Annotated in this window: 57 protein-coding genes (2 of these 57 running past the window's edge); 24 read left to right on the forward strand and 33 right to left on the reverse strand. The window is 65.8% G+C overall.

The features are described 5' to 3' along the window. The 3 genes from pabB to PJ259_RS09465 form a co-directional block, all read left to right on the forward strand. Positions 1–450, forward strand: the final stretch of a protein-coding gene (pabB, locus tag PJ259_RS09455) for an aminodeoxychorismate synthase component I (RefSeq protein ID WP_271655578.1). It extends 894 nt beyond the left edge of the window; the window shows 450 of its 1344 coding nt (coding positions 895–1344); its start codon lies beyond the left edge, outside the window; the stop codon is at positions 448–450. A 48-nt stretch (positions 451–498) separates the two neighbouring features. Further along, complete coding sequence (locus PJ259_RS09460) at positions 499–1119, forward strand: phosphoadenosine phosphosulfate reductase domain-containing protein (RefSeq protein WP_271655579.1); 621 nt, start codon at positions 499–501, stop codon at positions 1117–1119. 61 nt (positions 1120–1180) lie between these two features. Beyond that, positions 1181–2461, forward strand: coding sequence for an MFS transporter (locus PJ259_RS09465; RefSeq protein WP_271655580.1), 1281 nt, complete (start codon positions 1181–1183; stop codon positions 2459–2461). Here the strand turns inward: PJ259_RS09465 and PJ259_RS09470 are convergent. Beyond that, positions 2434–3744, reverse strand: a complete 1311-nt coding sequence (locus tag PJ259_RS09470) for an MFS transporter (RefSeq protein ID WP_271655581.1) — start codon at positions 3742–3744, stop codon at positions 2434–2436. The genes PJ259_RS09465 and PJ259_RS09470 overlap by 28 nt on opposite strands. A 267-nt stretch (positions 3745–4011) precedes the next feature. Between PJ259_RS09470 and PJ259_RS09475 the strand changes: the two genes are divergently transcribed. The 8 genes from PJ259_RS09475 to PJ259_RS09510 all read left to right on the forward strand — a co-directional run bounded on the left by PJ259_RS09475 (position 4012) and on the right by PJ259_RS09510 (position 13350). Next, positions 4012–4764, forward strand: coding sequence for a FadR/GntR family transcriptional regulator (locus PJ259_RS09475; RefSeq protein ID WP_059315690.1), 753 nt, complete (start codon positions 4012–4014; stop codon positions 4762–4764). A 29-nt stretch (positions 4765–4793) separates the two neighbouring features. Then, on the forward strand, positions 4794–5480 hold the full coding sequence (locus tag PJ259_RS09480) for a FadR/GntR family transcriptional regulator (RefSeq protein ID WP_271655582.1): 687 nt from the start codon (positions 4794–4796) through the stop codon (positions 5478–5480). Positions 5481–5561: 81 nt separating this feature from the next. Continuing rightward, positions 5562–6431 (forward strand): SMP-30/gluconolactonase/LRE family protein, encoded by an 870-nt coding sequence (locus tag PJ259_RS09485; RefSeq protein ID WP_271655583.1) that lies wholly within the window; start codon positions 5562–5564, stop codon positions 6429–6431. Between the two features lie 221 nt (positions 6432–6652). After that, positions 6653–7657: a substrate-binding domain-containing protein gene (locus PJ259_RS09490; RefSeq protein WP_271655584.1), complete on the forward strand. Its 1005-nt coding sequence runs from the start codon at positions 6653–6655 to the stop codon at positions 7655–7657. 59 nt (positions 7658–7716) lie between these two features. Further along, on the forward strand, positions 7717–9243 hold the full coding sequence (gene araG / locus PJ259_RS09495; RefSeq protein ID WP_271655585.1) for an L-arabinose ABC transporter ATP-binding protein AraG: 1527 nt from the start codon (positions 7717–7719) through the stop codon (positions 9241–9243). 44 nt (positions 9244–9287) lie between these two features. Further along, positions 9288–10256: an L-arabinose ABC transporter permease AraH gene (araH, locus tag PJ259_RS09500; protein ID WP_059315695.1), complete on the forward strand. Its 969-nt coding sequence runs from the start codon at positions 9288–9290 to the stop codon at positions 10254–10256. 82 nt (positions 10257–10338) lie between these two features. Further along, positions 10339–12078: an IlvD/Edd family dehydratase gene (locus PJ259_RS09505; RefSeq protein WP_442964877.1), complete on the forward strand. Its 1740-nt coding sequence runs from the start codon at positions 10339–10341 to the stop codon at positions 12076–12078. Positions 12079–12201: 123 nt separating this feature from the next. Continuing rightward, a complete protein-coding gene (locus PJ259_RS09510) occupies positions 12202–13350 on the forward strand; it encodes an aldose epimerase family protein (RefSeq protein ID WP_271655586.1) in 1149 nt (382 codons plus the stop codon). Between the two features lie 453 nt (positions 13351–13803). Here the strand turns inward: PJ259_RS09510 and PJ259_RS09515 are convergent, their stop codons facing one another. Then, positions 13804–15381: an aldehyde dehydrogenase (NADP(+)) gene (locus PJ259_RS09515; RefSeq protein WP_271655587.1), complete on the reverse strand. Its 1578-nt coding sequence runs from the start codon at positions 15379–15381 to the stop codon at positions 13804–13806. A 149-nt stretch (positions 15382–15530) separates the two neighbouring features. Further along, on the reverse strand, positions 15531–16526 hold the full coding sequence (araD1, locus tag PJ259_RS09520; protein WP_271655588.1) for an AraD1 family protein: 996 nt from the start codon (positions 16524–16526) through the stop codon (positions 15531–15533). A 102-nt stretch (positions 16527–16628) separates the two neighbouring features. On the opposite strand from araD1, the gene PJ259_RS09525 reads away from it, so the two are divergent. Continuing rightward, on the forward strand, positions 16629–17552 hold the full coding sequence (locus tag PJ259_RS09525; protein WP_271655589.1) for a LysR family transcriptional regulator: 924 nt from the start codon (positions 16629–16631) through the stop codon (positions 17550–17552). Between the two features lie 116 nt (positions 17553–17668). Here PJ259_RS09525 and cysB read toward each other — a convergent pair whose 3' ends face one another. From cysB to PJ259_RS09540, 3 genes are all read right to left on the reverse strand, one after another. Then, the gene (gene cysB, locus PJ259_RS09530) at positions 17669–18643 is read right to left on the reverse strand and encodes an HTH-type transcriptional regulator CysB (protein WP_059315701.1); all 975 of its coding nucleotides are present in this window, start codon (positions 18641–18643) and stop codon (positions 17669–17671) included. Between the two features lie 113 nt (positions 18644–18756). After that, the gene (locus tag PJ259_RS09535) at positions 18757–19239 is read right to left on the reverse strand and encodes a universal stress protein (protein WP_271655590.1); all 483 of its coding nucleotides are present in this window, start codon (positions 19237–19239) and stop codon (positions 18757–18759) included. Between the two features lie 116 nt (positions 19240–19355). Next, a complete protein-coding gene (locus PJ259_RS09540; protein ID WP_059315703.1) occupies positions 19356–19682 on the reverse strand; it encodes a thioredoxin family protein in 327 nt (108 codons plus the stop codon). Positions 19683–19847: 165 nt separating this feature from the next. Here PJ259_RS09540 and PJ259_RS09545 point away from each other — a divergent pair, with 165 nt between their 5' ends. Next, entirely contained in the window at positions 19848–20927 is a 1080-nt protein-coding gene (locus PJ259_RS09545) for a 3-deoxy-7-phosphoheptulonate synthase (protein ID WP_059315704.1), read from the forward strand. Between the two features lie 58 nt (positions 20928–20985). Here PJ259_RS09545 and PJ259_RS09550 read toward each other — a convergent pair whose 3' ends face one another. Then, a complete protein-coding gene (locus PJ259_RS09550) occupies positions 20986–21267 on the reverse strand; it encodes a GNAT family N-acetyltransferase (protein WP_017641917.1) in 282 nt (93 codons plus the stop codon). A 444-nt stretch (positions 21268–21711) separates the two neighbouring features. On the opposite strand from PJ259_RS09550, the gene PJ259_RS09555 reads away from it, so the two are divergent. Then, positions 21712–21963 (forward strand): Lpp/OprI family alanine-zipper lipoprotein, encoded by a 252-nt coding sequence (locus tag PJ259_RS09555; RefSeq protein WP_059315705.1) that lies wholly within the window; start codon positions 21712–21714, stop codon positions 21961–21963. Positions 21964–22086: 123 nt separating this feature from the next. On the opposite strand, the gene PJ259_RS09560 is transcribed toward PJ259_RS09555, so the two are convergent. From PJ259_RS09560 to PJ259_RS09570, 3 genes are all read right to left on the reverse strand, one after another. Next, the gene (locus PJ259_RS09560) at positions 22087–23064 is read right to left on the reverse strand and encodes a L,D-transpeptidase family protein (RefSeq protein ID WP_059315706.1); all 978 of its coding nucleotides are present in this window, start codon (positions 23062–23064) and stop codon (positions 22087–22089) included. Between the two features lie 74 nt (positions 23065–23138). After that, complete coding sequence (locus tag PJ259_RS09565; RefSeq protein ID WP_271655591.1) at positions 23139–23420, reverse strand: hypothetical protein; 282 nt, start codon at positions 23418–23420, stop codon at positions 23139–23141. Between the two features lie 98 nt (positions 23421–23518). Then, positions 23519–24073: an arylesterase gene (locus PJ259_RS09570; protein WP_271655859.1), complete on the reverse strand. Its 555-nt coding sequence runs from the start codon at positions 24071–24073 to the stop codon at positions 23519–23521. A 148-nt stretch (positions 24074–24221) separates the two neighbouring features. On the opposite strand from PJ259_RS09570, the gene PJ259_RS09575 reads away from it, so the two are divergent. The 3 genes from PJ259_RS09575 to greB are packed head-to-tail and all read left to right on the forward strand — an operon-like array spanning position 24222 to position 27910. After that, positions 24222–24896, forward strand: a complete 675-nt coding sequence (locus PJ259_RS09575; RefSeq protein ID WP_271655592.1) for an ABC transporter ATP-binding protein — start codon at positions 24222–24224, stop codon at positions 24894–24896. Continuing rightward, a complete protein-coding gene (locus PJ259_RS09580) occupies positions 24893–27403 on the forward strand; it encodes an ABC transporter permease (RefSeq protein WP_271655593.1) in 2511 nt (836 codons plus the stop codon). Before PJ259_RS09575 ends, PJ259_RS09580 begins: the two co-directional genes overlap by 4 nt. Before the next feature lie 3 nt (positions 27404–27406). Continuing rightward, positions 27407–27910 (forward strand): transcription elongation factor GreB, encoded by a 504-nt coding sequence (gene greB, locus PJ259_RS09585; protein WP_271655594.1) that lies wholly within the window; start codon positions 27407–27409, stop codon positions 27908–27910. A gap of 4 nt (positions 27911–27914) precedes the next feature. On the opposite strand, the gene PJ259_RS09590 is transcribed toward greB, so the two are convergent. Together PJ259_RS09590 and PJ259_RS09595 are read right to left on the reverse strand one after the other, a co-directional pair. Beyond that, on the reverse strand, positions 27915–28220 hold the full coding sequence (locus tag PJ259_RS09590) for a hypothetical protein (RefSeq protein WP_059315711.1): 306 nt from the start codon (positions 28218–28220) through the stop codon (positions 27915–27917). A 153-nt stretch (positions 28221–28373) separates the two neighbouring features. After that, positions 28374–29804, reverse strand: a complete 1431-nt coding sequence (locus PJ259_RS09595) for a transglycosylase SLT domain-containing protein (RefSeq protein WP_271655595.1) — start codon at positions 29802–29804, stop codon at positions 28374–28376. Positions 29805–29892: 88 nt separating this feature from the next. Here PJ259_RS09595 and PJ259_RS09600 point away from each other — a divergent pair, with 88 nt between their 5' ends. The 3 genes from PJ259_RS09600 to PJ259_RS09610 all read left to right on the forward strand — a co-directional run bounded on the left by PJ259_RS09600 (position 29893) and on the right by PJ259_RS09610 (position 32411). Next, positions 29893–30723 carry a TatD family hydrolase gene (locus tag PJ259_RS09600; RefSeq protein ID WP_271655596.1) on the forward strand — a complete coding sequence of 277 codons (831 nt, stop codon included), beginning with the start codon at positions 29893–29895 and terminating at the stop codon, positions 30721–30723. A gap of 159 nt (positions 30724–30882) precedes the next feature. Next, positions 30883–32157, forward strand: a complete 1275-nt coding sequence (locus PJ259_RS09605) for a methyl-accepting chemotaxis protein (RefSeq protein WP_271655597.1) — start codon at positions 30883–30885, stop codon at positions 32155–32157. Positions 32158–32231: 74 nt separating this feature from the next. Beyond that, positions 32232–32411, forward strand: a complete 180-nt coding sequence (locus tag PJ259_RS09610; protein WP_271655598.1) for a hypothetical protein — start codon at positions 32232–32234, stop codon at positions 32409–32411. Here PJ259_RS09610 and PJ259_RS09615 read toward each other — a convergent pair. The 5 genes from PJ259_RS09615 to PJ259_RS09635 all read right to left on the reverse strand — a co-directional run bounded on the left by PJ259_RS09615 (position 32393) and on the right by PJ259_RS09635 (position 38036). Continuing rightward, on the reverse strand, positions 32393–34402 hold the full coding sequence (locus tag PJ259_RS09615; protein ID WP_271655599.1) for a transglutaminase TgpA family protein: 2010 nt from the start codon (positions 34400–34402) through the stop codon (positions 32393–32395). The two genes, PJ259_RS09610 and PJ259_RS09615, sit on opposite strands and share 19 nt — an antisense overlap. Further along, positions 34399–35382, reverse strand: a complete 984-nt coding sequence (locus tag PJ259_RS09620; protein WP_442964878.1) for a DUF58 domain-containing protein — start codon at positions 35380–35382, stop codon at positions 34399–34401. Before PJ259_RS09620 ends, PJ259_RS09615 begins: the two co-directional genes overlap by 4 nt. Continuing rightward, positions 35352–36269, reverse strand: a complete 918-nt coding sequence (locus PJ259_RS09625; RefSeq protein ID WP_059315718.1) for an AAA family ATPase — start codon at positions 36267–36269, stop codon at positions 35352–35354. The genes PJ259_RS09620 and PJ259_RS09625 overlap by 31 nt, the downstream gene beginning before the upstream one ends. Positions 36270–36371: 102 nt before the next feature. Further along, the gene (gene pyrF / locus PJ259_RS09630) at positions 36372–37070 is read right to left on the reverse strand and encodes an orotidine-5'-phosphate decarboxylase (RefSeq protein WP_059315719.1); all 699 of its coding nucleotides are present in this window, start codon (positions 37068–37070) and stop codon (positions 36372–36374) included. Positions 37071–37160: 90 nt separating this feature from the next. After that, positions 37161–38036 (reverse strand): LysR family transcriptional regulator, encoded by an 876-nt coding sequence (locus tag PJ259_RS09635; protein WP_059315720.1) that lies wholly within the window; start codon positions 38034–38036, stop codon positions 37161–37163. 82 nt (positions 38037–38118) lie between these two features. Between PJ259_RS09635 and PJ259_RS09640 the strand changes: the two genes are divergently transcribed. Then, positions 38119–38574: a multidrug/biocide efflux PACE transporter gene (locus PJ259_RS09640; RefSeq protein WP_271655601.1), complete on the forward strand. Its 456-nt coding sequence runs from the start codon at positions 38119–38121 to the stop codon at positions 38572–38574. A 48-nt stretch (positions 38575–38622) separates the two neighbouring features. Further along, positions 38623–38790 (forward strand): DUF2897 family protein, encoded by a 168-nt coding sequence (locus tag PJ259_RS09645; RefSeq protein WP_271655602.1) that lies wholly within the window; start codon positions 38623–38625, stop codon positions 38788–38790. Positions 38791–38851: 61 nt separating this feature from the next. On the opposite strand, the gene PJ259_RS09650 is transcribed toward PJ259_RS09645, so the two are convergent. The 5 genes from PJ259_RS09650 to PJ259_RS09670 all read right to left on the reverse strand — a co-directional run bounded on the left by PJ259_RS09650 (position 38852) and on the right by PJ259_RS09670 (position 44051). Then, positions 38852–39961 carry a Gfo/Idh/MocA family protein gene (locus PJ259_RS09650; protein WP_271655603.1) on the reverse strand — a complete coding sequence of 370 codons (1110 nt, stop codon included), beginning with the start codon at positions 39959–39961 and terminating at the stop codon, positions 38852–38854. Positions 39962–40074: 113 nt separating this feature from the next. After that, complete coding sequence (locus PJ259_RS09655) at positions 40075–40611, reverse strand: hypothetical protein (protein WP_271655604.1); 537 nt, start codon at positions 40609–40611, stop codon at positions 40075–40077. Positions 40612–40718: 107 nt separating this feature from the next. Further along, positions 40719–42152, reverse strand: coding sequence for an aminotransferase-like domain-containing protein (locus tag PJ259_RS09660; protein ID WP_271655605.1), 1434 nt, complete (start codon positions 42150–42152; stop codon positions 40719–40721). A 217-nt stretch (positions 42153–42369) separates the two neighbouring features. Next, positions 42370–43299, reverse strand: a complete 930-nt coding sequence (locus PJ259_RS09665; protein WP_173149421.1) for an electron transfer flavoprotein subunit alpha/FixB family protein — start codon at positions 43297–43299, stop codon at positions 42370–42372. Beyond that, positions 43299–44051: an electron transfer flavoprotein subunit beta/FixA family protein gene (locus PJ259_RS09670; protein WP_271655606.1), complete on the reverse strand. Its 753-nt coding sequence runs from the start codon at positions 44049–44051 to the stop codon at positions 43299–43301. Before PJ259_RS09670 ends, PJ259_RS09665 begins: the two co-directional genes overlap by 1 nt. A 292-nt stretch (positions 44052–44343) precedes the next feature. On the opposite strand from PJ259_RS09670, the gene PJ259_RS09675 reads away from it, so the two are divergent. Continuing rightward, positions 44344–45993, forward strand: coding sequence for an electron transfer flavoprotein-ubiquinone oxidoreductase (locus tag PJ259_RS09675; RefSeq protein WP_059315726.1), 1650 nt, complete (start codon positions 44344–44346; stop codon positions 45991–45993). Between the two features lie 32 nt (positions 45994–46025). On the opposite strand, the gene PJ259_RS09680 is transcribed toward PJ259_RS09675, so the two are convergent. From PJ259_RS09680 to PJ259_RS09695, 4 genes are all read right to left on the reverse strand, one after another. After that, positions 46026–46586 carry a DUF1285 domain-containing protein gene (locus PJ259_RS09680; protein ID WP_442964879.1) on the reverse strand — a complete coding sequence of 187 codons (561 nt, stop codon included), beginning with the start codon at positions 46584–46586 and terminating at the stop codon, positions 46026–46028. 11 nt (positions 46587–46597) lie between these two features. Further along, positions 46598–47212 (reverse strand): DUF4823 domain-containing protein, encoded by a 615-nt coding sequence (locus PJ259_RS09685; protein WP_271655607.1) that lies wholly within the window; start codon positions 47210–47212, stop codon positions 46598–46600. Between the two features lie 69 nt (positions 47213–47281). Next, entirely contained in the window at positions 47282–48250 is a 969-nt protein-coding gene (locus tag PJ259_RS09690) for a GTP 3',8-cyclase MoaA (RefSeq protein ID WP_059315728.1), read from the reverse strand. Between the two features lie 63 nt (positions 48251–48313). Beyond that, positions 48314–48955: a TetR/AcrR family transcriptional regulator gene (locus PJ259_RS09695; protein WP_007160588.1), complete on the reverse strand. Its 642-nt coding sequence runs from the start codon at positions 48953–48955 to the stop codon at positions 48314–48316. Between the two features lie 171 nt (positions 48956–49126). On the opposite strand from PJ259_RS09695, the gene PJ259_RS09700 reads away from it, so the two are divergent. After that, positions 49127–50257: an aminotransferase class V-fold PLP-dependent enzyme gene (locus PJ259_RS09700; protein ID WP_271655608.1), complete on the forward strand. Its 1131-nt coding sequence runs from the start codon at positions 49127–49129 to the stop codon at positions 50255–50257. A gap of 218 nt (positions 50258–50475) precedes the next feature. Here PJ259_RS09700 and PJ259_RS09705 read toward each other — a convergent pair whose 3' ends face one another. The 7 genes in view from PJ259_RS09705 to fabF are tightly spaced (at most 54 nt apart) and all read right to left on the reverse strand, a layout consistent with a single transcriptional unit that may run on beyond the window. Beyond that, entirely contained in the window at positions 50476–51258 is a 783-nt protein-coding gene (locus PJ259_RS09705) for a TatD family hydrolase (RefSeq protein ID WP_271655609.1), read from the reverse strand. Positions 51259–51312: 54 nt separating this feature from the next. Then, on the reverse strand, positions 51313–51669 hold the full coding sequence (locus PJ259_RS09710; RefSeq protein WP_017641886.1) for a PilZ domain-containing protein: 357 nt from the start codon (positions 51667–51669) through the stop codon (positions 51313–51315). A gap of 39 nt (positions 51670–51708) precedes the next feature. Further along, positions 51709–52692: a DNA polymerase III subunit delta' gene (locus PJ259_RS09715; protein ID WP_059315731.1), complete on the reverse strand. Its 984-nt coding sequence runs from the start codon at positions 52690–52692 to the stop codon at positions 51709–51711. Further along, positions 52685–53323: a dTMP kinase gene (gene tmk / locus PJ259_RS09720; RefSeq protein WP_059315732.1), complete on the reverse strand. Its 639-nt coding sequence runs from the start codon at positions 53321–53323 to the stop codon at positions 52685–52687. The genes PJ259_RS09715 and tmk overlap by 8 nt, the downstream gene beginning before the upstream one ends. After that, a complete protein-coding gene (gene mltG, locus PJ259_RS09725) occupies positions 53320–54378 on the reverse strand; it encodes an endolytic transglycosylase MltG (RefSeq protein WP_271655610.1) in 1059 nt (352 codons plus the stop codon). The genes tmk and mltG overlap by 4 nt, the downstream gene beginning before the upstream one ends. A 3-nt stretch (positions 54379–54381) precedes the next feature. Next, positions 54382–55194 carry an aminodeoxychorismate lyase gene (pabC, locus tag PJ259_RS09730; RefSeq protein WP_271655861.1) on the reverse strand — a complete coding sequence of 271 codons (813 nt, stop codon included), beginning with the start codon at positions 55192–55194 and terminating at the stop codon, positions 54382–54384. Continuing rightward, positions 55194–55360, reverse strand: partial view of a beta-ketoacyl-ACP synthase II gene (fabF, locus tag PJ259_RS09735; RefSeq protein WP_059315735.1) — the 3' portion only. The gene runs 1078 nt beyond the window's last position; the window shows 167 of its 1245 coding nt (coding positions 1079–1245); the start codon falls outside the window, past its right edge; it ends in the stop codon at positions 55194–55196. Before fabF ends, pabC begins: the two co-directional genes overlap by 1 nt.

Consider the following 55360-nt stretch of genomic DNA (forward strand, 5'->3'; position numbering starts at 1 on the left):
GTCGACCTGCTGCGCAACGACCTGGGGCGCAGTTGCCGCATCGGCTCGGTGCGGGTGCCCGAGTTGTTCGCCCTGGAGAGTTATCCCAACGTCCACCACCTGGTCAGCGCCGTCACCGGTGAAATGGCCGAGGGGCTGGACGCCCTGGACCTGCTGGCCGGCAGTTTCCCTGGTGGCTCCATCACCGGCGCGCCGAAGATCCGCGCCATGCAGATCATCGACGAGCTCGAAGAAACCCGCCGTGGCCCCTACTGCGGCTCGCTGCTCTATCTGGACGTACGCGGCGAGAGCGACAGCTCCATCCTGATCCGCAGCCTGCTGGCCGAAGACGGGGTACTCAGCTGCTGGGGCGGCGGCGGCATCGTCATGGACTCCCACTGGGAAGACGAATACGCCGAATCTCTGGCCAAGGTGCGGGTGCTGCTGGAGACGCTGGAAGCCCACAGCTGATCCGGCTTTGCTACCATGGGGTCATCCTCTCGCCGGCTGGAGCCCGCCATGTCTCTCGATCTCGCCCGCATCAACGCCGACCTTGGCCGCGATCCCGAAAAGCTCGTCGCCTGGGCCCTGGGGCTGGGTAAAAGCGCCATCGTCACCACCAACTTCCGCCCCTTCGAGGCGGTGATCCTGCACCTGGTCAGCCAGGTCAAGCCGGACATCCCGGTGGTCTGGATGGACAGCGGCTACAACACCCCCGCGACCTACCGTTGCGCCGACGAGATCGTGCGCAAGCTCGATCTCAACCTGGTGACCTACCTGCCCAGGCGCTCGCGTGCCCACCGCGAGGCCATCGACGGCTCGGTGCCGGGGCTGGACGATCCGCGCCACGCCGCCTTCACCGAAGAGGTCAAGCTGGAACCCTTCGCCCGCGCCCTGCGCGAGACGGCGCCCGAGGTCTGGTTCACCGCCCTGCGCGCCACCGACACCGCCGTGCGTGCCCAGATGGATCCGGTCAGCGTGAATCCGGACGGCCTGATCAAGGTCGCGCCCCTGCTGCACTGGACCTCCAAGGACCTCTACCAGTACCTGACCGCCCACGACCTGCCCAACGAATTCGACTATTTCGACCCCACCAAGGGTGACGAAAACCGCGAGTGCGGCCTGCACCTCGCCCACTGAGTCGACACCTCCCGCGCGCTCGGTTCCGGGCGCGCGCCCTGCTCCTGCTGAAACATCGCCCATGACCGCTTCCCGCCCTATCCACTCCCGCAAGGGCGTCTTTGCCGTGGTGCTTGGCAACGCCGTGGAGTTTTTCGACTTCGGCGTCTACGCCACCTTTGCCGTGCTCATCGGCCAGGTGTTCTTTCCCTCGCAGAACGCCTTCGCCAGCCTGATGGCCAGCGTCATCACCTTTGGTGTCGGCTTTATCGTCCGGCCCTTGGGTGCCGTCCTCATCGGCGCCTGGGCCGACCGCGTCGGGCGCAAGCCGGCGATGCTGCTGACCATGGTGCTCATGGCCCTCGGCACTGGCGGCATCGCCGTGCTGCCCGGCTACGAGCAGATCGGCATCGCCGCGCCCATCCTGCTGGTGCTGACGCGCCTGTTGCAGGGCCTGGCCTGGGGCGGCGAAGCCGGGCCCGCCACCACCTACATCCTGGAAGCGGCGCCATTGCACAAGCGCGGCACCTACGCCTGCTGGCAGGTGGTGGCCCAGGGGCTGGCCGCGGTAGCGGCCGGGTTGATCGGCTATGGCCTGACCCTCTGGCTGACGCCGGAACAACTGCTGGCCTGGGGCTGGCGTCTGCCCTTCCTGCTGGGCCTGGCGATCCTGCCCATCGGCCTCTATATCCGGCGCGGCCTGGTGGATACCCATGTGGGGGAGACACGAGGTACCGGGGCGGTCCTGGGCGAGGTGCTAGCCACCCAACGGCGGCCGCTGCTGCTAGGGCTGCTGATTCTCTCCGGCAGCACCATCACCCAGTATTTCCTCAACTACATGACCACCTTCGCCCTGGTGGAGCTCAAGCTGCCCACCAGCATCGCCATGCTCGCCACCCTGGTGATGGGCGCGGCCATGGCGGTCTGCTCGATCCTGGGCGGCGTCCTCAGTGACCGCTACGGCCGGCGTATCGTTCTGATCCTGCCGCGCCTGCTGTTGCTGGTGCTGCTCTACCCGGCACTGCAACTCATCACCCAAGCGCCCGGTGCGGGTACCTTTCTCGTCACCCTGGCGGTCCTTTCCGGTCTGCACGGGATGAGCGGTGCGGCCCTGATCGTGCTGCTGGTGGAGAGCTTTCCGCAGCGCGTCAGGGCCACCGGTTTTTCACTGGTCTATGCGGTGGGGGTGGCGGCCTTTGGCGGCACCGCCCAGATCGTGGTGACTTGGCTGATTGGTGCCACGGGCGATCGCATGGCGCCGGCCGCCTACCTGCTGGCGGCCAATCTGGTCTGTCTCGGCGCCGCCTGGTTCGCCGCCGAGACCTGTCCTGGGCGTCAGCCGGCGGAGCGCTCCCCGGCATAATCTGCTTCGCGACGGTTCTTGCGCTCCAGGCGGTTGTAGACCACCCCGGTCAGCAGCAGGCCGAACAGCAGTACCGCGGCCAGTAGATAAAGCCCCGAAGCCAGGGTGCCGGTCGCCGCCTTGAGCGCGCCGATGCCATAGGGGCCTAGATAGCCGCCGAGGTTACCCACCGAGTTGATCAGGGCAATGCCGGCGGCAGCGCTGGCCCCGGCGAAGAAGCGTCCGGGCAGGGTCCAGAACAGCGCGGTGAGGGAAAACAGACAGAAGGCCACCACTGACAGCGCCGCCAGTTGCAGCACGGCAGTACCGAACCAGGCACTGCCAGCCATGGCCAGGGCGCCCACGGCATAGAGCACCGCCAGGTGACCGTAGCGATCCCCGAGGCGATCCGAACTGCGCGGCACGATGAGCAGGCCGAGGATGCCGAAGGCATAGGGAATGGCGGAGATGAAGCCGGTGGTCAGATCGCTGCCACCGAACTGGTGGATCAAGGTCGGCAGCCACAACCCGAGACCATAGATGCTCAGGGTCACCGGCAGGTAGTAGAGGGCCAGCAGCAGTACCCGACGATCCTTGAGCGCATGCAGCGGATTGCCATGGCGGGTCTGATCGAAGAGGTGCAGGTCCTTTTCCAGCTCCGTGGCCAGCCAGCGCTTTTCGTCGGCATCCAGCCAGGCGACCTGGGCGGGCCCATCCGGCAGCCGGGTCAGGGTCGGCCAGGCCAGCAGCACCGCCGGCGCACCGATGCACAGGAACAGCCACTGCCAGCCGTGCAGGCCGAGGGCGCCATCCAGTTGCAGCAGCATGCCTGACAGAGGCCCCGTTACCAGCATCGCGATGGGCTGGGAGAGGATGAACAGGCCCATGATCTTGCCGCGGTGACGCACCGGGAACCACTGGGTGAGGTAGTAGAGCACCCCGGGAAAGAAGCCGGCCTCGGCCACCCCGAGCAGGAAGCGCATGGCATAGAAGCTGTTCGGCCCCTGGACGAAGGCCATGCCCATGGTGATGGCACCCCAGGTCACCAGGATCCGGGCGAACCAGCGGCGCGCCCCGAAGCGCTCCAGCAACAGGTTGCTGGGCACTTCGAAGAGGAAGTAACCGATGAAGAACAGCCCCGCACCGAGGCCATAGGCAGCATCGCCGATGCCCACGTCGGCCCCCATGTGCAGCTTGGCGAAGCCCACGGCAGAGCGGTCGATGTAGGCGACGAGGTAGAGCAATACGAGAAAGGGGACCAGCTTGCGCGTGATCCGGCGGATGAGGGCGGATTCAGAGTGCATGGCGTTCTCCGACTTGTTGTTGTTGTGCGGTTCGAGCGCAGATCAGCTGAAAGTCTAACGTAATATCATTGAAGCGTTAAATAGCCAAAAATGGCCATTAGTCGCCATTCAAAGACATTTTGGTACTATTAAAATAAAGTTACGAAGTAGGAAATCTTACCACTTGCTTTCCGCTGATCCCTGTTCCAGAGCCGTCGAGCCCGTGGCTGAGTCGGTTATCGCGCTGACAGTGTTATAGTGATGGCACGACGACTCGGATGCCTTTCGATGAATTACAAGACACCGCTGCCGCGCAAAAGCAGACATGCACGCATCGTCCACGAACTCGGAACCCAGATCGTGTCTGGCCACTTTTTGCCAGAACAACGCCTGCCGCCCGAGTCGCAACTGTGCGAAGACTATGAGGTGAGCCGACCCGTCCTGCGGGAGGCCACGCGAGTGCTGGTAGCCAAGGGCCTGGTGCGGTCCAAACCCAAGGTCGGGACCGTAGTGAAGCCACGCAACGAGTGGCACCTGCTGGATCCCGATGTCCTGCATTGGCTGCTGGAAAGCGATTCGCGACACAACTTCTATGAGACGCTGGTCAAGGTACGCAACATCATCGAGCCGGAAGTAGCGGCTCTGGCTGCTGCCAATGCCCAGCCCGAAGACGTGACGGCCATTGCCGACGCCTATGAGCGGATGGAGAAGGCAGACGATATCGGTGGCATGGCAGAGCCGGACATGGCCTTCCACCTGGCCATCGCCAATGCGACTCACAACGAGCTGCTGATCCACCTTTACAGCATCATGCTGATACCGGTGCGCGACTATCTGGAGCGCTCCTCGGCGCTCTTCGCCGGCGAGGGCCTGGCCCTGCTGGTCTCCCGCCACAAGGCGATCCTGACCGCGATCCAGCACCGCGATCCGCTCAGTGCCCGGCATGCCTCCATCGCCCAGCTGGCTGGTGTCGATGACCTGGTGGCCGAAGCCTTCCGGACGGAACCCTTGTCTGCCAAGGAAGTTTCGTATGATCATTAAGGGCAATAACCCACTCGCGGTATGCCCTCATGTCCAGCAGCTACCACGCTTCCACCGTCGAACAGCTCGGCCAGCGTCTGGCGGCCGGGCAATTCCCACCCGGTAGCTCGCTCAAGGTAGAGGCGGACCTCTGCCAGGAACTCGGCGTCAGCCGTACCATCCTGCGCGAGGCGATCAAGACCCTGGCGGCCAAGGGCATGCTGGAAGTCGGCCCCAAGGTCGGTACCCGGGTCCTGCCGCTCAGCCGCTGGAATCTGTTCGACACCCAGGTGGTGGGCTGGCTGGCAACGGGCGGCCTGCCCGCGCATTTCGTCAAGGACCTGCTGGACCTGCGCCACGCCATCGAGCCGGCCGCGGTACGCTGGGCGTGCGAAAGAGCCACCCCGGATCAGGTCCAGGCGATCCAGGTCGCGTACCACCATCTGGAAGCCTCCCTCGACGGCGGAGACTACAACACCGCCGACCAGCGTTTCCACGAATGCGTGCTGGCGGCCAGTCACAATCAGTTCATCGAGCAGATGGTGCCTGCCCTGGGCGCCCTGCTGGCAGCCTCCTTCACCCTGTCGTCGGCCGACCCTGACGAGCTGCGACGCACCCTCCCCCTGCACAAGACCCTCGCCGACGGCATCGCCTCGCGCGATGCCGCGCGCGCCGTCTGGGCCTGCATGATGCTGATCGACAGCGCCGCAGTGACCCTGGCGCGCTATACCGATTGACGGCGCGCCAGCGCAACCTGCGCGTCTCCACGGGTTCCTATGCCTGGATTTCCCGTCCTGCCACAACAAGAGAGGTGAACGATGGATTGGCAGCCGCTGCTTCCCCAGCGCTTCAAGCTGGCCGAGGGCCCCTTCTGGGACCAGCAGACCCAGGCGCTCTACTGGGTAGACATCGCCGGCTTCAAGGCCTGCCGCCTGCACGGCGAGCGCTACCAGGAATGGCAGTTGGATCGTCCCTGCTCCGCCTTCGTGCCCACGGCTCGCGGCGATGCCCTGGTCACGCTGCCGGACGGCGTCTTCCGCCTGGACCTGGATTCCCCGGAAAGCCGTCCCGCCCTGGAACTCTTCTGCGTGGCCGATCCCGACCCCGGCAATCGTGGCAACGAAGCACGCTGCGACGCCCAGGGCCGTCTCTGGCTCGGCACCATGCAGAACAATCTCGATGCCGAGGGCGGTGACGTGCCCATCGACAGGCATTCGGGCGGCCTGTTCCGCATCGACCCCGACGGTAGCGTGAGCCGCCATGCCAGCGACCTCGGCATCGCCAATACCCTGGTCTGGAGCGCAGCGGACAATCACGTCATCAGCGCCGACACCCTGAAGGACACCCTCTATCGCTATCCGCTGGATGCCAGCGGCAACCTGGGCGAACCCACCGTCTGGGCCGGTCCCCACGAGCGCGGCTCGCCGGATGGCTCGGCCATCGACAGCGAAGGCTGTGTGTGGAACGCGCGCTGGGACGGCAACTGCCTACTGCGCTTCTCGCCCGAGGGCGAGTTGCTGGAGATCGTCGAGCTGCCGGTCCAGCGCCCCACCAGTTGCGTCTTTGGCGGACCGGATCTGCGCACCCTGTACGTCACCAGCGCCGCGGCCGATGGTGCTCTCGACGGCGCCCTGCTGCGGGCGACCGCTCCGGTGGCTGGCATGCCCTGTCACAGGTTCGCCGGCTGATTCATCCTACCGGCCCTGAGGCCCGCCAGAGGCACCTCGTGCCCTCTGGCCCTTTGTAACAGCCTGGTGACAGAGGTGACGAAAAATCTCGTCACCTTTTTCTTGCACCGGCATCCATCCAATCATAATATCAATACAGAGCGGTGTCGTCTGACCTCCAAGACGACAGGCCGCCGCCTCGCATTGCCTGGCCACACCAATAAAAACAAGGAGTTCCAGCTATGTTCCGTGTTCCGGGAGTTCGTTCTCTGCTGCGTGCCGCCCTCGCCGCTGGCGCTGTCAGTCTGTCCCTTTCCGCCTTCGCCGCCGATCCGGTCAAGATCGGCTTCCTGGTCAAGCAGCCCGAAGAACCCTGGTTCCAGACCGAATGGGCCTTCGCTGAAAAAGCCGCCAAGGACAAGGGCTTCACCCTGCTCAAGATCGCCGTACCGGATGGCGAGAAGACCCTCGCCGCCATCGACAGCCTGGCCGCCAACGGCGCCAAGGGCTTCGTGATCTGCCCGCCCGACGTGGCCCTCGGCCCGGCCATCGTGGCCAAGGCCAAGCTCAACGACCTCAAGGTGATGGCCGTGGACGACCGTTTCGTCGACGCCAAGGGCAAGTTCATGGAAGACGTGCCCTACCTGGGCATGGCCGCCTTCGAGGTCGGTCAGCAGCAGGGCGCGGCCATGGCGGCCGAAGCCGAGAAGCGTGGCTGGAAGTGGGATGACACCTATGCGGTGATCAACACCTACAACGAGCTGGATACCGGCAAGAAGCGCACCGACGGTTCGGTGGAAGCCCTGAAGAAGGCCGGCCTGCCCACCGACCACATCATCTTCGCCCCGCAGAAGACCCTGGACGTGCCCGGCAGCATGGACTCCACCACTTCGGCCCTGGTCAAGCTGCCCTCGAACGCCAAGCACCTGATCATCGGTGGCATGAACGACAACACCGTGCTGGGCGGCGTCCGCGCCACCGAAAGCGCCGGCTTCAAGGCCGAGCAGGTGATCGGCATCGGCATCAACGGCACCGACGCCATCGGCGAACTGAAGAAAGCCAACAGTGGCTTCTTCGGCTCCATGCTGCCCAGCCCCCACGAAGAGGGCTACCAGACCGCCAGCATGATGTACGAGTGGGTGACTACCGGTAAGGAGCCGCCCAAGTACACCGCGATGGACAAGGTCACCCTCATCACCCGCGCCAATTTCCAGCAAGAGCTGGAAAAGATCGGCCTCTGGAAGTGATGACCCCGGCGGCGCCGGTCCTGGCGCCGCCCTCCTCTTTCGTCTGACAGGAGTGCTCCATGGCAGCCCTGGAACACACTACCGCCCAGAGCGCCGACAGCCTCGGTTTCGTCGGCATCGGCAAGACCTTTCCTGGCGTAAAGGCGCTCGCCGACATCTCCTTCAACGTACGTCCCGGTTCGGTGCATGCCCTCATGGGCGAGAACGGCGCGGGCAAGTCGACCCTGCTGAAGATCCTCAGCGGCTACCACGCTCCCACCACCGGTCACCTCAACGTCGACGGCCAGGAGCTGGTGTTCAAGAGCACCGCCGAAGCCATCCGCGCCGGCGTCGCGGTGATCCAGCAGGAACTGCAGCTGGTGCCGGAGATGACCGTCGCCGAGAATCTCTTTCTCGGGCACCTGCCGGCACGCTACGGCATCGTCAATCGCGGCCACCTGCGCCATCAGGCGCTGGAGCTGCTCAAGGGCCTGGCCGAAGAGATCGACCCCAACACCAAGGTCGGGCGCCTGTCGCTCGGTCAGCGCCAGCTGGTGGAGATCGCCAAGGCACTCTCCCGTGGCGCTCGCGTCATCGCCTTCGACGAGCCCACCAGCTCCCTGTCCGCCCGCGAGACCGACCGCCTGATGACCATCATCGCCCGCCTTCGCGACGAAGGTCGGGTGGTGCTCTATGTCTCCCATCGCATGGAAGAGGTCTTCCGCATCTGCGACGCGGTAACGGTGTTCAAGGACGGCCGCCACGTGCGTACCGTCGAACGCCTGGCCGACATCACCCCTGACCAGCTCATCACCCTGATGGTCGGCCGTGATCTCGCCGACATCTACGACTACCGGCCGCGCGAGATCGGTGGCGGCTGCCTCAAGGTCGAGGGCCTGCTCGGCCAGGGCCTGCAGCAGCCGGTGGGCTTCGAGGTCTGCCAGGGCGAGATTCTTGGCCTGTTCGGCCTGGTCGGCGCTGGCCGCACCGAGCTTCTGCGCCTGCTGGCCGGTCTGGAAAAGCACAAGGCTGGCAGCCTGAGCCTCAAGGGTGCGCCGGTCAATCTGAGGTCCCCGCGCGACGCCATCGCCGCTGGCATCCTGCTCTGCCCGGAAGATCGCAAGAAGGAAGGCATCGTGCCCCTGGCCAGCGTGGCCGAGAACATCAACATCAGCGCCCGCGCTCACCACGCCAGCCTCGGCTGCCTGATCCAGGGTCGCTGGGAAAAGGCCAACGCGGAAAAGCAGATTCGCGCCCTCAACGTGAAGACCCCGCACGCCGGGCAGAGGATCAAGAATCTCTCCGGTGGCAATCAGCAGAAGGCCATCCTCGGACGCTGGCTGTCGATGCCCATGCAGGTGCTGCTGCTCGATGAGCCCACCCGTGGCATCGACGTGGGTGCCAAGTCGGAGATCTACGCCATCATCCACGACCTCGCCGCGCGCGGCATCGCCGTGGTGGTGGTCTCGAGCGACCTGATGGAAGTCATGGGCGTGGCCGACCGCATCCTGGTGATGAGCGAAGGCGCCATCACCGGCGAGGTGGCGCGCGCCGATTTCAACGACGAGCGGCTGCTGCAGCTCGCCCTGCCCCGTACCCGCGCCTGAGGGCGCGCCTTGCTGGTCGAGATAACAATAAAGAGGTCCTATCCATGTCCGCCCAACCCCACAGCCTGACCCCGCCGCGCCGCGGCTTCGACATGCGTCGCTTCCTCGACGACTGGGCCATGATGCTGGCCGCGCTGGTCATCTTCGCCCTCTGCGCGCTGTTCGTGCAGAACTTCCTCTCGCCGCTGAACATGCGCGGCCTGGGCCTGGCGATCTCCACCGTGGGCATCGCCGCCTGCACCATGCTGTTCTGCCTGGCCTCTGGCCACTTCGACCTCTCGGTAGGCTCGGTAATCGCCTGCGCCGGCGTGGTCGCGGCTGTGGTGATGCGCGACTTCGACAGCGTCTTCCTCGGCGTCGCCGCCGCCCTGGCCATGGGCCTGGTGGTGGGCCTGATCAACGGACTGGTGATCGCCAAGCTCAAGATCAACGCCCTGATCACGACCTTGGCGACCATGCAGATCGTGCGCGGCCTGGGCTACATCTTTTCCGATGGCAAGGCCGTCGGCGTCTCCCAGGAGCAGTTCTTCGTGTTCGGTAACGGCCAGCTGTTCGGGCTGCCGGTCCCCATCGTCATCACCCTGCTGTGCATCCTGTTCTTTGGCTGGCTGCTCAACTACACCACCTTCGGCCGCAACACCATGGCCATCGGCGGCAACGAGGAAGCCGCGCTGTTGGCCGGTGTTCACGTCGACCGCACCAAGATCATCATCTTCGCCATGCACGGGGTGATCGGTGCCCTGGCCGGCGTGGTGCTGGCCTCGCGCATGACCTCCGGCCAGCCGATGATCGGCCAGGGCTTCGAACTCACGGTGATCTCCGCCTGCGTGCTGGGCGGGGTCTCCCTGGCCGGCGGCATCGGCATGATCCGCCACGTGATCGCCGGGGTGCTGATCCTGGCGATCATCGAGAACGCCATGAACCTGAAGAACATCGACACCTTCTATCAGTACGTCATCCGCGGAACCATCCTGCTGCTGGCGGTGGTCATCGACCGCTTCAAGCAGCGCTAAACCCAGACTCTGCCCTCCCCCGCGGCGCCACGGGCGCCGTGCCGGGGACCGCTTTGCCCGTGAAATGCCCGAGGACACCATCATGACCACGCCCAAACGCCCGCTCCGCTCCGCCCAGTGGTTTGGCAGCAACGACAAGAACGGCTTCATGTACCGGAGCTGGATGAAGAACCAGGGCATCCCGGACCACGAATTCCAGGGCAAGCCCGTCATCGGCATCTGCAACACCTGGTCCGAGCTGACCCCCTGCAACGCCCACTTCCGCAAGATCGCCGAGCACGTCAAGCGCGGCATCTATGAAGCCGGTGGTTTTCCGGTGGAATTCCCGGTGTTTTCCAATGGCGAGTCCAACCTCAGACCGACCGCCATGCTGACCCGCAACCTGGCCAGCATGGACGTCGAAGAAGCCATCCGCGGCAATCCGGTGGACGCCGTGGTGCTGCTCACCGGCTGCGACAAGACCACGCCGGCGCTGTTGATGGGCGCGGCCAGCTGCGATGTGCCGGCCATCGTCGTCACCGGCGGCCCCATGCTCAACGGCAAGCACCAGGGCCGCGACATCGGCGCCGGCACCATCGTCTGGCAATTGCACGAAGCCTATAAGGCCGGGACGATCGACCTCAACGAATTCCTCTCCGCCGAAGCCGGGATGTCCCGCTCGGCCGGCACCTGCAACACCATGGGCACCGCCTCCACCATGGCCTGCATGGCCGAAGCCCTGGGTACCTCGCTGCCGCACAATGCCGCGATCCCGGCAGTGGATTCGCGTCGCTACGTGCTGGCGCACCTCTCCGGCATGCGCATCGTCGACATGGTGGCGGAGGATCTGCGGCTGTCGAAGATCCTCACCAAGGAAGCCTTCGAGAACGCCATCCGCGTCAATGCCGCCATTGGCGGTTCCACCAACGCGGTGATCCACCTCAAGGCCATCGCCGGCCGCATCGGCGTGGACCTGGAGCTGGACGACTGGACCCGCGTCGGCCGCGGCACCCCCACCATCGTCGACCTGCAGCCCTCCGGCCGCTTCCTGATGGAGGAGTTCTACTACTCTGGCGGTCTGCCGGCAGTGATCCGCCGCATGGGCGAAGCCAACCTGCTGCCCCACCCCGAGGCCCTGACCGCCAACGGCAAGAGCATCTGGGCCAACTGCGCCGAGGCGCCCATCTACGGTGACGACGAGGTCATCCGCGCCCTGGACAACCCCCTGCGCGCCGACGGCGGCATCTGCGTGCTGCGTGGCAACCTGGCGCCCAAGGGCGCGGTACTCAAGCCGTCGGCCGCCACTCCGGAGCTGATGCAGCACCGCGGTCGCGCCGTGGTGTTCGAGAACCTGGAAGACTACAAGGCGCGCATCGTCGATCCGGACCTGGATATCGACGAGACCTGCGTGATGGTGCTGAAGAACTGCGGACCCAAGGGGTACCCGGGCATGGCCGAGGTGGGCAACATGGGCCTGCCGCCCAAGTTGCTGGCCAAGGGCATCACCGACATGGTGCGCATCTCCGATGCCCGCATGAGCGGCACCGCCTACGGCACCGTGGTGCTGCACGTGGCGCCAGAGGCCTCGGCCGGCGGTCCGCTGGCGGTGGTCCGCGAAGGCGACATGATCGAGCTGGACTGCGCCTCCGGCCGCCTGCACCTGGACATCCCGGACGCGGAACTGGCCGCGCGCCTGGCCGACTGGCAACCGCCGGCGGACCAGCTGCTGGCCGGCGGCTACCGGCGCCTCTACGTCAACCACGTGCTGCAGGCCGACGAAGGCTGCGACTTCGACTTCCTGGTCGGCTGCCGCGGTTCCGAAGTGCCCCGCCACTCCCATTGACCGGCTCTACCCCCTCTCCCACCGGGAGAGGGTCGGGGTGAGGGGCTGGCGCAGCCTCTCTTTCCGGAACTCGGGGCCCTCTGCCCCACTCTTGCACAACAACAAACCGAAAAGGTGGTCGAGATGAAACGCACGTTAGCCCTTACCGGACTTGGACTGTCACTCATGATCAGTACCCTCACCGCCCAGGCGGCCGGCCTCACCAGCCAGCAGTCGAGCTTTGGCAAGCTGCCCGACGGCACGCCCATCGAGAAGTTCGTCCTCAGCAACAGCCACGGCATGCAGGCCACCGTCATCACCTACGGTGGCGTATTGCAGGCGCTCAAGGTGCCCGACCGCAAGGGCCATAGCGAAGACGTGGTGCTGGGTTTCGATGACGTCCAGGGCTATCTCGACAACCCCACCGTGTTCTTTGGCGCCACCATCGGCCGCTTCGGCAACCGCATCGCCGAGGGCCGTTTCAGTCTCGACGGCAAGAGCTACCAGATCCCCCAGAACGACAAGACCAACGCCCTGCACGGCGGCCCCCAGGGCTTCAATACCAAGGTATGGAAGGCCGAGCCGGCCAAGGGTGACGGCTGGGTCGGCGTGACCCTGAGCTATGTCTCCCCCGATGGCGAGATGGGCTTTCCCGGCACCCTCACCACCCAGGTGACCTATCAGCTGGACGAGCACAACCAGCTGACCCTCAAATATCGCGCGACCACCGACAAGCCGACGGTGCTCAACCTGACCAACCACAGCTACTTCAACCTGGCCGGCGCCGGCAGTGGCACCGTGCTCAAGCAGGTGGCGATGCTCAACGCCGATACCTACACCCCGGTCACCGCCAAGCTGATCCCCACCGGCGAACTGCCACCGGTGGCCGGCACGCCGATGGACTTCCGCAAGCCGACCGCCATCGGCAAGCACATCGCCGACAACAACCAGCAACTGAAATACGCCGAACCCAAGCAGGGTGGCTATGACTTCAACTGGGTGCTCAACACCGGTGGCGATCTGCAGAAGGCCGCCGCCGTGGTGACCGATCCAGGCTCCGGCCGCACCCTGACCCTCTACACCACCGAACCGGGCGTGCAGTTCTATACCGGCAACTTCCTGGAGGGGAACATCAAGGGCAAGGCCGGCAAGACCTACGGCCATTGGGGCGCCTTCACCCTGGAAACCCAGCACTATCCAGACGCGCCCAACCAGCCCGACTTCCCCACCACCCGCCTGGACCCCGGCCAGACCTACACCCAGACGACGATCTTCAAGTTCGCCACCAAGTAAGGCTGCCTCGGGTGCAAGAAAGGCCGCTCTCACGAGCGGCCTTTTGCGTTTCGGTGCCGTGTCGTGACCCCCTCACCCCAGCCCTCTCCCAGAGGGAGAGGGGGCCGCCCCGGCGCTACCCGTAGCCTCGTGCTCCGTCGCGTGGAAAACGGAAGCCTTTCCACTTGCACCGCCCTCCACCACCCCACACCCAACCACCCCGTAGCGTGGAAAACGGCGCAGCCTTTTCCACTTGCACCGCCTCCACCGCCCCACACCCAACCGCCCCGTAGCATGGAAAACGGCGCAGCCTTTTCCACTTGCACCGCCCTCCACCACCCCACACCCAACCACCCCGTAGCGTGGAAAACGGCACAGCCTTTTCCACTGTTTTGTCACCTCCCCTTTCCGCCGCCCAATAAAAAACCCGGCGTCTCTCGACGCCGGGTTCTCTACCTACTCAAGGCCTTGCGATCAGATCGCGTCCTTGGTGTTCTCGCCGTTCACCAGGCGCTGGATGCCCAGTGGGTTGGCGTTCTGCAGGGCTTCCGGCAGGAAGGCGTCCGGGTAGTTCTGGTAGCACACCGGGCGCAGGAAGCGATCGATGGCCAGGGTACCCACGGAGGTGCCGCGGGCGTCGGAGGTCGCCGGGTAGGGACCGCCGTGGACCATGGCGTCGCAGACTTCCACGCCAGTGGGATAGCCGTTGAGCAGCAGGCGACCGGCTTTCTGCTCCAGCAGGCCGATGATGGCCTCGAAGCGCTGCAGATCGGCCGGCTCGGCCAGCAGGGTCGCGGTCAGCTGACCGTGCAGGCCTTGCAGCGCCTGCTGCAGCTGCGTTTCGTCGGCCACCTCGACCACCACGGTGGTGGGGCCGAAGACTTCTTCCTGCAGTAGCTCATCGCTTTCCAGCAACAGGCTGACGTCAGCCTTGAACAGCTGCGGACGGGCCTGGTTGCCTTCCTGGCTGGCACCAGCCAGATGCTCTACGCCGGAATGGGCCAACAGCGCCGCGACGCCTTTCTCGTAGCTCTTCAGGGTGCCCGGGTTGAGCATGGTCTGGGGCGCCTGCTCGTTCATCGCACCGGCCAGACGCTCCAGGAAGGCGCTGAATTCAGGCGAACGCACACCGATGACCAGGCCCGGATTGGTGCAGAACTGACCGCAACCCAGCACCACCGAGGCACTGAGTTCGGTGGCGATGGCATCACCGCGGGCCTTGAGCGCCTCGGGCAGCACGACCACCGGGTTGATGCTGGACATCTCGGCAAAGACCGGGATGGGCTGCGGACGCGCCGCGGCCATGTCGCACAGGGCACGACCACCACGCAGGGAACCGGTGAAGCCCACGGCCTGGATGGCCGGATGCTTGACCAGCTGCTCGCCCACGCCACCGCCGTAGATCATGTTGAACACGCCCTTGGGCATGCCGGTCTTCTCGGCGGCGCGGATCACCGCGTCAGCGACGTGCTCGGCGGTCACCATGTGGCCACTGTGAGCCTTGAACACTACCGGGCAACCGGCGGCCAGGGCCGCAGCGGTGTCGCCACCGGCAGTGGAGAAAGCCAGCGGGAAGTTGCTGGCGCCGAAGACGGCCACCGGACCCAGACCGATGCGGTACTGACGCAGATCGGGACGCGGCAGCGGCTTGCGGTCGGGCAAGGCGGTGTCGATACGGGCCCCGTGGAAGTCACCACGACGCAGCACCTTGGCGAACAGGCGCATCTGGCCGCTGGTACGGCCACGCTCGCCCTGGATACGGCCAGCCGGCAGCGCGGTTTCCTGGCAGACCAGCTGGACGAAATCATCGCCCAGGGCATCCAGTTCGTCGGCGATGGCGTCGAGGAAGGCCGCGCGCTTCTCGGCGCTCAGCTTGCGGTACAGGGGTGCGGCCTGCTCGGCGGCACGGGCGGCGGCATCGACCTCGGCCGTGGACGCCTGGAAGAATTCGTAGGGCAGTTTTTCGCCGGTGCTGGCGTCGATGCTGTAGACCCGCACCTCGCCCTCGCCGCTGCGAGCGCCACCGATGTAGTTTTTGCCTTGGATCTGCATTGTTCTCGACTCCTTATACCTAGGGGTTCAGGGAAGACCGCCCGCCTGGGGGTCTTCGAAAGGGTGGCACGCTCAGCATCTGAGCGTCCGGACCAGCCTGTGCGATACCCACTCTAGCATTCGCATAGTCAGCAGTCATCATACAACTATCAGAGTTGCTGGACCTGCCCTGGCTGGAAGGCAGCCGCATGCGCCTTGACGCCATTGCTCAGCGGCTCGCCGAATTCGGGCACCGCGATCTCGAATCTATCGCCCGGTTCGACGCGGACGCCATCGGCGAAGGACAGGGTCGCCGTGCCGAAGAAATGGATATGGACATCGCCCGGGCGCAGGAACTGCGCGTACTTGAAATGGTGATATTCCAGGTTCTCCAGGCTATGGCACATGTTGTCCTCGCCGGAGAGAAACTCCTTCTCCCACAGCACCTGGTCGCCACGACGGATACGGCTCGTTCCGGCCAGATGACGCGGCAGCTCACCCGTGCGTAGGGCTGGCCCAAAGCTGCAGTAGCGTAGTTTGGAATGAGCCAGGTAGAGATAGTTCTTGCGTTCCATCACGTGGTCGGAGAATTCATTGCCTACCGCGTAACCTAGGCGATAGGGCTTGCCGTCATCGCCAATCACATAGAGGCCAGTCAACTCGGGCTCTTCGCCGGCATCCTCGGCGAACTCCGGCAGCGGAATGTCGGCACCGGGACGAACCAGGATGCCGCCGTCGCCCTTGTAGAACCACTCCGGCTGGGCCCCGGCGGTCCCAGCGGCGGGCCGACCGCCCTCCACACCCCATTTGAACATGCGCATGGAGTCGGTCAGCTTGGCCTCCTCCTGGCTATTCTGCTGGTGCATCTTGTCGCGGGTCGCGGCGCTGCCCAGGTGGGTCAGGCCGGTCCCGGTGACCAGGCAGTGCGCCGGATCCTCATGGTCCAGCGGCGGCAACAGGCAGCCGGCGTCGAGCAGATCGGCATAGGCCGGTCCGGGCTCCAGGCCCAGGGCCTGCACCTGAGACTCCAGCGAAACGCCGGCGCGGATGGCTTCCAGCGCCAGGGTCCGGGTGCTGGTGGCGCCGCGGACCTGCTGGACTTCGCCGCGCTCGACCACGCCGACGCGGCGCTGGCCCTGTTGGTCTTCGAACTGAATCAGGTGCATGGCATTCTCCTTGTTGGTTATCGCCTGAAAGAGACTTTACTAGGCGCTACAGGGCCTGCCTAATGAGAGCTCCCTATCCCGTGATAACCAACGGTTATTCCCATGCTGCCATCCCTGGGCTCCATCGCTTCCCGCCTGCGCCTGCGCCAGCTGCGCCTGCTGATCGCCCTCGACGAGGAAGGCTCGCTGCACAAGGCCGCCGAACGTATCGCCATTTCCCAGCCCGGCGCCACCAAGGCGCTGCACGAGATTGAAAGTACCCTGGGCGCCACCCTCTTCCTGCGCACCCACCAGGGCCTGCAACCGAATGACTTGGGCCGCTGTGTAATCCGCTATGCGCGGCTGATCGAGAGCGACCTGGCTCATCTACGCGAGGAGATGCTCGGCATCCTGCAGGGTGAAGGCGGCCGCCTGGCGGTGGGCGTGATCATGGGCGCGGTGCCCCGGCTGATCGCAGCGGTATCCCGTCTGGGCGCAGCGCAGCCACAGCTCGGGATCGAGATCATCGAGGACACCAGTGTGCGTCTGCTCGATCTGCTCGACGCCGGGCGCATCGAGGTGGCGATCTGCCGCAGCAGCGTCAGCCGCCGCCCGGATGCCTACGACTGCCTGGAGGTGCGCGAGGAGCGCCTGGAGATCGTCTGCCATCCCCGCCATCCGCTGGCCGAGGCAACAGAGCTAGGCCTGGCCGAGCTGGTCGACAGCCGCTGGATCGTCTACCCGGCCAACCTGCCGATGCGGCTGACCCTGGAACGGGAGTTTCGCGCTGCGGAGCTGGAGTTTCCCCGTTATCCCGTGGAAACCGCCTCGACCTTCACCCTGCTCGGCCTGCTTCAGGAAGACCCCAACCAGGTGGCCATGCTGCCCAGCGACATCGCTCAGTTCAGCGAACGCCATGGCCTGCTGCGTCGCCTGCCGGTCGTCCAGCGCACGCGCAACGAACCCTATTCGATCCTGGTGCGCCAGGGCGCGGGGCTGTCAGCGGCGGCGCAGCTGCTGTTGGAGCAGTGGCGGCTTGAAGGGTAGATCGTAGGTTGGGCTGAGACGGCTCCATCGTCGAAGCCCAACATTACCGCGTTCCCAGGCAGAGCCTGTTGGGCTTCGCTGCGCTCAACCCAACCTACGACGGTCCGCAGCCAACCTCAATACGTCGGCAACGTCACCCCATGGAACAGCGTCTCCAGCTCCTGGCGGGTCGGCGTCTGCATGGCCTCGGTGAGGACGTCCCGGGTCAGGTGCGGCGCGAAGCGACCGATGAAGTCGCACATGAAGCCGCGCAGGAAGGTGCCGCGGCGCAGGCCGATCTTGGTCACGCTGGCTTCGAAGAGGTGGCTGGCGTCCAGGCAGACCAGGTCGGCATCGGCTTTGTGATCCACCGCCATGTCGGCCACGATGCCCACGCCCAGGCCAAGGCGTACATAGGTCTTGATGACGTCGGCGTCCGCCGCGGTCAGCACCACGTTGGGCTCCAGGCCTTGGCGGGCAAAGGCCTCGTCGAGCTTGGAGCGCCCGGTGAAGCCGAAGACGTAGGTCACCAGTGGCTGGTCCGCCAGCTGCTCCAGGGTCAGATTCTCGACCTTGGCCAGCGGATGATTCTGCGGAACGATGACGCACCGGTTCCAGCGATAGCAGGGCATCATCACCAGGTCGTTGAAGCGCTCCAGGCCCTCGGTGGCGATGGCGAAGTCGACGGTGCCGTCGGCGGCCATCTCGGCGATCTGGGTCGGCGAGCCCTGGTGCATGTGCAGCGCCACATCGGGGTATTGCTTGATGAATTCGCTGATCACATCCGGCAGCGCATAGCGCGCCTGGGTGTGGGTGGTGGCGATGGACAGGGTGCCCTTGCGCTCGTTGGAGAACTCCTGGGCGATCTGCTTGATGCTTTCGCACTTGCGCAGGATCTCGCCAGCGGTCTGGATGATCCGCTCGCCGGCGGGGGTCACGCGGGTCAGATGCTTGCCACTACGGGCAAAGACCTCGACCCCCAGTTCGTCTTCGAGCAGGCGGATCTGCTTGCTGATGCCAGGCTGCGACGTATAGAGGCTCTGGGCAGTGGCGGATACGTTCAGGTCGTGATGGGCGACTTCCCAGATATATCTCAACTGTTGCAGCTTCATGCCGGCTCCTCGCTGACCCCATGCGCAAGCATATAACTTTAAAGCAGCCCTTAAGCTTTTTCTAGACCGAAATCGAATTAAGTCGCAGAAGGGCACGCGCTGACGCTTACGGATCAGCCTTGGCGCAAGGGCACCAGATAGACGGGGATATGGGCCGTCTGCAGGAGGCGACTGGCGGTACGGCCCAGCGGCGCTACCTGGGCATCGCCCTGGCTGCGGCTGCCGATCACCAGCAGATCCGCAGCGAAGTCCTGGGCCTGCTTGAGGATCACCGCTGGCGGATCGCCCTGCACCACCCGGACGGCCCGTACCAGCCCCACGGTAGCCGGGGTTTCCAGCAGGTCCTCACGCAAGGACTCGAACACCTGCTGCTCGATGGTCTCCATGACCAGATCCAGTCCGCCGTTACGCAGCCGATCCATGGATTCGCCGTCCAGATACTGCTGCAGCAGGGTGGAGGCCAGCAATCCCAGCGGCTCCACCACATGGACGACATACAACCGCGCCTGATGGATGCGGGCGAGCGTCAAGGCGTGCTGGAACACATAGGACGAACACAAGCCCAGGTCCGTGGCGTAAAGCAGGGAGCGGATCACGATTCCTCCTGGCCAGATCAGCCGATCGGGCCGGTACGACGCGGGATAGCCTCACCAGCGTAGCAGGGGATCGCCGATTGCGCTGCAACCCGCGCCTTAGAGCCTGCTCAGGACGCTCAGGGCAGCTCTTCGGACTCCCGCCCGTCCGCCGCCTGGATCGCTGCCACCAGGGCCGGCTCGCGTAGCGGCGCCTGTACCGGACCAAGAAACTCGCCGTCACGGACCAGGAACAGCGCCGGCAGATGAAAGACGCCATAGCGCTGCACCAGGCCGCCGCTGCGCTCGGCGTCGACCCAGTACAGCCGGTCGACCGGCAGCACCGCTGCAGGCAGTACCTGGCGGGCCAGCCGGCAGGTCGCACAGCCGACGCTGGTAAAGATCAGCAGAGAGCGCCCGGGCGCCTCCAGCAGGACGGCATCCGCCGTGCCATCGTCCAATTCCATCGATTCCTCGCCGCGATCATCGCCAAGGCGCGCCCTCAGGCTCGCCAATAGCGTCGTAACCATTGTGACCGGGCGGGACACGCGTTAAGGTGCCCCACCCTCCCCACCGTATTTTGCCTGCACGGGTCCCGTCCTGTCGCAGCGCCGTGACCGACGAGTAGCACCATGGCCGCACAGCCCCGCCTTAACGACCTCAACATCGAAGCCAACGAGCCGCTCATCACGCCCGAGCAGCTCAAGCAGGAGATCCCGCTGAGCGATCTCGCCGCCGACACCGTCGCCCAGGGCCGCCAGGTCATCCGCGACATCCTCGACGGCAAGGACCATCGCCTGTTCGTGGTGATCGGCCCCTGCTCGATCCATGACATCAAGGCCGCCCACGAATACGCCGAGCGGCTCAAGGCACTGGCCGCCCAGGTCAGCGACAGCCTCTATCTGGTCATGCGCGTCTACTTCGAGAAGCCCCGGACTACCGTGGGCTGGAAGGGCCTGATCAACGATCCCTACCTGGACGACTCCTTCAAGATCCAGGACGGCCTGCACATCGGTCGTCAGCTGCTGCTGGACCTGGCGGAAAAGGGCCTGCCCACTGCCACCGAGGCGCTCGACCCCATTTCCCCGCAGTACCTGCAGGACCTGATCAGCTGGTCGGCCATCGGCGCGCGCACCACCGAGTCCCAGACCCACCGCGAAATGGCCTCGGGCCTCTCCTCCGCGGTCGGTTTCAAGAACGGCACCGATGGCAGCCTGACCGTGGCCATCAACGCCCTGCAGTCGGTTTCCAGCCCGCACCGCTTCCTGGGCATCGACCAGCGCGGCCAGGTCTCGGTGGTGATGACCAAGGGCAATCCCTATGGCCACGTGGTACTGCGCGGCGGCAACGGCAAGCCCAACTACGATTCGGTCAGCGTCACCCTGTGCGAGCAGGCGCTGGTCAAGGCCAAGGTCAAGCCCAACATCATGGTCGACTGCAGCCATGCCAATTCCAACAAGGACGCCGCCCTGCAGCCGCTGGTGATGGACAACGTCGCCAACCAGATCGTCGAGGGCAACAACTCCATCGTCGGCCTGATGGTGGAAAGCCACCTGGGCTTCGGCAATCAGCCGATCCCGGCGGACCTGGCGCAGCTGGAATACGGCGTCTCGGTGACCGATGCCTGCATCGACTGGGCCATGACCGAAAAGAGCATTCTCGACATGCACCGCAAGCTCAAGGATGTGCTGCCGCGTCGCGCCCGCGACTGAGGGATCAGCGCACACGAAAACGCCGGGCTCAGCCCGGCGTTTTTCATGCAGCGGCCATTCAGGCCAGCGGCGTCACCTGGCCACGTCGCTCCAGGTAGTGCTCCACATAGGAGCAGGAGGGAATGACGCTGTAGCCGCGACTCTCGGCGTAGTTCAGCGCGTGCTCGGTCAGCCGCGCCGCCAGGCCGCGCCCACGCAGGGCATCGGGTACGAAGGTGCGATAGAAATCCATCGTCTGCTTGCCCAGATCCATATAGGCGAGATAGGCGCGCTGGCCGTCGACGGAAAGCTGGAACTGATGATTGGCTTCATCGTGTTCCACGTGCAGGGACTCGTTCATGACTACTCCTTGGCGGTTTGGCTCCGCCTTATCCATTGTTATCGGTGATACCCGAAGACGAGAACGCACTCTTCCTGTGCGGGACTGAGCCACAGCGCGTCAGACCCCTACGGAAGAAACAGGTTCTGACCAGCCGTCGCACCGTAATGTCGCACTATATCAGGGCCTTCGACGCGGGAGCAGCCACGGCGTCCTTCTTGACAACTTCCGCTCATCCTCTAACGTTTTGAAACGTTCGTGGCTTTCAGCCATCCAAGCAGTTGCTGATACCGGCTGCACGCATTCTGGGACGAACTCGGGGAGCGAAGGAGGATTTCCGCAAAAAATCTTTCTTCAACGGGTTTAGCTCAGTTTACTTACGACCGGTAATGAGTAGTATGTAGCCGCAATTTTCCACCTGGAAAATTGATCTTAAAACAGGATGTCTACCTCAAGGGGTTTACGATGAACAATGCTCTGAAATTCGCCGCCCTGGCTCTGGCCGCTGCTATGGCCACTGGTTGCAGCACCGCTAACAAGGAAAGCGAAGCTCGCCTGACCGCTACCGAAGACGCCGCTGCCCGCGCCCAGGCTCGTGCTGACGAAGCCTACCGTCACGCTGACGAGGCTCTGGCCGCCGCTCAGAAAGCTCAGCAGACCGCTGACGAAGCCAACGAGCGCGCCCTGCGTATGCTGGAAAAAGCCAGCCGCAAGTAAGGCGCCCCGGCTGGAAAGGCGAATGGCAACAGTCGCCTTTCTCGGAGCAAACAAAAAGCCCGCCATCTCAGATGGCGGGCTTTTTGTTTGTCGGACCGGCCGAGCGCGCTCGACCGGTTGGACTTACAGCGACTTGGCGGGCGCCTTGGCCACCGCACCGGGAACCACGCCGGCGGGCAGATCGGCGATTTCCACTGGCAGGCCGTCCTGGCCCTGCACCACGTCACGCACCGTGGCCCAATTTACCGCGCTGTTGGCTTGCAGCAGGTCGTCACGCTTGATCAGCGCATTGACCACCGCGGCCTGACGGTCGATGTCGGTCGGATCGCCCTTGAGGTTGACCGGTTGATGGGCTTCCAGGTAGAGCTTGCCCTGGCTGACCCCGAACTTGTAGGGCTCGTCGATGATCCGCACCGGGGTACCGACTGGCAGCATGCTCACCAGTTCGGTGACGTTGAAGTTGTACATGCGGAAGCAGCCGTGGCTGACCTGCATGCCGATGCCGAACTTCTTGTCCGAGCCGTGGATGAGATAGCCTGGCAGGGTCAGGCGGATCTTGTAGGGGCCCAGGGGATTGTCCGGGCCGGGCGGCACCACCTTGGGCAGCGGATCGCCTTCGGCGGCATGCTCGGCACGAATGGACTCCGGCGGATACCAGGCCGGATCCTTGATCTTGTCCACCACCTTGGCCACCCCGACCGGCGAGCCCCAGCCATCACGGCCAATACCCAGCGGGTAGGTGAACACCGAATGACCACCCTTGGGGTAGTAGTACATGCGGTATTCGGCGATGTTGATGACGATGCCTTCGCGCGGCCCGGGCGGCAGGATGAAGCGCGTCGGCAGGACGATCTCGGTACCGGCGCCGGGCAGCCAGGCGTCGACGCCTGGATTGGCCGCCACCATCTCGGTGTAGCCCAGGTCGTACTTCTGGCCGAGGTCGGCGAAGGTGTCTTCGTAGGCGGCCTTGATGACCTGAACCTCGCCGACCACGTCTTCACCGGGTGGCGGCAGCGGCAACTCCAATGCCTGCGCCGTACCCGCGCTCAACAGACCAAACAGCGAGAGGGAACCGACCAGGGTCGAAACGCGCGCGGGCATGGGATGAATCCTTGCAAGGAGCAATAAGGTGACGGCGCGAATTGTACACGGCTCGCCCCGCGTCCGGCAGAGCCTCAAAAAGCCTGTAACGGATTGGGCAGCCCCCGTTTGGCACCTTGCAACCGCTGCAGGCAGGCCGGGCAAAGGGTCTTGAGCGCCAGCCCACGGCGATCCAGCGGGTACAGTCGCGGCCGCGCCGGCAACAGGGTGCCGCACAGGGTCCGGTCGGTGGGCGAGCCCAGCTCCAGCTGCCGGGCGACGATATGGACCCGGCCCTCGCGGCAGGCGAACAGGTCGAGCTGGGCATCGGGCTGGATCAGCTGATAGCCGTGCATGGACCGGGAAAGGCGGGACATCGGGATACTCCAGGGGCGGTTCCGCCGGGCGGTCGATCGGCCGGACCGGCGGGGCGCGCAACCTTAGCGGAAAGCCCCTTCGGGGAAAAGTCCGACGTTCAGTCGCGCAGCAGCGGCTGCAGGTGCGGCCAGGCGTTTTCCAGCAGCCGCTGCTGGGCATTGGCCTGGGGATGAATGCCGTCCGGCTGCATGAAGGCCGGATCGCCCCCTACCCCTTCGAGCAGGAAGGGCACCAGGGCCACTTGCTGGGCCTTGGCCACGTCCGTGTAGACCTGGGCGAAGCCGTCGGTATAGCGCGGCCCATAGTTGGGTGGCAGGCGCATGCCCAGGAGCAGGACACGGGCGCCCTTGGCCTTGGCCTGCTCCACCAGGGCGGTGAGGTTGCGCTCGATCTGGGCCAGCGGCTGGCCGCGCAGGCCGTCGTTGCCACCCAGCTCGATGGCCACCACCTCAGGCCGATGGTCGGCCAGCAGGGGTGGCAGCCGTGCCAGGCCTCCAGCCGTGGTATCACCGCTGATGGAGGCGTTCACTACCTGGTAATCGATCTTCTGCTCCTGCAGGCGCTGCTCCAGCAGCCGTACCCACCCCTGGCCGTCGGCCAGGCCGTAGCCAGCGCTGATGCTGTCACCCACCACCAGCAGGGTGCGCGCCATGGCCAGCGGCGTCAGGGTCAGGCACAGCAGGGCCAGTAGCCAGGCAATGCCTTGGCGCAAAGGCGCTCTGGACTTCGCACGGCTTTTTGACTCTAACTCGCCACAGCCGCCCGTTTGCGGGCCCCTCGAATACGGCATCGGATACCTCATGAGCGAAGTCATTTTGCTGGCACGAGACCTTAGCAAGGTCGTCACGGGCGCGGAAGGTGCGCTGCCGATCCTCCAGGCGCTGGATCTGGAACTGGAAGCCGGCGACAGTTTGGCCATCGTCGGCAGCTCGGGTTCCGGCAAGTCCACCCTGCTCGGGCTGCTGGCCGGTCTCGACCTGCCCAGCAGCGGGGAGGTCCATCTCGCCGGCCAGCGCCTGGACACCCTCGACGAAGATGCCCGAGCCCGCCTGCGCGCGGAACGGGTGGGCTTCGTCTTCCAGTCCTTCCAGTTGCTGGACAGCCTCACCGCCCTGGAAAACGTCATGCTGCCCCTGGAGCTGGAGGGCGCGCGCCAGGCCCGTGAGCAGGCAATGGCCCTGCTGGAGCGGGTCGGCCTGGGTGAGCGCCTGCGTCACTATCCCCGCCAGCTCTCCGGCGGCGAGCAGCAGCGGGTTGCCCTGGCACGAGCCTTCGCCCCGCGGCCGAGCATTCTCTTCGCCGACGAACCCACCGGCAATCTCGACAGCCGCACCGGCGGCCACATCAGTGACCTGCTGTTCGAGCTCAACCGGGAACAGGGTACGACGCTGGTGCTGGTGACCCATGACGAGCGCCTGGCCGCCCGTTGCGCCCGCCAGTTGCGCCTGGAAGGCGGTCGGCAGGTCGCGGCATGAACAGGACCGGTCTGCCGCTGGCGCGGCTGTTCCTCCTGGCCTGGCGCCAGAGTCTGCGCGAGATTCGTGCCGGCGAGATCCGCATGCTCTGCCTGGCCCTGGTGGTGGCCGTCGCGTCCAGTGTCGCCATCGGCTACTTCACCGCCCGCCTGGGCGCCGGCATGGAGAATCGTGCCAGCGAATTCCTCGCCGCCGACCTGGTGCTGCTGGGCAGCGAACCGGCGCGGCCGGAGCAGGTGGACGCTGGCCTGCAACTGGGCCTCGAACACAGTCGCACGCTCAATTTCAGCACCATGGCCGCGGGTGCCGAAGCCTTGCAACTGGCCAGCGTCAAGGCGGTCCAGGCGAATTTCCCGCTACGCGGGGAGATGCGCAGCGCTGCGGTACCGGACGCTCCCGACCAGCCGGGTGGCGCCCCGGCTCCTGGGGAAGCCTGGGTCGAACCACGCCTGCTGCTGGCCCTCGACGCCAAGGTCGGCGACCGTCTCGACATCGGGCGCAAGCCCCTCACCATCTCCCGGGTACTCACCTATGAACCGGACCGCGCCGGTGACTTCTACAGCCTGACGCCACGGGTGCTGATCAATCTCGACGACGTCGCCGCTACTGGCGTCATCCAGCCCGGCAGCCGGGTGCGCTACCGCGAACTCTGGCGGGGCGAGCCTCAGGCCCTCGCCGCCTACCGCCAGGCCCTCACGCCGGACCTGGCCGCCAACCAGCGTTTCGAGGGACCCGGCGACGGCAATCGGCAACTGGGCAACGCCCTGGAGCGCGCCCAGCGCTATCTCGGCCTGGCCAGCCTGGTGGCGGTGGTGCTGGCCGGTGTGGCCGTGGCGCTGTCGGCCAATCGCTTCGCCACCCGGCGCTTCGACGCCAGCGCCCTGCTGCGCTGCCTGGGCCTGACCCGGCGCGACGCCCTGTTGCTCTATGGCCTGCAACTGGGACTGCTGGGCCTGGCCGCGAGCCTACTCGGCGCCCTGCTGGGCTGGCTGGCGCAGCTGGTGCTATTCCAGCTCCTCCACGGTCTCCTGCCAGCACGGCTGCCGCCGGCCGGCATCGGTCCGGCGCTCGCGGGCATGGGCACCGGACTGGTCGCCCTGGCTGGCTTCGCCCTGCCACCCCTGGCGGCCCTCGGCCGGGTACCGCCCTTGCGGGTACTGCGCAGCGATCTGCAACCGGTGCCCCTGCGGACCTGGCTGGTCTATGGCTGCGCCCTGCTCGCCCTGGGGCTGATCATGTGGCGGCTGTCGCTGGACCTGCGCCTGACCCTGGCGCTGCTGGTGGGCGGCCTGGTGGCCGGCCTGCTGTTCGGCAGCCTGCTCTACCTGGCGTTGCGCCTGCTGCGGCGAGGATTGCAGGGTGCGCCCCTGGCCTGGCGCCTGGGCCTGGGTCAACTGCTGCGACATCCGTTGGCGGCCGTGGGCCAGACCCTGGCCTTCGGCCTGATTCTGCTGGCCATGAGCCTGGTGGTGCTGCTGCGTGGCGAGCTGCTGGAGCGCTGGCAGGCGCAACTGCCGGTCGAAGCACCCAATCACTTCGCCCTCAATGTGCTGCCGGACGAACGCCAGGCCTTCGCTACGGCGGTGGCCGGCCTATCGCCCCATGCCAGTCCGCTCTACCCCATCGTCCAGGGCCGTCTGGTCAGCGTGAAGGGGCATCCGGCCCAGGAAGGCCTGGAGGACGACTCCCGCGGTGGGCGCGCCACCCGACGCGATCTCAACCTGACCTGGTCGGCGCAGTTGCCGGACGGCAACCGCCTGGAAGCCGGCCAGTGGTGGGATACCCTGCCCGCCGGCGATCTGCCCGGCGTCTCGCTGGAAAGCGAGCTGGCGCGCAGCCTGGGCGTCGGCCTGGGTGACACCCTGGGCTTCGTCATCGGTGATCGCCAGATCGAGGCACGCGTCACTAGCCTGCGGCAGGTGGGCTGGGACAATTTCCAGCCCAACTTTTTCGTCATCTTCGCCCCGGGTGCCCTGGAAGGCGTGCCTTTCACCTACCTGGGCAGCTTCTACCTGCCGCCGGGCCATGACCGCGAGTTGCTGGCCCTGGCCCGACAGTTCCCGGCGGTGACCCTGCTGCCCATCGACGCCCTGCTGGACCAGCTGCGCAGTATCCTGCGCCAGGTCAGCGTGGCGGTGGAGTTCGTGCTGCTCTTCGTGCTGGCTGCCGGCATTGCCGTGCTGCTGGCCGGCTTGCAGGCCACCCTGGACGAGCGCATCCGCCAGGGCGCCCTCCTGCGTGCGCTAGGTGCGCGACGAGAGCTGCTGCAACGGGCGCGGCGGACCGAATTCATCCTGCTCGGTGGCACCAGCGGCTTGCTCGCGGCGCTTGGTTGCGAGATCGTCAGCGCCCTGCTCTACCGGCTGGCCTTCGACCTGGACTGGCAACCCCACCCCTGGCTGCTGCTCCTGCCGGTGCTGGGCGCCTTGCTGGTCGGCGCGGCCGGACTGCTGGGCACGCGGCGGTCCATCACCGCCAGTCCGTTACTGATCCTGAGAGAAAGCTGATCCATGAGTCGTTACCGTCCGCCGCGCACCGCCGGCACGCCCCTGATCACCGCCGCTGGCGAGGCACGCCTGCGCGCCGAACTCCACGAGTTGTGGAACGTGCGCCGGCCCCAGGTCACCCAGGCGGTGAGCGAGGCGGCCGCGCTGGGCGACCGTTCGGAAAACGCCGAGTACATCTACGGCAAGAAGATGCTGCGCGAGATCGACAGCCGGGTGCGCTTCCTGCGCAAGCGCCTGGAGAATCTCAAGGTGATCCGTGAGCGCCCGGCCGATCCGACCAAGGTCTATTTCGGCGCCTGGGTCACCCTGGAAGACGATGAGGGCGCCGAGAAGCGCTACCGCATCGTCGGCCCGGACGAACTGGACCTCAGGCAGAACCTCATCAGCATCGACTCGCCCTTGGCGCGCGCGCTGGTGGGCAAGGCGCTGGACGCGGAAGTCCGGCTGGAGACGCCAGCCGGTGACCAGCGCTGGTATATCGTCGAGATCACCTACCCCGACGACTGACGACTCAACGGCGTCGGGTAATCACGCCCTGCCGCGCTACCCGGGTCAGTTCCCGCACCAAGGGTTCGAGACCGGCCTGGCCTGGTGACTGCACCACGGCGAAGTCGAAGCTGTCATCGCCGAAGAGACGCAACTGCTCGGCCTGGTTGGCGAAGCGAATCTGCAGGGTGCGGCTGTGGGGCCAGCGCTTGGGCCAGCCTTCGAGATAGCGCAGCAGCGTAGGCTGGTCGGGACCGCCGAGCAGAATGGTGGGATGACAGGCGAGCCTGCCCTGGGTGAGCGGGGTAAGGCGTAGCGGGAGAGGAAGCATGGACGAAATTCCGCCTCGTAGATCCAGCTGGGCGGTAGTACGAGGCCTGTTCCGTCCAGCGCTTTAGCGGTATTTGGGAGCGCCCCGCAAGTTGCTGTTTAAATCGGCGCAGGATCATCCTAGGGAGGCCTCGGCTGCCCTGTCAAGCGGGTCTCAACCGTCCTTATGCCCAGTCTCTTCAGGGCTTGCCGCCGCCACGGCCGGCGCCTCGAGACGCGCCCGTTCACGACTGAAAGCCACCCGGTACTTGTTGACGCTGGCAACATAGTTGACCACCCCGATGCCCACTTCCTCGGCGGCGATGCGTTCGACCTGGAAGAACCAGCGATCACCATCCAGCCCCTGCTTGCGCGCCTTGGCCCGCAGTGCCTGGACGCGCTCCGGCCCCAGGTTGTAGGCCGCCAGGGTAAAGGCACGGCGCTCGCGCTCGGTCAGCCTGGGACTGGAGAAGAATTCCCGGCGCAGACGTGCCAGATAGCGAGTGGCGGCCTTGACGTTGTCTTCGGCGGAATGAAGGCTGCGCACCCCGACACTGCGCGCCGCTCGCGGGGTGATCTGCAGCAGTCCGGCAGCGCGTCCGGCGCCGCGGGCGTGGGGATCCAGGCCGGATTCCTTGTAGGCCATGGCGGCCAGGGTCAGCCAGTCGAAGTCGTAGGCCTTGGCATAGCGTTGCAGCAATGGCCGGACCCTGGCCAGCCGCTTGCGGTCATGGGCCTGCAGCGGATCGCGCACCTGATAGCGGCGTGCATAGGCCTGGCGAAAGGCCTTGTCGTCATCCCGTGCCACGGGTTGCCGAGCGAAGGACCGGACCCGTTCGGCGAGCTGGTGCGCCGGGGCGCGTAGATACCAGAGCTGGGCCTGGTCATGCGCCACCACCAGGCGGTCGGCCACCCGCAGCCGCGACAGCACTCGCGCCCAACGATGAGCCAGGCCGGACTCGACGACGGTGAGCGGGTAGATACCAGCCTGGGTCAGCTCCAGGACATCTTCCACCGCCAGGGTCGGATCGGCCCACTCGACCTGTACCGGCCGCAGCCTACGCTTTTCCAGCTGGGCGTTGAGCCGCGCCAGGGCCGGCCCGGCGGCACTGCCCTGGGGCAGCACGATTCGACGGCCCGCCAGCTGTTCCAGATGGCGTGGCAGACGCTGGCCACGCCCACTCACCACCACTAGGCTGGTGGGTGCTGCCACCGACGCGGCGATCAGCGCCGAATGCGGTGGTGGCAGCAGGGTTTCGCCCGGCGCCACCAGATCGCCCTCGCCTCTTTGCAGCGCTGGCAGCAGATCGTCCTTGGCCTTGGGGACGAAGACCAGCCGTAGCGGCCGGCCACCAGGCTGGTGCTGCAAATAACGAGCGAAGGCCTCCAGCCGCCGATACTCGACGCCCAGCGCCTGGCCGTTCCATTCGCCGGAGCTGTGCCGGCTCTGGTTGACCAGGACGCGCAATTCACCGGCGCGCTCGATGGCGACCAGGTCGCGCGCCGCGACATGGCGCGGCGCTTCCGGTGGCAAGGCGCCCAACCGGGCCTGGACGGAGCAGGCGAGCAGGCAGCCGAGGACGGCAAGGGCGAATCGAAACGGCATCCAGGACTCCTGACCTGGCCGGGACAGCGCCGATAGCACCCGGACTACGGATAGAATGAAGAAACAAAGTCTGTAGAAGGCCCGCACCATGCAATTGATCGACATCGGCGTCAACCTCACCCATCCCAGTCTGCTCAAGGAGGTGGATGCGGTGATCGAGCGAGCCCAGGCCGCCGGGGTGATGCAGCTGGTGCTCACCGGCACCACGCTGGAGGACAGCGAGAACGCCCTCAACCTCTGCCTGCGCCTGGACGCGGGCGAAGCCCTGTTCAGCACTGCGGGCGTCCATCCCCACGAAGCCTCGACCTGGAACGCCAGCGCCGCCAAGACCCTGCGTGACCTGGCCAGCCAGCCCAAGGTGCGTGCCCTGGGCGAATGCGGATTGGACTTCAATCGCGATTTCACCCCGCGACCGCAGCAGGAGCGCTGCTTCGAGGAACAGCTGGCGCTAGCCGCCGAATTGCGCCGGCCCGTGTTTCTCCACGAGCGCGACGCCAGCGAGCGGATGCTGGCCATCCTGCGCGACTATCGCGACCACCTGCCGGCGGCGGTGGTCCACTGCTTCACCGGCGAACGCAAGGCGCTCTACGGCTATTTGGATCTCGACCTGCACCTGGGTATCACCGGCTGGATCTGCGACGAACGCCGCGGCCTGCACCTGCACGAGCTGGTCGGACAGATCCCGGTCGGCCGACTGATGCTGGAAACCGATGCGCCCTACCTGTTGCCACGCACCCTCAGACCCAAGCCGCGCCATGGCCACAACGAACCGGCTTTCCTGCCGGAAATCCTGCGCACCGTGGCCCGTCTGCGCCAGGAAACACCTGAACAGACTGCCCTGCACACCACCGCTACCGCCCGGGCCTTCTTCGAGCTGCCGGAGATCATCGTGCCAGAGCGGGATGAGGAATTCAGATAGGTACGGGGTGCCGCTGCGCTAAAGTCGGGGCCGCGCGGGCCGTTAAACTCAGGGCTTGTTCCACGGCGTCGCCTTCCTCTGGCAGGACGTTGACGCCAGTCAAGATCCGGGTTGTGCCAGCCTGCCAGGCTGTGCGGCCCCGCCGACTGGATGCCCCCTATGTTTGCCTGGCTGCGTGATATCTCCCTCAAGTACAAGTTCTGGGCGGTCAATGCCGTCGCCTTCGTCACCAGCCTGCTGCTGGTGCTGTTCGCCATGCAGCTGGAAGTCTCCGGTCGCGCTGAACAGCTCAAGGCGGTCAAGACCGCCGTGGGTGACGCGGCCGCCCACCTGAGCGCCCCGACCTTCGGTGAAGTCTTCCTCGCCCGCGCCCCGGAATACGCCTTGGCCGTGGGCGTGCTGATGCTGGTACTGCTGGTGGCCTCGCAGCTCTTGATCCGCTTCATCCTCGGCAATCTGCAGCGCCTCAAGGACACCATGCTGCGGGTGGAGCGCAATGGCGATCTCACCGCGCGGGTCGAGGTGCGCGGGCGCGACGAGGTCGGGCAGATGACCCAGGCCTTCAACGCCATGCAGGACAGCTACACCCGCGTCGTCGGTACCGTGGCTGCCAGCGCCTCGCGCCTGGACGAAGGCGCCGGGCGCCTGGCCAGCGGCATGCAGGGCGTCCGCGGCGGCATGCAGGATCAACAGCACGAGACCGATCAGGCCGCCACTGCCATCAACGAGATGAGCGCCACCGTGCAGCAGATCGCCGAACACGCCGCCGGTACTCGCGACCAATCCCAGGAAGCCGATCGCCTGGCCGGGGCGGGTCAGCAGGCAGTGGAGCGTGTCAGCCATTCCATCGCCGGCCTCTCCCAGGGCGTGCAGCAGACCGCGGTGATGATCCAGGAGCTGGCCGAGAACAGCGAACGCATCACCAGCGTGGTCAATGTCATTCACGGTATCGCCGAGCAGACCAACCTGCTGGCGCTCAACGCCGCCATCGAAGCCGCTCGCGCCGGCGAGGCCGGCCGTGGCTTCGCCGTGGTGGCCGACGAGGTGCGCAACCTGGCCAAGCGCGTCCAGGGTTCCACCGACGAGATCACCCGCATGGTCGACGGTCTTCAGGCCGGTACCCGCGATGCCGTGGAATTCATGCGCGAGAGTTCGCTCAAGGCCGACGACTGCGTGGTGCAGGCCGGCGCCGCTGGGCAGGCCCTGGCCGACATCACCGCCGCCGTGACCCTGATGCGCGACAGCAACACCCAGATCGCCGTTGCCGCGGAACAGCAAGCCCAGGTGGCGGAAGAGATGAGCAGGTCGGTTGTAGGCATCCGCGATGTCACGGAAAGGACCATGCTGCTGACGCAGGAGTCGGCCAGCACCAGCACGGAACTGGCCGCCCTCGCAGGAACCCTGAATCAGGCGATCCGCCAGTTGCGCCTATAGCCTCCATAGCGAGAGCGCATTCGCACGGTTGCCCGACAGGCGGCAAGATGCCCGCACGTTTTCGGAGAACCGTCATGCGCTCGGTCACTACCCTCACTTCCGCCGTTCTGCTCTTGCTTGGCCTGGGCTGCATCGCCCAGGCCCTGGGCAACTCCCATCCGCAACCGCTGATCCTGGCGGCCGTCGTCTGCCTGGTGGCCTTCGCGCTGCAAGAGCCTGACGCCCTCCCCGCACCTCAGTCACTGCGCGCCTGACGGCCACGCAGCTGACGCTTCAGCTGCTTCAGGGCTTTCGCCAGCGCGACCGGATCGCTTGGCCGGTTGGCATAGCGCTGCGCCTGGAATTCCTGGGAAAAAGCCGCAATCCCCTCTCGGGCCGCCGGCAGCTCCGTCATCGCCCGGCCGGCGAAGGAACCGGCCGGTTCACCACTGCGCCGTCTCACCCCCTGGCGCGCCAGTAGGCGCTCGAACTGGCCGAAGCGCGCCAGCAGCGGATCTCGCGTCCGCTGCCAGGGCTTGAGCACCAGGAGCGCCATCACCCCGAGTACGCCCAGCACCAGCAGTGCCAACAGCAGCCCCAGGCGTTGCAGCGAACCCTCACCGAGCAGGCGCTTGAACAACTCGCCCTGGGTATCTTCCTGGTAGTTGAGCACCCAGCGCTGCCAGCCGTAGTTGATGCGATCCCAGCCGAGCCGCAGGCCGTTGAGCCAGGCCAGGTCGCGGTAGCGATTGGCGGCGAAGGGATCGTCGGCGAGAAATTCGTTGGCCGCACCCTGGGCCGCCAGGGCTTCCTGCAGGCCGCGTTCGATCCGCTCGGGCGCCACCTGGGCGGTGGGATCGACACTGATCCAGCCGCGCGCCGGTAGCCAGTATTCCACCCAAGCGTGGGCATCGAATTGCTGCACCAGCAGATAGCCGCCCGCGGTGTTGAATTCACCACCCTGATAGCCGGCCACCACTCGCGCTGGAATGCCGGCAACCCGCAGGGCGAAGGTCATGGCGCCGGCATAGTGGGCGCAGAAGCCGCGACGATTGTCGAAGAGGAAGGCATCGATGGCATCCACGCTCGCCGTGGGTGGTTGCAGGGTATAGACGAAGGGCTGCTGGCGAAAATAGGCCAGGATCGCCTGGGCCAGGGCGTCGGGCGTCGGCTCGCGCGCCTTGAGCTGGGCCACCCAGGCTCGGGTGCGCGGCTCGCCCCCGCTGGGCACCTGCAGGGCCCGGCGCTGGCTGGAGGCTGAGAGCCGGTCCGGCTCACGGCGGGCCTGGGGCCAGCTGCTCGCGCGATAGAGCAGCGCCTGGTCCACCGGACGGCGGCGCTGCAGATGGAAGTCGCTGGCCAGGCGTACGTCGCGCTGATCGCTGCGCGCCACGTCCAGGCCATAGAGCCAGGGCCGACCGCTCGGCTCCATCACCACCTGATAGTCCAGCCGGGGTCCGACGGGCGTCCAGGCCGGTTCCGGACTCCAGGCCGTGTCCGGGTCGACCGACCAGCGCGTGCCATCGAAGCGTTCATAGGTGGTGGCGCGCCAGTAGAGGTCACGCTGGGCCGGCCGCTCGCCGTCAAAGCTTACCCTGAACACCCGCTCGGCGGACTGCGACAGCTGGGCGATCTCGCCGGGCGCCATGCTGTCGCCCAGTCCGGTGCGCGCCTGGTCACCCGGTTGCGGCAGTGACCACAGCGGGCCGATGCGGGGAAACACCAGGAACAGCAGCAGCATCAGGGGTACCGCCTGGAGCAACAGCATGCCGGCGACCTTGAGGGTCGCCAGCGGACGGCTGGCCAGGGCACTCTGCTGCAGGCCGATCAGCGCCGCCACCAGGGCGGTCACCGGCAGCAGGCTGTAGAGCGCGGCGAGCAGGCCGTCTTCGAACAGGTAGGCGATCACCACGGCGAAAAAGCCCAGGTAGATGACCACCAGGGCATCGCGACGGCTGTGCATCTCGATCAGCTTGAGGGCGAAGGTCACCAGCAGCAGGACGGCACCCGCGTCCAGACCGATGAAGGATCCGCGCGACAGCCAGATACCGCCCATGGTCAGCAGCAGCAGGCCGCCCTTTTCCAGACGGCTAGGCGCGCGAACCTTCATGCGGAACAGCAGCACCCGCCAACCGGCGCAAAAACCCCAGAGCAGCCCGACCCAAGGCGGCAGATGGGTGAGATGCGGCAGGATCACCAGGGCCTGGGCCACCAGTAGCCAGACCAGGGCGATGCGCGGAATGGGTTGCGGCACGGCGGTGCTCATGCCGGCCGTCCGAACAGGGCCAGGGCCTGCAGGGCCGCATCGCGGTGAGGCTCACCGGTGGCCGGACTCAGCTCCACGCCGGGCAGGCGCAGGCCGAAGCGCAGCTGACGGCTACTGCAGTCCAGCACCGCCTGGCACAGCCAGGACAGCCGCGTCTCGGTATCGCCATCGAGTACGGTGAAATCCAGCCAGAGTTCGCTGCCGGCCAGGGCGGTGAAGTCTTTCACCAGCAGCCCCTGCCCGCGAGAAAAGGCCTTCCAGTCCAACCGCCGCCGTGAATCGCCGGGCTGATAGGGCCGCAGCCCCTGGAAGTCGTCGGCGCCCTGCCCCGTCTGGCGCTGGCCTTCCTCGCTACCGGCATCCTGGCCACTGCGCAGCGGCGTCGTGGTCGCCAGCGGCTGCGGATAGACCAGGGCGCGCACGTCCAGGTCGAGCCAGCTCCAGGCGACGAACAGGCCGAGCGGGAAACGGCTCTCCACCCGCAGCCGCGCGGGCCTGAGCCAGCCGCGCGTCGGCGCCGGATGGAACACCTGCAGGGCGACGCTCTCCCGGGCCGGCACATCGCTAAGGATCAGGGGCTCGCCGTGCCAGCCCAGGCCGATGCCCTGGTGTGCCCGACGGTCGCTTTCCAGGCGCAGGCGAAACCCGGCCGCCTCTCCGGCGAACACCGGGCCGGCCCCGCCACCGGCCAGTTGCAAGCCGGCCAGGTTGCGATAGGTATGCAACATGGCCACTAGCGCCAGGGAAAACAGCAGGAAGGTCAGGCCATAGGCCAGGCTGTTCTGGTAATTGATGCCAGCCAGCAGCATCAGCAGCAGGGCAATGGCGAAGGCGCCACCCTGGCGGGTAGGCAGAATGAAGATGCGTCGCTGATCGAGGGTGATGCGATTGGCCGGCGGAATCCGTCGGGCCAGCCAACCGTCTCGATAGCGCTGCCAGGCGCCGCCGGTCACAGCGCCGGGACTTCGCGCAGCAGCCACTGCACCAGGGCGCCGCCGCCATGCCCGGCGGGATCGGCGATATCGCGCAGGCGATGCCCGGCCACCGCCGGCAGCACCGTCTGGACATCCTCGGGCAGCACGTGGTCACGGCCCGCCAGCAAGGCCCAGGCTCGGGCTGCGGCCAGCAAGGCCAGGCTGCCGCGGGGTGACAGGCCGAGCGCGAAGGAGGTCTGGGTGCGGGTGGCCTCCACCAGGCGTAGCACATAGTCCACCACCGCCTCGCTGGCATGGATGCGCGGCACCTCGGTCTGGATCAGCCGCAGCTGGGCATGATCCAGCAGTGGCTCCAGGCGCGGCAGCTGCTCGCGCCCGGAACCGCCGAGCAGCAGGGCGCGTTCCGCGGCGCGGCCGGGATAACCGAGCGACAGCCGCATCAGGAAGCGGTCGAGCTGGGATTCCGGCAGGGCGAAGGTGCCGCCCTGGGAAACCGGGTTCTGGGTAGCAATGACGAAGAAGGGCTCGGGCAAGGGCCGGGTGGCGCCCTCGATGGTCACCTGCCCCTCCTCCATGGCTTCGAGCAGTGCGCTCTGGCTCTTGGGCGTGGCCCGGTTGATCTCGTCGGCCAGTAGCAGCTCGGCAAACACCGGGCCGGGATGGAAGACGAACTGACCGCTGTCGCGATCGAACACCGAGGTGCCGAGGATATCGCCGGGCAAGAGGTCCGAGGTGAACTGGATACGCTGGAAGGACAGCCCCAGCACCTTGGCCAGGGCATGGCTGAGGGTGGTCTTGCCCATGCCGGGCAGGTCCTCGATCAGCAGATGCCCCCGCGCCAGCAGGCAGGCCAATGCCAGCCTGACCTGGGTTTCCTTGCCCAACAAAACGCCGTCTACCGCCTTGAGACAGGCGTTCAACCTATCGTGCATGCCCTGAGGTCTCTCGCCTTGCGCCGACGCGGGAAGGCGTCGGCCTGCAGAACGAGAATAGCAGCACCTTTTGCCGGTAGCCGCGCCCGGGAGATTTAACGCTTATTTCAGGGTGGCGAGGATCTCTTCCACGGCGCGTGCCGGATCGGCAGCCCGGGCGATGGGACGGCCGATCACCAGGTAGTCGGAGCCGGCATCCAGCGCCTCGCGCGGGGTAAGGATGCGGCGCTGATCGTCCAGGGCGCTGCCGGCCGGGCGAATACCAGGGGTGACCAGTTGCAGCGCCGGTTGCGCGGCCTTGAGCGCCGAGGCCTCCTGGGCCGAACAGACCAGGCCGTCCATTCCCGCGCGGGCGGCGAGGCCGGCCAGGCGCAGGACCTGTTCCTGGGGATCCACGTCCAGACCGATGTCGGCCAGGTCCTCACGCTCCATGCTGGTCAGCACGGTGACACCGATCAGCAGCGGCTTGGGTCCGCTGAAGGCCTCCAGGGTCTCGCGACAGGCGGTCATCATGCGCAGGCCACCCGAGCAGTGGACGTTGACCATCCAGACGCCCATCTCCGCGGCAGCCTTGACCGCCATGGCGGTGGTGTTGGGAATGTCGTGGAATTTCAGGTCGAGAAACACCTCGAAACCGCGTGTGCGCAAGGCCTCCACCACACCGGCGGCGCTGGCGGTGAACAGCTCCTTGCCAACCTTGACCCGGCAGGTGGCGGGGTCGAGCCGGTCGGCCAGCGCCAGGGCGGCGGACGACGAGGGGAAATCCAGGGCGACGATGATGGGAGACTGGCAGGCGGACATGGGGGCTCTCGGCAAAACGGCAAAGGCCGGCATTTTCGCAGAAAAGCGCCGCGCGGGCACTTGGCAGCTGCCCGACGTGGCCTTGGTCAGTCAACTGGGCCTGAGCAACCGCTCGCGCAGCCAGTTGCCCGCCGGCCCCAGTGCTCGTCGCCGTGACCAGACCACATCCACCGCCACCCGCTGCGGCCAGCCTGGCACGGCCAGTTCCACCAAGCGGTCCTGGCCAAAGGTCTTCACCAACCAGAGCGGCAGCTCGGCCCAGCCGAAGCCTTGCACCGCCATGTCCAGCAGCAGCAGGTAGTCCGGCGCCGACCAGCAGCGCCCCCGGGTGTCCGGCAGACGGCAGACCTGCTGGGAGGATTCGGTCACGGTGCTCAGGCGCAACAGGCGATAGGGCGCGAGGTCGGCCGTGGTGACCCGCGGCAGCGCCGCCAGCGGGTGATCGGCAGCCACGTACAGGCCAAAGGTCACCAGGCCATCCAGGGTCGCGGCCTCGATATCCGCCGGGTACGGCGGCTGACCCGCCAGCAGGCCCAGGTCCGCCCGCCCCTGCACCAGGTTGAGCACATCGGCGTCCTCGGCGATCAGGCATTCGAATTCGAGATCCGGATAACGCTGGTCCAGCTCGGTCAGGAGCGCCTCATAGCGGGTGGGCTGGTAGGTATCGGAAATCACCAGCGTCAGGCGTGGCTCCACGCCGGCCGCGAGCTGGGTGGCGCGATTGGCCAGGCGGTCGTGGGCGGAAAGCACGGCGCGCGCCTGATCGAGGAGCTGCTCACCCGCCGCCGTAAGCAGGGGATAACGGCCCTGCCGGTCGAACAGCACCACTCCCAATTCATCTTCCAGCCGGGCAATGCTCTCGCTGATGCTGGACTGGCGCTTGCCCAGGACGCGTCCGGCCGCGCTGAAAGAGCCCGAGGCAGCAGCTTCGACGAAGGCCTCCAGGGCCTCGGCATTGGGATACATATCGGCTCCGCCTATGGACACCACTTTGATCCCCCTAGCTTAGCCGATGAGACTGAAGGCCTGTCCATTGCGGAGTCGTCTCATGTCCATCCAGCTCACCCAGCGTCCCGCCAGTGCCCGCGTACTGCACGCCTTGCTCTTCGAAGGGATGGCCGTGCTGCTCGCCACTCCGACCCTGGCCTGGCTGCTGGATCGCCCCCTCGGGCACATGGGCCTGCTTACCGCTGCCTTTTCCGCCATCGCCATGATCTGGAACCTGGTCTTCAACCTGGGCTTCGATCGACTGCAGCAACGCCTGGGCTTCACCCGGGGGCTGGGTGTGCGCCTGCTGCATGCCCTGGGCTTCGAGGGCGGACTGATCGTGGTGCTGGTGCCGCTGGCCGCCTGGTGGCTGTCCATCAGCCTGTGGCAGGCCCTGCTGCTGGACCTGGGACTGATCCTGTTCTTCCTGCCCTATACCCTGGCGTTCAACTGGCTCTACGACCTGGGTTATGCCGCCTGGCTCAGACGCACGGGCGCGGCTTGCCGGGCGCACTGATAAGCTCTCCTGTGGTCGAAGCTTTACAGCCACTCAAGGAGAAGACAGATGCCCTGGTATGCCTGGTTGATCCTGCTGGTCGCCGTCGGCTCGGTGGTCGGCAGCCTGCTCATGCTCAAGGACACGGCGCGCAAGGTGCCCCTGACCGACGAACAGAAAGACAAGATTCGGCAGCGCAATGCCGAGATGGATGCCAAGGAGGCCCAGGACCGCTGAAGGCAACCCTGGCTCCCGGACAAGGCCCTGCCGCATCAGCGTGCCGCAGGGCCTTGCTTCGTCAGGACTCCAGTGGCGCCTTGGTGTTGACGTACTCTGGCACCTGCGCCAGCGGCAGGCTGCGTACCTGCTCGGCGGTAGGTCCCTGGCGCTTGGGTAGCGGCTCCAGGCGCTGCGGCTGACCGCTTTCCAGGGCGCGTTCGATGGCCGCCAGCACGCGGACATCGCGCCAGCCCTCCTCCCCGTCCATTTCTGGCTGGCGATCCTGCAGGATGCAATCGGAGAAGTAGGCCGTCTCGCCGCCGAAGTGATCCACCACCGGTGCCTTGTGCTCCTGGGTTTCGCCGTCCACGGTCAGGCGATAGCCAATCGCGACGCCTTCACCGAAACCAAAGCACGGCGAGGCTTCGATCTCACCTTTGCGGCCCACCAGCTGGAAACGCTCGGTATTGGGCCCACTGAAGCTGACGGTAAAGCTCGCCAGCCGCTCCTCGGGGAAGCGCAGGGTCACGGCCACGGCATCCCAGGTCGTGACGTCGCGTCCTGGTGTTTGCGCACCCACCGCACTGACTTCGATAGGCTCGTCACCAAAGAGCGCCCGCACGGCATTGAGCGGATAGGGCCCCATGTCGGTGACCGGGCCAGCCCAGAAGCCACTCTGCGCCCGGTGATTGGTCGTATCGACCGGTTGGGTGAAGGTCGCGGTGAACAGGCGCGGATCACCGATCTCGCCCTTGCGTACCCGCTCGATCATCTCCACCGTACCCGGCTCGCAGTGCAGCCGATAGGCGATCATCAGCTTGGCCCCGGAGCGCTTCGCTGCCGCGTTGATCGCCTGGCATTCTTCCTCACTGATCGCCATGGGCTTTTCCAGCAGGACGTGGATACCGGCATCCAGCGCCGGCACCGCGAATTCCAGATGACGGAAATTGGGCGTGGCCAGGTAGATCGCATCGATCTCACCCGACGCCAGCAGGGCCGGAAATTCTTCGTAGGCATAGCTCTTGAGGCCGTACTTGGCGGCCAGATCCCGCGCCTTGATGGGATCGCCGGTGACCAGGGCGGTCATCTCGGAATTATCTGTCTGACCAATCCCGGGCATGAAGGCGCCCTGGGAAATCCAACCACCGCCTACTACCGCATAACGAATCTTGCCTGTCGCACTGGGCATGGAGCGCTCCCTAATCCAGGCAGACGACGTGTCCGCCACCTGAACTGTCGGCAAGCATCCAGGCGACTAAGTTCCGGACGGGTGTTCAACAATGGCAAGCCAGCTGCAGCGGGTTAGCGTCGAAAGCGCAACTCGACCTCGGCCCCTTCGAAATCGTCGCTGCGATCCCGGCTGATGACCCGCCCGCCCAGCTCGAAACGGCCAGGGTCATCCTTGCCGCGAAACAGCTGTGGCAGCAAGTTGGCTTCGGCAACGGTGTTCTCGGCCTTCTTGGGCGCGACGCGGCGTGACGTCAGCGCCTGGGGCGCCTCGACTTCACCCGGCATGCTGAGGTCGAGAGGATGGGCTGCGGCCGGTGGCGCCTTGGGCGCGGCAGGCTTCTTGAGCTGACCGTTCTTGGCCAGGTCCCGCTTTTTCAGTGACGGTGCGGGCAGCACGAAGGCCTTGGCTGGCAAGGGGTCCAGACGCAGGGCACGCAGGTCCGCCGCACTGCCTTGCGCCGCACTTGCCACGGGTGGCGCGGCAGGTGCGGGTGCCGGAGCGGCAGCCGGCGCGGCTGGGGCCTTAGCGGTCTTTGGTGGCGCGTCGTTGTCGCAGCCGAGCAGTGAAAGAGCCACCGCCGTCACCATCATCGCCAGGTATGCACGCATAGGTCCACCATCAACAAGCCAAGGCGCCTCGACCGGAGCGGCGGGCGCGACAGGAGTCAGCTACTACAACCGACCCGCTGGCCTCGAACCGGGTTCCAGAGACGCCGCTAGGCGGCCAGGGTTTCCTGGCAGAGCTGACGAGCGAGCAGGCCGAGGGTCATCAGCGCCCGCTGGGCATCGCGCCCCCAGGGCAGACCGCAATTGAGGCGGATGCAGTGGTTGAACTGATCGGTGTTGCTGAAGATCATGCCCGGGGCAATGCTCACCCCCTGATCCAGGGCCCGTTGGTGCAGCAGGCGGGTATCCACCCGCACCGGCAGGCTGACCCAGAGGATGAAGCCACCCTTGGGCCGACTCATCTGGGTGCCCTCGGGGAAATGCTCCTGGATCGCCAGCTGGAAAGCGGTCATGTTGCGCCGGTACTCCTGGCGGATGGCGCGCAGGTGGCGGTCGTAGCCACCATTCTCCAGATAGGCGGAAACGCCCATCTGGGTCACGCTGCAGGCCGAATGGGTGGTGAAGGTCTGCAGTCGGCAGATGTCTTCCTGATAGGGCCCGGCCACCACCCAGCCGATACGGACGCCGGGCGACAGGGTCTTGGAAAAGCTCGAGCAGTAGATGACGCGTCCCTGCTTGTCGAGGGCCTTGAGCGCCTTGGAGCCGCTTTCGTAGGTCAGCTCCCCGTAGATGTCGTCTTCGACGATGGCGATGTTGCGCTCCGCCGCCAGCCTGAGCAGCTGCTTCTGCCGCGCTTCGGGCATGCTGCCACCCAGGGGATTGCTCAGTCGCGGGGTCACCACCAGGGCCTTGACCGGCCACTGGCTCGCCGCCAGCTGTAGCGCCTCGACGCTGAGACCGGTTTCGGGATCGCAGGGAATTTCGATCACCTTGAGGCCCAGCACCTCGGCCAGCTGCAGGAGGCCATAGTAGGACGGCGACTCGGTGGCGATCAGATCGCCTGGCTTGGTCAGCACCCGCAGCGACATCTGCAGGGCATCCACGCAGCCGTGGGTGATCACCACCTCCTCCGGACCCACCACCACCCCGGCATCGCGCAGGCGGATCGCCACCTGACGGCGCAGGGGCTCGAAGCCCGGACTGTGCAGGTAGGAGAAAGCCGCGCGGGCCTGGAAGCGGGTGACCTTGGACAGTTGCTGGTGCAGCGCCCGCAGCGGCAGGTAATCGGTCTGGGGCACGGCCATGCCCAGGGGCACCACGCCTTCGCGACGCGATTCGGCCAGGACCTGGCTGATGATGCCCGCGCGGGTCACCAGACTGGGCCGCTCCACCGTGGCGATGTCCGGCGTCGGCGCGGTCAGCGCCGGAGTCTGGTGCACATAGAATCCCGACTGCGGTCGGGCACGGATCAGCCCCTGGTCTTCCAGGGTGGCATAGGCCTGCAGGACACTGGCATGGCTCACGCCCAGCTGCTGACTCAACTTGCGCACCGACGGCACCCGCTCGCCGGGCTTGTAGACCCCCGTGCGGATATCGTTCGCCAATTGCTGGGCGATGCGCTGATAGAGCAACAGGTTGGTCATGGCGTCTTCCTGGACGAGAGCGGAACAGTAGCAGGCTATTCTGGAGGTATACCGGTACAGCTAGCCTCGACCTTACCGCTTCCCTTCCCGGGGCGGCAATGTCCAAAAACGACAAGGAACCGGCGCACCTCTCTTTGACGCCAAGGGCTCTACCGAGAGGCCGGCCGCGCCCATGAAAAAGCCCGCCAAAGGGCGGGCTCTTGGCTGGCGAAAAACCTCAGATGGCCTTTTCCAGCTCCGGGATCAGCTCGAACAGATCACCCACCAGGCCATAGTCGGCCACCTGGAAGATCGGCGCCTCCTCGTCCTTGTTGATGGCGACGATCACCTTGGAATCCTTCATGCCCGCCAGGTGCTGGATGGCACCGGAGATGCCGACGGCGATGTACAGCTGGGGCGCGACGATCTTGCCAGTCTGACCGACCTGCATGTCGTTGGGCACGAAACCGGCGTCCACCGCGGCGCGCGAGGCACCTACCGCCGCGCCCAGCTTGTCGGCCAGGGCGTAGAGGATCTTGAAGTTGTCGCCGTTCTGCAGCCCACGACCACCGGAGACCACCACCTTGGCGGCGCCCAGCTCGGGACGATCGGACTTGGCCAGCTCTTCGCCGACGAAGCTGGAAACCCCAGCGTCCTTGACCAGGCTCACGGCTTCGATGGCGGCGGAACCACCCTCGGCGGCGACCGGATCGAAACCGGTGGCGCGCACGGTGATCACCTTGACCGGCGCCGTGGAGCGCACGGTGGCGATGGCGTTGCCGGCATAGATCGGCCGCTTGAAGGTGTCGGCGGATTCGACGGCGATGATCTCGGAGATCTGGTCGACGTCCAGCAGCGCGGCCACGCGCGGCAGGAAGTTCTTGCCATTGGTGCTGGCGGCGGCCAGGACATGGCTGTAGTTGGCGGCCAGCTCGACCACCAGCGGCGCGACGTTTTCCGGCAACTGGTGGGCATAGGCGGCGTTGTCGGCCAGGAGCACCTTGCTGACGCCAGCGATCTTGGCGGCGGCCTCGGCGACCGGCTGGGCATTCTGGCCGGCGACCAGCACATGGATGTCGCCGCCGATGGCCTGGGCCGCGGCCACGGTATTCAGAGTGGCGCCAAAGAGGTTGGCGTTGTCGTGGTCGGCAATGACGAGAATGGCCATCAGATCACCTTCGCTTCGTTCTTGAGTTTTTCGACCAGTTCGGCCACGGACTTGACCTTGATGCCCGCCTGACGGCCTGCCGGGGCTTCTACCTTGACCACCTCGTAGGAGGCGTTCACCGCCACGCCCAGGGCGTCCGGGGTCAGGGTTTCCAGTGGCTTCTTCTTGGCCTTCATGATGTTGGGCAGCGAGGCGTAGCGCGGCTCATTGAGACGCAGGTCGGTGGTGACCACCGCCGGCAGCGTGAGCGATACCGTCTGCAGACCGCCATCGATCTCGCGGGTCACGTTGAGGCCGTCACCCGCCTGCTCCACCTTGGAGGCGAAGGTACCCTGGGCGAAGCCGGTCAGGGCGGCCAGCATCTGGCCGGTCTGGTTGTTGTCGCTGTCGATGGCCTGCTTGCCAAGGATCACCAGCTGCGGCTGTTCCTTGTCCACCACCGCCTTGAGCAGCTTGGCGGTGGTCAGCGACGACAGCTCGGCAGTGCCGGTGTCGATCAGCACGGCGCGATCGGCGCCCAGTGCCAGGGCGGTACGCAGTTGCTCCTGCGCCTGGGCCGGACCCGCGGTCACGACCACGATCTCGCTGGCGATACCCTTTTCCTTCAGGCGCACCGCTTCTTCCACGGCGATCTCGCAGAAGGGGTTCATGGACATCTTGACGTTGGCCAGGTCGACACCGCTCTGGTCGGCCTTGACGCGGACCTTGACGTTGTAGTCCACCACGCGTTTGACAGCTACGAGAACCTTCATGAATCCCTCGATTTATTCTGGTGAATAAACAGGACGCCAAGGCGGCCTTGCGTTGGACACGACCCCTGCCGATCCAACCTTGTTGCAAATCTTTCCTATGTTGACCTCCACGGCAGCAGGGGTCAACGCGACAGTCCGTCAGGGGCCAGTAACTCCCGAGTCTAACAGGCTTGCAGAAAATTTAAACAAACGTTTGAATGGGTGTCAGGGAGCACGCCGGATATAATGAAGTCTTTTGTTGCATCCCTACATAAATAACCAGATCGTGAGTTTTGCCTGAGGAGAGTGAGCCGTGGAACGCGAATACATGGAATTCGACGTGGTGATCGTCGGGGCCGGCCCCGCGGGCCTGTCCGCGGCCTGTCGCCTCAAGCAGCAGGCCGCCGAAAACGGCCAGGAAATCAGTGTGTGCGTGGTCGAGAAAGGCTCCGAGGTCGGTGCCCACATTCTCTCCGGCGCCGTCTTCGAACCCCGTGCCCTGGACGAGCTCTTTCCCAACTGGAAGGAACTGGGTGCGCCGCTTAACACTCCGGTCAAGCGCGACGACATCTACCTGCTCAAGGACGATCGCCAGGCCACCAAGGTTCCCAACTTCTTCGTGCCCAAGCCCATGCACAACGAGGGCAACTACATCATCTCCCTGGGCAATTTCTGCCGCTGGCTGGGTCAGCAGGCCGAGGCCCTGGGCGTGGAGATCTATCCGGGCTTCGCCGCCCAGGAACCGCTGATCGATGATCAGGGCGTGGTACGCGGCATCATTACCGGCGATCTGGGCGTGGATCGCGAAGGCCAGCCCAAGGACGGCGTCTACACCCCCGGCATGGAGCTGCGCGGCAAGTACACCCTGTTCGCCGAAGGCTGCCGTGGCCATCTGGGCAAGCAGCTCGGCCAGAGATTCAAGCTTGGCGAAGGCGCCGATCCGCAGCACTACGGCATCGGCATCAAGGAGCTGTGGGAGATCGATCCGGCCAAGCACGAGCAGGGCCTGGTGATCCATACCTCCGGCTGGCCGCTGGACAAGGAAAATCCGGGTGGCTCCTTCCTCTATCACCTGGAAGACAACCAGGTAGTGGTCGGTCTGATCGTCGACCTTGCCTACAGCAACCCGCACCTCTCACCCTACGACGAATTCCAGCGCTACAAGCACCACCCGGTGGTGGCCCAGTACCTGGAAGGCGGCAAGCGCGTCTCCTATGGCGCCCGCGCCTTGGTCAAGGGCGGCCTGAATTCCCTGCCAAAGATGGTCTTCCCGGGCGGCGCCCTGATCGGCTGCGACCTTGGCACCCTGAACCCGGCCAAGATCAAGGGCAGCCATACCGCCATGAAGTCCGGCATGCTCGCCGCCGACGCCATCGTCGCCGCCCTGGCTGCCGGTCGCGAGGGTGACGAACTCCAGGGTTACGTGGATGGCTTCAAGGGCAGCTGGGTACAGGAAGAACTCCATGCCAGCCGCAACTTCGGTCCGGCCATGCACAAGTTCGGCCCGCTGCTGGGCCCGGCCTTCGCCTTCGTCGAACACAACCTGCTGGGTGGCGCCCTGCCCTTCACCCTGCACGATCGGCGCATGGACCATACCTGCCTGAAGAAGGCCGACGAGGCGCCGCGCATCAGCTATCCCAAGCCGGATGGCAAGCTGAGCTTCGACAAGCTGTCCTCGGTATTCCTCTCCAACACCAACCACGAAGAAGACCAGCCGGTCCATCTGAAGCTGAAGGACCCGTCGATCCCCATCGCGCAGAACCTGCCGCTGTATGACGAGCCGGCGCAGCGCTACTGCCCCGCCGGGGTCTACGAGGTGGTCCGGGATGGCGGCGAGCCGCGCTTCCAGATCAATGCCCAGAACTGCGTCCACTGCAAGACGTGCGACATCAAGGATCCCGCGCAGAACATCACCTGGGTGGCGCCGGAAGGCAGCGGCGGCCCCAACTACCCCAACATGTGAACCATGCAAAAGGGCCCCTCGGGGCCCTTTTGCTATCCGGCAGCCGCAACGGGAAAGAACACCCCGCGGCTCCAGAGCCCAAGCCAAGCCTTACCCTCGTGGGTGCCCTCCTCGACCCTGTCCATCAGTCGGTAGAAGACCGCCCGATTGAGCCGTGCCTCCAGTCCGCCGCGCACCCGTACATAGGGTGCCGGCTGGTCATCCTGCTCGGTGAAACGCAGCGGATGCTCGGCGCCAGCGGCGACCCGATCCCCGACGTTGGTGAGGAAATCCAGGACCTGGTCCCGGCCGCTGCCGCTCCACTCGACATCCACGGCCAGAAAGGGCACATCCTCGACCTGGATGCCCACGCACTCCACCGGCGTGACCAGCACATAGCGTTCGGGATCGCGCCTCAGGATGGTGGAGAACAGGCGAACCATCGCTGGTCGGGTGATGGGCGTACCCTGGTGGTACCAGGTCCCATCGCGGGCGATGCGCATGTCGATATCGCCACAGAAGGGCGGATGCCAGAGGTCCACGGGCGGCAGCTTGCCGTCCTCGGCGACTGGCAGCTGCGCCAGCAGATTCCGCGTCACGTCAATCTGGGTCACGCCCTTCTCCTCTACCGGGTGCCCAAGCCGAGTAGACGTTGGGCATATTCATTGAGCGCCGGACCGAGCAGGTCTTCCGGACGCTCATCATAGAACGTCAAGAACCCGCCACGACTGCGGATCCGCGCCGTGTCCACCAGGCGGAAGGTAGCGGTCTCCACCAGCATCATCTGGACGACGCTGCGGTCGCGGCCTACCCGTCCGATGTCATCCTGATCTTCCCATTCCTCCCAGGTACCGATGCGGTCATCCGCCCCGGCGAAGCGGGTATAGAGTACATAGTGCGCGCCCAGTTGCCGGGCCTTGGCCATGGCTTCGTCGAAACCTTCGGGCTTGTCCGCGCGCCTTACCCGCGGGAAAAACTCCACGAAGCCCTTGAAGGCCTCTTCGGCTACCACATTGGGTCGAGCATAAGGATGGCCCACGGGCACGAAGGCGCCCTGGGCTATGTAGATATAGGAGTCGGCCTGCAGGCGAAAGTTGTTCAGCCGCTGGGTCTTGCTGTAATCGAGCAGCCCTGCATCACGCAGGTGATATTCGACGCCGGACGCCATGTCACTGACGTTCATGCAGCCGCCCAGGCAGCTCAGCAAAACCGAAATGACCAGAAAACGCAGATTAATCATGGAACAGAGCCCCTGTCCGGCGCCAAGATGCCGTCGATACAGGGGCCTTAGCAGCTTTCGCGCCAGTTGCTAGCCGCCGATGATCTTCATCACCGTCACGCCACCGGAGAAGGCTACGTCCTGCTTGTCCCCCAGCGCCTTGACCAGCAGCCGCTGCAGGGCCGGCAGGGCCAGATGCCTGGGCTTGTCCAGCAGATCGCCGACATAGTGGCGGTTGCTCGACGACAGGCAGCCGTGCAGCCAGCCGGTGGACGACAGCCGTAGCCGCGAGCAGGTCCGGCAGAAGGGGACGCTTTCGTTGGCGATGATGCCGAAGTGACCACCCGACTCGACGCGATAGCGCAAGGCGGTGGAGTCCACCGGTGCATCGGCCTGCACATAGGCATGGCGCGAACCGATGATCTCCAGCAATTCCGCCAGCGGCACCAGCTGGTTGTTGAAGTGCACGGAATCCTTGGCCAGATGGCCCATGCGCATCAGCTCGATGAATCTGAGTTCGAAACCGCGCTCCAGGCAGTACTCCAGCAGCGGCAGCACCTGATCGAGGTTCTGGCCCCGCAGCGGTACCATGTTGAGCTTGATCTTGAGGCCCGCGGCACGCGCCGCTTCGAGCCCGGCCAATACCGTGGCCAGGTCACCACCGCGCGCCAGGCGCGGAAAGGCCTCGGCATCGAGGGTATCGAGCGAAACGTTCAGACGGCGGATGCCGTGGTCGATGAGGAAATCGAGCTTGCGCGGCAGCAGCTGGCCATTGGTGGTCAGGCTGATGTCCTTGAGGCCGAGCTGGGCGACGCGGGCAAGAAAGGGCTCCAGCCGCGGCGTGACCAGGGGTTCGCCCCCCGTGATGCGCAGACGCTCGATCCCCGCGGCATCGATGAGGTATTCCACCCCGCGAGCCATGGTGTCGGCACTGAGCTCGTCCTGCGCAGCCACGAGTCGCTTGCCGTTGGGCACGCAATACGTACAGGCATAGTTGCAGGCCGCCGTGAGGCTGATCCGCAAGTTGCGAAACGCCCTACCCTGGCGGTCAACGATCATCTTGGGAACTCCAATAAGACAAGAGAAAAGGGATGGCACGGCATCCCTTGCCTCTATCGGACCCTAGGATCGGACAGGCGTTTCGACATCTCGCTTGCGGCGGTTGCCCATGCGAACGCCGATCTCCATGAGGAACTGGAAGAAACCCTCCTGATCCTCCAGCACGTCGCGCCAGAAGGGCGAATGGTAAAGGGCCACGGCCCCGTGCACCAGCGCCCAGGCGGCGCAGTAGTGGAAATAGGGAGGCACGTCCTCGAGCTTGCCTTCGTCGATCCGGCCCTCGATCAGGCTGGTCAGCCGCTGGAAGTTGGAGGTGCGGATGCTGTGCAGCTGCTCGACCAGTTCGGGCACCTGCCGCGTCTTGACCACCTTTTCCTCGAGCCGATCGAACAGCCGATAGCGCTGTGGATCGCTCATGCGGAATTCGAAATAGGCGCGGGAGAGCGCTTCGCGGTCCCGGGCGACGTTGTCCGACTGGAACAGCTCGGCCAGGTCCCGTTCGTAATCCAGCATCAACCGCAGATAGATCTCGGCTTTGGAATTGAAATGCTTGTAGATGGTGCCTTTGCCGATACCGACCGCCTCGGCGATCATCTCGACGGTGACGCTGTCTTCTCCTTCGGAGAGAAAGAGTTGCAGTGCGGTGTCGAGGATTTCCTGTTCGCGGCGACGGAACTCGCGGACTTTGCGGGATTCTTTCTGCATGGCAGCCCACTTGTTGTTTTGAAAAGGGATAGGGCCTTCGAATCGTCGGTTGCCCCTCGGCATACCGGCACTTCGTCACACCTTGGGCGAGCTCCACCGAGAGTATCGGTGAACCGCGCGGGCGCGCCCCTTATTATGCCCCATCACACCCAGATTGTACGGATCGAGTCAATGTCTTCCTGGAAGCACGAATTCCCTCAGGCCTACGCCATGCGGTACCTCAACCACGCGGCCGTGGCCCCCTGGCCCAAGCGCGCCGCGCAGGCCGTCACCGAATTCGCCGCCGAGAACTGCCAATACGGCGCGCGCAACTATCCGACCTGGCTCGTCCTGGAACAGCGCCTGCGTGACCGCCTGACCCGCCTGCTCAATGCGCCGGCCAGCAGCGACATCGCCCTGGTGAAGAACACCTCCGAGGCACTCTCCTTTGTCGCCTTCGGCCTGGACTGGCAGAGCGGTGACCAGGTGGTGATCAGCGACGAGGAATTCCCCTCCAATCGGGTCGTCTGGGAAGCCCTGGCACGCTTTGGCGTCGAGGTGGTGGAAGTCAGTCTGGGCGAGACGCCAGAAGCCAATCTGCTGGCCGCCTGCGGCCCCCGGACCCGGCTGATGGCCATCAGCGCCGTGCAATACGCCAGCGGTCTGCGCCTGGACTTGCCCGCGCTGGGCCAGGGCTGCGAGGCCAAGGGCGTACTGCTCTGCGTCGATGCCATCCAGCAGCTGGGCGCCCTGCCCTTCGATGTCCAGGCCTGCAACTGCGCCTTCGCCATGGCCGACGGCCACAAGTGGATGCTGGGTCCGGAAGGCCTGGGGGTCTTCTACTGCCGCGCCGATCTGCGCGAGCAGCTGAAGCTGCACGAATACGGCTGGCACATGCTGGACAACGCCGGCGACTACAGCCAGCGCGAATGGCAACCGGCGAAGACGGCGATGCGCTTCGAGTGCGGCAGCCCCAACATGCTCGGGGCGGTGGCGCTGGAGGCCAGCCTATCGCTGCTGGAAGATGCCGGCATGCAGCAGGTGGGTCAGGATCTGCTGGCGCGGATCGAACTGCTGGACAGCCACATTCGCCGCCTGCCCGGCGCCATCCTGCATTCGCCGGCCGACCCACAGCGGCGTTCCGGAATCCTCACCTTCTCCCTCGAAGGCTGGGACAATCGCCAGCTGTTCGAGCGCCTCAAGACCGCCGATGTGGTCTGCGCCCAACGTGGTCCGGGCATCAGGCTGTCGCCGCACTTCTACACCAGCGAGCACGTGCTGGAGCAGACGCTGGACCTGGTCGGTGCGCTGGCACGCTTCTGAAGCGCCCTGAAAGGTCTGAGACCGGCAGTACCAGGGCAGTGCTATTCCAAAACTGTTTAAAAAATGTCCAGCCCAGGCTGGACCTTTCCCCGCGCTGACCAATACTCAAGTGACTGGCCGTGTCGACCCCCGCGACGCGGGCCAGGCAGGCGGTCCTCCGTCTAGGCGAACCGCTGGTCCGGCCCGGGTATCCCAGGATACCCGGGCCATTTTTTTGCCTAGAGGGTGGCGCAGGGAAACAGCCGGCGGAAGTTGTCCGTGGTCTGCTCGGCCAGGGTCTCCAGGCTGACGCCACGCACATCGGCCAGGCACTGGGCGACCTCGACCACGAATTGCGGCAGGTTCGCCTTGCCTCTGTGGGGTACCGGGGCCAGATAGGGCGAGTCGGTTTCCACCAGCAGTCGATCGGCCGGCACCTGACGGGCCACTTCGCGCAGCTCGGCCGCATTGCGAAAGGTCAGAATGCCGGAAAAGGAGATGTAGAAACCCAGATCCAGGGCGGCCTTGGCCGTCGCCCAATCCTCGGTGAAGCAGTGCAGCACCCCGGCGCCTGGCAGATCGGCGGCGCCAAGCATCGCCAGGGTGTCGGCGCGCGCTTCCCGGGTATGGATCACCAGGGGCAGTGCCGTACGGCGGGCTGCCTCCAGGTGCAGGGCGAAGGACCGCTGCTGGATCTCGGCGGTATCCGGCTGATAGTGGTAGTCCAGCCCGGTCTCGCCGATAGCGGCAACGCGGGGATGGGCCAGCCGTTCCAGCAACCAGTCGAGATCGATGGCGCTGCCCTGGGCGGCATCCAGTGGGTGAATGCCCACCGCGCAGTGGACGTCGGCATAGCGCTCGGCCAGGGCCTGCACCGTGGGTGCATTGCCGGCATCGACGCCAATGCAGAGGAACTGGCTGACGCCACGGGCGCGCGCGGCATCCAGCGCTGCATCCAGGGAGCCGTCATGAAGGGAAAGATCGAGTCGATCCAGGTGACAGTGGGAGTCGACGAAGTGCACGAGAAATAGCCTTGAATCGGAAGACGCCCCGCCCCGAGCGGGACGGCGACGGCCTCACATGGTATGGGTGGGACGGTCCGACTTCAGGGAGCCGGCCAGATAGGTTTCGATCTTGTTGCGCGCGGTATTGTCGCCTTCGTTGAACTGCACGCCGACCCCGGCGGCACGATTGCCCTGGGCCCCCTTGGGGGTGATCCAGACCACCTTGCCGGCGACCGGGATCTTGTCCGGTTCGTCCATCAGGTTCAGCAACATGAAAACCTCGTCACCCAGCTTGTAGGTCTTGCCCGTCGGAATGAACAGGCCACCGTTGCGGATGAAGGGCATGTAGGCGGCATAAAGCACCGACTTGTCCTTGATGGTGAGGGACAGGATGCCATTACGGGGGCCCAGGTTCTGCGGCAAACTCATGAGATTCTCTCGAGACAGGCAATACGGACGCGCGGATCGCTAGCGTCCGGGCACCAGGCCGGCCCAGCGGATCAACAGCGATTCCAGCAACAATACGCGGTTGAGGTTGGCTTTGCCCAGCACCTTCTGCCGCTCGGCATGCAGCCATTCCTGCAGCGCCAGGACCGCGGGCGGCGCGCTCTTCTCGGCCAGATAACCCAGCACCTTGGCCATGTCCGGCGCGGCCTCGTCGTCGACGCCACCCCACTGTTGGCGCAGCACGCCATGGGTCCATTCGCAGAACCAGTCGAGCAGCAGCGGCAGGGGCACGGCGTTCCAGCTCTCGGCCAGTTGGCTGGGTGCTGCCTGGCGCTTGAGCAGGCGCTTCACCCCCTCCACCACCAGCGCTCGCCGGGCGAGCACGTCTTCGCCATGCAGGCGCAGGGCGGCCAGCGGCGAGCCACCGGCCAGCACCAGCAACTGGGTGCGGATCTCCGGTTCGAGATCTGGCAGGCGCTCACCCAACCAGGCGAGACTTTCGGCGCGCGAAGGCACCGGGCAGGCCTGCTGCACGCAACGGCTACGCACGGTAGGCAGCAGGCGACTCGGCTGGTGACTCACCAGCAGCAGCACCGTCGCGCCCGAGGGCTCTTCCAGACTCTTGAGCAAGGCATTGGCGGCATTGAGGTTCATCGCCTCGACCGGCTCCAGGAGAATCAGCTTGCGTCCACCCAACTGCGCGGTCTGGGTGACGAAATCCACCAGGGCGCGAATCTGATCGACGCGGATGGGCTTTTCGGCCTCTTCCGGCTGGATCACGCAATAATCGGGATGAGTCCCTGCCTTCAGGAGCGAGCACGCCTTGCACTGGCCGCAGGCGGCATCACCCTGGGGCGCCTGGCACAGCAGCAGCGCGGCCAGGCGCTCGGCCAGGTCACGCTTGCCGATACCACGCGGACCATGCAGCAGATAGGCGTGGGGATGCTGCCGCCGGGGCCAGATCCGCGCCCATAGCGCCTGCTGCCAGGGATAGACGTCAGCCACCTAGCGTCGGCTCCAGGGTGGCGACCAGGGCGCGCAGATCCGCCTGCACCTCGGCCAGGCTGCGCGAGGCGTCGATGAGGCGATAGCGTGCAGGCACGGCCTGGGCGCGGTCCAGATAGGTCTGGCGCACCGCTTCGAAGAAGGCGCGTTGCTCCTGCTCGAATCTGTCCAGGGCACCGCGGCGGGCCGCCCTGGCCAGGCCAATCTCCACCGGCAGATCGAACACCAGGGTCAGGTCGGGTTGCAGGTCGCCCAGCACGAAGGCCTCTAGGGTGGCGATGCGCTCCACGGGGACACCGCGGCCACCGCCCTGGTAGGCATAGGTCGCATCGACGAAACGATCACACAGCACCAGGGCACCCCGTGCCAGGGCAGGCCGGATGACCTGGGCCAGATGCTGGGCGCGCGCGGCGAACATCAGCAGCAACTCGGTATCCACGGCCATGGGTTCGGCCGCTGGCGCCAGCAGGATCTCGCGGATGCGCTCGGCCAGCGGCGTGCCGCCCGGCTCGCGGGTCAGCACCACTTCACGGCCGGTGGCGCCAAGGAGTTCGGCGAGATAATCGCGGTTGGTGCTCTTGCCCGCGCCCTCCGGGCCTTCGAGGGTAATGAACAGGCCGTTTGCGGTCATGGGGTTTCCTTGCTGTCAGGCGTCTGCGGGGCGGGGCTCGATCGATAGTCGGAGCGACGCTTGAGCTGGAATTCCCGGACCGCCTGGTTGTGCGCGTCCAGATCCTTGGAGAAGACGTGGCTGCCATCACCACGAGCGACAAAGTACAGGCTGTCGCCGTCCTTGGGATGCAGGGCCGCATGGATGGCCTCGCGTCCCGGCATGGCGATCGGCGTCGGCGGCAATCCCGCATTGAGATAGGTGTTGTAGGGCGAAGGCTCGCGCAGATCCGCGCGAGTGATGCGCCCGTTGTAGCGCTCGCCCATGCCGTAGATCACCGTGGGATCGGTTTGCAGCAGCATGCCGGCCGCCAGGCGCCGGACGAAGACCCCGGCGATCTCGTCGCGCTCTTCGGGCACGCCGGTTTCTTTCTCCACCAGCGACGCCATGATCAGTGCCTGGTAGGCGTCCTTGTAGGGCACCGCGGGATCGCGCTCCTGCCATTCCTGGTCGAGCACGGCCTGCAGGCGCTGATTGGCCTGGCGCAACAGATCCGACTCGCGCTGGCCTTTCACATAGCGATAGGTATCGGGAAAGAAGCGGCCTTCGGGATGCTCGTCGTCCAGACCCAGCCGCTTCATCAGGGCGGCATCGTCCAGTTCGGCGGTGTCGTGCTCGAGCTTGGGCTGGCGGGCCAGAGCGGCGCGAACCTGGCGGAAATTCCAGCCTTCCACCAGGGTGAGGCCATACTGCACTACCTCGCCCTTGCGCCAGAGGCCGAACAACTGCTCCACCGTCATGCCGGGGGTCAGACGGTATTCGCCGCTGTGTAGCGTCTGCCCGGCTAGATTGAAGCGCCAGTACAGGCGCAGCCAGAAGGCGCCATCGAGCACGCCCTCCTCTTCCAGGCGCAACAGGGTACCGCCGGGCGTCGCACCCTTGGCGATCTCCACCAGTTGCTCACCATCGACCTTCAGCGGCTGAGTCAGCGCCTGGTGCTGGCGCCAACCGGCCATGACCAGCAGCAGGCCGCTAGCGGCCAAGACCGCCGTAAGCAGAGCTCTCGCCTTGCGCATCGGCTATTCCAGAATCTCGTTTATCGAACCTTGCAGTTTACGGGTCACCGGCCCCACGGACCAGTTCGCCGCTGCGTACCGGCGCACGGGCCAGATACCGTACTGGCTGTTGCAGAGAAAAACTTCGTCGGCCTGGAACAGCGCGTCCAGGGACAGTGGCATGACTGCGGTCTGCATGCCCTCCTGGGCGGCGAGGTCCATCAGCAGACCGCGCATCACGCCGGCCACGCCACAATGATCGAGCGCGGGGGTCAGCAGTCGGCCTTCGCGAACCAGGAACAGATTGCTGAACACGCCTTCGATCGGTCTGCCGTCCTGATCCAGCATCAGGCCTTCGGCATATTCGGTGGTGGTCCACTCCCCGCGAGCCAAGACCTGTTCGAGACGATTCAGATGCTTGAGCCCGGCCAGCAGCGGCTGGCTGGCCAGACGTGTGGTGCAGGAAAAGAGGGCGATCCCCTCGGCAGCATGGGCCGCCGGATAGGCCGGTGCGGGTGAAGCCAGCAACAGTCGCCGGACCTCGGGCTCGGCTGGCGGCGCATAACCGCGCAGGCCATCGCCCCGGGTGAGCAGCAGCTTGGCGACACCCTCCCCCAGCAGCGCCGCATAGGCCTGGATCTCGGCACCCACCTGAGCGAGGTCGCAGGGAATGCGCAATCGCTGGCAGCCCGTGGCAAGTCGCTGCAGATGACGCTCCAGCAAGCGGGGCTGGCCCCGGCGTACGGCAATGGTCTCGAACAGCCCATCGCCGTAGGCTAGGCCCCGGTCGCGCTGCAGACCAGGGGTTAGCGGTTGGCCGTTGAGCCAGTCCTGGATCAAGCGTCGAAGCGCCGGAACACCAGGCTGCCATTGGTGCCACCAAAGCCGAACGAATTGGACAGCGCCACTTCGATGGGCCGCTGACGCGCCTCGTGGGGCACGAAGTCCAGATCGCAGCCGTCGCTGGGATTGTCCAGGTTGATGGTGGGCGGGGCCACCTGAT

Source organism: Pseudomonas sp. JBR1, from assembly GCF_028198185.1.
Classification (GTDB): domain Bacteria; phylum Pseudomonadota; class Gammaproteobacteria; order Pseudomonadales; family Pseudomonadaceae; genus Chryseomonas; species Chryseomonas oryzihabitans_E.

Coding starts and splice junctions, on each gene's coding strand:
- PJ259_RS09460 (WP_271655579.1), top strand. CDS start 499: ATGTCTCTCGATCTCGCCCGCATCAACGCCGACCTTGGCCGCGATCCC.
- PJ259_RS09465 (WP_271655580.1), top strand. CDS start 1,181: ATGACCGCTTCCCGCCCTATCCACTCCCGCAAGGGCGTCTTTGCCGTG.
- PJ259_RS09470 (WP_271655581.1), bottom strand. CDS start 3,744: ATGCACTCTGAATCCGCCCTCATCCGCCGGATCACGCGCAAGCTGGTC.
- PJ259_RS09475 (WP_059315690.1), top strand. CDS start 4,012: ATGAATTACAAGACACCGCTGCCGCGCAAAAGCAGACATGCACGCATC.
- PJ259_RS09480 (WP_271655582.1), top strand. CDS start 4,794: ATGTCCAGCAGCTACCACGCTTCCACCGTCGAACAGCTCGGCCAGCGT.
- PJ259_RS09485 (WP_271655583.1), top strand. CDS start 5,562: ATGGATTGGCAGCCGCTGCTTCCCCAGCGCTTCAAGCTGGCCGAGGGC.
- PJ259_RS09490 (WP_271655584.1), top strand. CDS start 6,653: ATGTTCCGTGTTCCGGGAGTTCGTTCTCTGCTGCGTGCCGCCCTCGCC.
- araG (WP_271655585.1), top strand. CDS start 7,717: ATGGCAGCCCTGGAACACACTACCGCCCAGAGCGCCGACAGCCTCGGT.
- araH (WP_059315695.1), top strand. CDS start 9,288: ATGTCCGCCCAACCCCACAGCCTGACCCCGCCGCGCCGCGGCTTCGAC.
- PJ259_RS09505 (WP_442964877.1), top strand. CDS start 10,339: ATGACCACGCCCAAACGCCCGCTCCGCTCCGCCCAGTGGTTTGGCAGC.
- PJ259_RS09510 (WP_271655586.1), top strand. CDS start 12,202: ATGAAACGCACGTTAGCCCTTACCGGACTTGGACTGTCACTCATGATC.
- PJ259_RS09515 (WP_271655587.1), bottom strand. CDS start 15,381: ATGCAGATCCAAGGCAAAAACTACATCGGTGGCGCTCGCAGCGGCGAG.
- araD1 (WP_271655588.1), bottom strand. CDS start 16,526: ATGCACCTGATTCAGTTCGAAGACCAACAGGGCCAGCGCCGCGTCGGC.
- PJ259_RS09525 (WP_271655589.1), top strand. CDS start 16,629: ATGCTGCCATCCCTGGGCTCCATCGCTTCCCGCCTGCGCCTGCGCCAG.
- cysB (WP_059315701.1), bottom strand. CDS start 18,643: ATGAAGCTGCAACAGTTGAGATATATCTGGGAAGTCGCCCATCACGAC.
- PJ259_RS09540 (WP_059315703.1), bottom strand. CDS start 19,682: ATGGAATTGGACGATGGCACGGCGGATGCCGTCCTGCTGGAGGCGCCC.
- PJ259_RS09545 (WP_059315704.1), top strand. CDS start 19,848: ATGGCCGCACAGCCCCGCCTTAACGACCTCAACATCGAAGCCAACGAG.
- PJ259_RS09550 (WP_017641917.1), bottom strand. CDS start 21,267: ATGAACGAGTCCCTGCACGTGGAACACGATGAAGCCAATCATCAGTTC.
- PJ259_RS09555 (WP_059315705.1), top strand. CDS start 21,712: ATGAACAATGCTCTGAAATTCGCCGCCCTGGCTCTGGCCGCTGCTATG.
- PJ259_RS09560 (WP_059315706.1), bottom strand. CDS start 23,064: ATGCCCGCGCGCGTTTCGACCCTGGTCGGTTCCCTCTCGCTGTTTGGT.
- PJ259_RS09565 (WP_271655591.1), bottom strand. CDS start 23,420: ATGTCCCGCCTTTCCCGGTCCATGCACGGCTATCAGCTGATCCAGCCC.
- PJ259_RS09570 (WP_271655859.1), bottom strand. CDS start 24,073: ATGGCGCGCACCCTGCTGGTGGTGGGTGACAGCATCAGCGCTGGCTAC.
- PJ259_RS09575 (WP_271655592.1), top strand. CDS start 24,222: ATGAGCGAAGTCATTTTGCTGGCACGAGACCTTAGCAAGGTCGTCACG.
- PJ259_RS09580 (WP_271655593.1), top strand. CDS start 24,893: ATGAACAGGACCGGTCTGCCGCTGGCGCGGCTGTTCCTCCTGGCCTGG.
- greB (WP_271655594.1), top strand. CDS start 27,407: ATGAGTCGTTACCGTCCGCCGCGCACCGCCGGCACGCCCCTGATCACC.
- PJ259_RS09590 (WP_059315711.1), bottom strand. CDS start 28,220: ATGCTTCCTCTCCCGCTACGCCTTACCCCGCTCACCCAGGGCAGGCTC.
- PJ259_RS09595 (WP_271655595.1), bottom strand. CDS start 29,804: ATGCCGTTTCGATTCGCCCTTGCCGTCCTCGGCTGCCTGCTCGCCTGC.
- PJ259_RS09600 (WP_271655596.1), top strand. CDS start 29,893: ATGCAATTGATCGACATCGGCGTCAACCTCACCCATCCCAGTCTGCTC.
- PJ259_RS09605 (WP_271655597.1), top strand. CDS start 30,883: ATGTTTGCCTGGCTGCGTGATATCTCCCTCAAGTACAAGTTCTGGGCG.
- PJ259_RS09610 (WP_271655598.1), top strand. CDS start 32,232: ATGCGCTCGGTCACTACCCTCACTTCCGCCGTTCTGCTCTTGCTTGGC.
- PJ259_RS09615 (WP_271655599.1), bottom strand. CDS start 34,402: ATGAGCACCGCCGTGCCGCAACCCATTCCGCGCATCGCCCTGGTCTGG.
- PJ259_RS09625 (WP_059315718.1), bottom strand. CDS start 36,269: ATGCACGATAGGTTGAACGCCTGTCTCAAGGCGGTAGACGGCGTTTTG.
- pyrF (WP_059315719.1), bottom strand. CDS start 37,070: ATGTCCGCCTGCCAGTCTCCCATCATCGTCGCCCTGGATTTCCCCTCG.
- PJ259_RS09635 (WP_059315720.1), bottom strand. CDS start 38,036: ATGTATCCCAATGCCGAGGCCCTGGAGGCCTTCGTCGAAGCTGCTGCC.
- PJ259_RS09640 (WP_271655601.1), top strand. CDS start 38,119: ATGTCCATCCAGCTCACCCAGCGTCCCGCCAGTGCCCGCGTACTGCAC.
- PJ259_RS09645 (WP_271655602.1), top strand. CDS start 38,623: ATGCCCTGGTATGCCTGGTTGATCCTGCTGGTCGCCGTCGGCTCGGTG.
- PJ259_RS09650 (WP_271655603.1), bottom strand. CDS start 39,961: ATGCCCAGTGCGACAGGCAAGATTCGTTATGCGGTAGTAGGCGGTGGT.
- PJ259_RS09655 (WP_271655604.1), bottom strand. CDS start 40,611: ATGCGTGCATACCTGGCGATGATGGTGACGGCGGTGGCTCTTTCACTG.
- PJ259_RS09660 (WP_271655605.1), bottom strand. CDS start 42,152: ATGACCAACCTGTTGCTCTATCAGCGCATCGCCCAGCAATTGGCGAAC.
- PJ259_RS09665 (WP_173149421.1), bottom strand. CDS start 43,299: ATGGCCATTCTCGTCATTGCCGACCACGACAACGCCAACCTCTTTGGC.
- PJ259_RS09670 (WP_271655606.1), bottom strand. CDS start 44,051: ATGAAGGTTCTCGTAGCTGTCAAACGCGTGGTGGACTACAACGTCAAG.
- PJ259_RS09685 (WP_271655607.1), bottom strand. CDS start 47,212: ATGATTAATCTGCGTTTTCTGGTCATTTCGGTTTTGCTGAGCTGCCTG.
- PJ259_RS09690 (WP_059315728.1), bottom strand. CDS start 48,250: ATGATCGTTGACCGCCAGGGTAGGGCGTTTCGCAACTTGCGGATCAGC.
- PJ259_RS09695 (WP_007160588.1), bottom strand. CDS start 48,955: ATGCAGAAAGAATCCCGCAAAGTCCGCGAGTTCCGTCGCCGCGAACAG.
- PJ259_RS09700 (WP_271655608.1), top strand. CDS start 49,127: ATGTCTTCCTGGAAGCACGAATTCCCTCAGGCCTACGCCATGCGGTAC.
- PJ259_RS09710 (WP_017641886.1), bottom strand. CDS start 51,669: ATGAGTTTGCCGCAGAACCTGGGCCCCCGTAATGGCATCCTGTCCCTC.
- tmk (WP_059315732.1), bottom strand. CDS start 53,323: ATGACCGCAAACGGCCTGTTCATTACCCTCGAAGGCCCGGAGGGCGCG.
- mltG (WP_271655610.1), bottom strand. CDS start 54,378: ATGCGCAAGGCGAGAGCTCTGCTTACGGCGGTCTTGGCCGCTAGCGGC.